The 56,758-nt window shown below is 72.1% G+C and carries 50 protein-coding genes and 1 pseudogene (2 of these 51 only partly in view); 26 read left to right on the top strand and 25 right to left on the bottom strand.

The features are described from left to right. The 12 genes and pseudogenes from ACWGJ5_RS22120 to ACWGJ5_RS22065 all read right to left on the bottom strand — a co-directional run. Nucleotides 1–1,455: the 5' portion of a DUF5107 domain-containing protein gene (locus ACWGJ5_RS22120; RefSeq protein WP_453311386.1), read on the bottom strand. It extends 507 nt beyond the left edge of the window; 1,455 of the gene's 1,962 nt are visible here — the first part of the coding sequence; the start codon lies at nucleotides 1,453–1,455; its stop codon lies off the left edge, out of view. A 63-nt stretch (nucleotides 1,456–1,518) separates the two neighbouring features. After that, entirely contained in the window at nucleotides 1,519–2,073 is a 555-nt protein-coding gene (locus ACWGJ5_RS22115) for a GNAT family N-acetyltransferase (protein WP_453311385.1), read from the bottom strand. 577 nt (nucleotides 2,074–2,650) lie between these two features. Next, complete coding sequence (locus ACWGJ5_RS22110; protein WP_453311384.1) at nucleotides 2,651–3,574, bottom strand: S66 peptidase family protein; 924 nt, start codon at nucleotides 3,572–3,574, stop codon at nucleotides 2,651–2,653. Further along, the gene (locus ACWGJ5_RS22105; protein WP_453311383.1) at nucleotides 3,571–5,523 is read right to left on the bottom strand and encodes a dipeptidyl-peptidase 5; all 1,953 of its coding nucleotides are present in this window, start codon (nucleotides 5,521–5,523) and stop codon (nucleotides 3,571–3,573) included. Before ACWGJ5_RS22105 ends, ACWGJ5_RS22110 begins: the two co-directional genes overlap by 4 nt. A 14-nt stretch (nucleotides 5,524–5,537) precedes the next feature. Then, nucleotides 5,538–6,854 (bottom strand): M20/M25/M40 family metallo-hydrolase, encoded by a 1,317-nt coding sequence (locus tag ACWGJ5_RS22100; protein ID WP_453311382.1) that lies wholly within the window; start codon nucleotides 6,852–6,854, stop codon nucleotides 5,538–5,540. Continuing rightward, a complete protein-coding gene (locus ACWGJ5_RS22095) occupies nucleotides 6,847–7,680 on the bottom strand; it encodes a M55 family metallopeptidase (protein WP_453311381.1) in 834 nt (277 codons plus the stop codon). Before ACWGJ5_RS22095 ends, ACWGJ5_RS22100 begins: the two co-directional genes overlap by 8 nt. 11 nt (nucleotides 7,681–7,691) lie before the next feature. Further along, a complete protein-coding gene (locus ACWGJ5_RS22090; protein WP_453311380.1) occupies nucleotides 7,692–7,835 on the bottom strand; it encodes a hypothetical protein in 144 nt (47 codons plus the stop codon). 71 nt (nucleotides 7,836–7,906) lie between these two features. Continuing rightward, a pseudogene (locus ACWGJ5_RS22085) lies at nucleotides 7,907–7,981 on the bottom strand (hypothetical protein); the annotation flags it as partial. Then, complete coding sequence (locus ACWGJ5_RS22080; protein ID WP_453311379.1) at nucleotides 7,954–8,676, bottom strand: class I SAM-dependent methyltransferase; 723 nt, start codon at nucleotides 8,674–8,676, stop codon at nucleotides 7,954–7,956. The gene ACWGJ5_RS22080 and the pseudogene ACWGJ5_RS22085, both read right to left, overlap by 28 nt. A gap of 141 nt (nucleotides 8,677–8,817) precedes the next feature. Further along, on the bottom strand, nucleotides 8,818–11,268 hold the full coding sequence (locus ACWGJ5_RS22075; RefSeq protein ID WP_453311378.1) for a SpoIIE family protein phosphatase: 2,451 nt from the start codon (nucleotides 11,266–11,268) through the stop codon (nucleotides 8,818–8,820). A 166-nt stretch (nucleotides 11,269–11,434) separates the two neighbouring features. Further along, nucleotides 11,435–13,831: an MFS transporter gene (locus tag ACWGJ5_RS22070; protein ID WP_453311377.1), complete on the bottom strand. Its 2,397-nt coding sequence runs from the start codon at nucleotides 13,829–13,831 to the stop codon at nucleotides 11,435–11,437. A gap of 152 nt (nucleotides 13,832–13,983) precedes the next feature. Further along, complete coding sequence (locus ACWGJ5_RS22065; protein ID WP_453311376.1) at nucleotides 13,984–14,427, bottom strand: SRPBCC family protein; 444 nt, start codon at nucleotides 14,425–14,427, stop codon at nucleotides 13,984–13,986. 160 nt (nucleotides 14,428–14,587) lie between these two features. On the opposite strand from ACWGJ5_RS22065, the gene ACWGJ5_RS22060 reads away from it, so the two are divergent. From ACWGJ5_RS22060 to ACWGJ5_RS22045, 4 genes are all read left to right on the top strand, one after another. Then, the gene (locus ACWGJ5_RS22060) at nucleotides 14,588–15,631 is read left to right on the top strand and encodes an Rv2578c family radical SAM protein (protein ID WP_453311375.1); all 1,044 of its coding nucleotides are present in this window, start codon (nucleotides 14,588–14,590) and stop codon (nucleotides 15,629–15,631) included. Between the two features lie 181 nt (nucleotides 15,632–15,812). After that, a complete protein-coding gene (locus ACWGJ5_RS22055) occupies nucleotides 15,813–17,366 on the top strand; it encodes an alpha/beta hydrolase (protein ID WP_453311374.1) in 1,554 nt (517 codons plus the stop codon). A gap of 69 nt (nucleotides 17,367–17,435) precedes the next feature. Beyond that, nucleotides 17,436–17,834, top strand: a complete 399-nt coding sequence (locus tag ACWGJ5_RS22050) for a RidA family protein (RefSeq protein WP_453311373.1) — start codon at nucleotides 17,436–17,438, stop codon at nucleotides 17,832–17,834. 20 nt (nucleotides 17,835–17,854) lie between these two features. Next, nucleotides 17,855–18,385, top strand: coding sequence for an N-acetyltransferase family protein (locus ACWGJ5_RS22045; protein ID WP_453311507.1), 531 nt, complete (start codon nucleotides 17,855–17,857; stop codon nucleotides 18,383–18,385). Here ACWGJ5_RS22045 and ACWGJ5_RS22040 read toward each other — a convergent pair. Next, entirely contained in the window at nucleotides 18,357–18,941 is a 585-nt protein-coding gene (locus ACWGJ5_RS22040) for an adenylosuccinate lyase (protein ID WP_453311372.1), read from the bottom strand. The genes ACWGJ5_RS22045 and ACWGJ5_RS22040 overlap by 29 nt on opposite strands. Nucleotides 18,942–19,331: 390 nt before the next feature. Here ACWGJ5_RS22040 and ACWGJ5_RS22035 point away from each other — a divergent pair, with 390 nt between their 5' ends. From ACWGJ5_RS22035 to pssA, 9 genes are all read left to right on the top strand, one after another. Further along, a complete protein-coding gene (locus ACWGJ5_RS22035; protein ID WP_453311371.1) occupies nucleotides 19,332–21,137 on the top strand; it encodes a 3-hydroxyacyl-CoA dehydrogenase family protein in 1,806 nt (601 codons plus the stop codon). Nucleotides 21,138–21,309: 172 nt separating this feature from the next. After that, nucleotides 21,310–22,146, top strand: coding sequence for a TetR family transcriptional regulator (locus ACWGJ5_RS22030; protein WP_228620650.1), 837 nt, complete (start codon nucleotides 21,310–21,312; stop codon nucleotides 22,144–22,146). 455 nt (nucleotides 22,147–22,601) lie between these two features. Next, complete coding sequence (gene ccrA, locus ACWGJ5_RS22025; protein ID WP_453311506.1) at nucleotides 22,602–23,939, top strand: crotonyl-CoA carboxylase/reductase; 1,338 nt, start codon at nucleotides 22,602–22,604, stop codon at nucleotides 23,937–23,939. Between the two features lie 9 nt (nucleotides 23,940–23,948). Next, complete coding sequence (locus ACWGJ5_RS22020) at nucleotides 23,949–25,976, top strand: protein meaA (protein ID WP_453311370.1); 2,028 nt, start codon at nucleotides 23,949–23,951, stop codon at nucleotides 25,974–25,976. After that, nucleotides 25,973–26,935, top strand: coding sequence for an HpcH/HpaI aldolase/citrate lyase family protein (locus ACWGJ5_RS22015; RefSeq protein ID WP_453311369.1), 963 nt, complete (start codon nucleotides 25,973–25,975; stop codon nucleotides 26,933–26,935). Before ACWGJ5_RS22020 ends, ACWGJ5_RS22015 begins: the two co-directional genes overlap by 4 nt. A 15-nt stretch (nucleotides 26,936–26,950) precedes the next feature. After that, nucleotides 26,951–27,478 (top strand): MaoC family dehydratase, encoded by a 528-nt coding sequence (locus ACWGJ5_RS22010; RefSeq protein ID WP_067303517.1) that lies wholly within the window; start codon nucleotides 26,951–26,953, stop codon nucleotides 27,476–27,478. Between the two features lie 4 nt (nucleotides 27,479–27,482). After that, nucleotides 27,483–28,688, top strand: a complete 1,206-nt coding sequence (locus ACWGJ5_RS22005; RefSeq protein WP_228620643.1) for an acyl-CoA dehydrogenase family protein — start codon at nucleotides 27,483–27,485, stop codon at nucleotides 28,686–28,688. 169 nt (nucleotides 28,689–28,857) lie between these two features. Continuing rightward, nucleotides 28,858–29,514: a phosphatidylserine decarboxylase gene (locus ACWGJ5_RS22000; RefSeq protein WP_228620641.1), complete on the top strand. Its 657-nt coding sequence runs from the start codon at nucleotides 28,858–28,860 to the stop codon at nucleotides 29,512–29,514. A 22-nt stretch (nucleotides 29,515–29,536) separates the two neighbouring features. After that, complete coding sequence (gene pssA, locus ACWGJ5_RS21995) at nucleotides 29,537–30,358, top strand: CDP-diacylglycerol--serine O-phosphatidyltransferase (protein ID WP_453311505.1); 822 nt, start codon at nucleotides 29,537–29,539, stop codon at nucleotides 30,356–30,358. Between the two features lie 221 nt (nucleotides 30,359–30,579). On the opposite strand, the gene ACWGJ5_RS21990 is transcribed toward pssA, so the two are convergent. Continuing rightward, nucleotides 30,580–31,698, bottom strand: coding sequence for a glycerate kinase (locus tag ACWGJ5_RS21990; protein ID WP_453311504.1), 1,119 nt, complete (start codon nucleotides 31,696–31,698; stop codon nucleotides 30,580–30,582). A gap of 183 nt (nucleotides 31,699–31,881) precedes the next feature. Between ACWGJ5_RS21990 and ACWGJ5_RS21985 the strand changes: the two genes are divergently transcribed. The 3 genes from ACWGJ5_RS21985 to ACWGJ5_RS21975 all read left to right on the top strand — a co-directional run bounded on the left by ACWGJ5_RS21985 (nucleotide 31,882) and on the right by ACWGJ5_RS21975 (nucleotide 34,755). After that, nucleotides 31,882–32,967, top strand: coding sequence for an ADP-ribosylglycohydrolase family protein (locus tag ACWGJ5_RS21985; RefSeq protein WP_453311368.1), 1,086 nt, complete (start codon nucleotides 31,882–31,884; stop codon nucleotides 32,965–32,967). Between the two features lie 28 nt (nucleotides 32,968–32,995). Next, nucleotides 32,996–33,490 (top strand): NUDIX domain-containing protein, encoded by a 495-nt coding sequence (locus tag ACWGJ5_RS21980; protein WP_453311367.1) that lies wholly within the window; start codon nucleotides 32,996–32,998, stop codon nucleotides 33,488–33,490. Nucleotides 33,491–34,017: 527 nt separating this feature from the next. Continuing rightward, a complete protein-coding gene (locus tag ACWGJ5_RS21975) occupies nucleotides 34,018–34,755 on the top strand; it encodes an SIR2 family NAD-dependent protein deacylase (RefSeq protein WP_453311366.1) in 738 nt (245 codons plus the stop codon). 192 nt (nucleotides 34,756–34,947) lie between these two features. Here the strand turns inward: ACWGJ5_RS21975 and ACWGJ5_RS21970 are convergent, their stop codons facing one another. The 5 genes from ACWGJ5_RS21970 to ACWGJ5_RS21950 form a co-directional block, all read right to left on the bottom strand. After that, complete coding sequence (locus ACWGJ5_RS21970; RefSeq protein WP_453311365.1) at nucleotides 34,948–36,369, bottom strand: selenium-binding protein SBP56-related protein; 1,422 nt, start codon at nucleotides 36,367–36,369, stop codon at nucleotides 34,948–34,950. Nucleotides 36,370–36,710: 341 nt separating this feature from the next. Further along, the gene (locus ACWGJ5_RS21965) at nucleotides 36,711–37,682 is read right to left on the bottom strand and encodes a phage baseplate protein (protein ID WP_453311364.1); all 972 of its coding nucleotides are present in this window, start codon (nucleotides 37,680–37,682) and stop codon (nucleotides 36,711–36,713) included. 149 nt (nucleotides 37,683–37,831) lie between these two features. Further along, nucleotides 37,832–38,314 carry a methylated-DNA--[protein]-cysteine S-methyltransferase gene (locus ACWGJ5_RS21960; protein WP_453311363.1) on the bottom strand — a complete coding sequence of 161 codons (483 nt, stop codon included), beginning with the start codon at nucleotides 38,312–38,314 and terminating at the stop codon, nucleotides 37,832–37,834. A gap of 11 nt (nucleotides 38,315–38,325) precedes the next feature. Beyond that, nucleotides 38,326–39,837, bottom strand: coding sequence for an AlkA N-terminal domain-containing protein (locus ACWGJ5_RS21955; RefSeq protein ID WP_453311362.1), 1,512 nt, complete (start codon nucleotides 39,835–39,837; stop codon nucleotides 38,326–38,328). A gap of 321 nt (nucleotides 39,838–40,158) precedes the next feature. After that, entirely contained in the window at nucleotides 40,159–41,043 is an 885-nt protein-coding gene (locus ACWGJ5_RS21950) for a methylenetetrahydrofolate reductase (RefSeq protein ID WP_453311361.1), read from the bottom strand. Between the two features lie 191 nt (nucleotides 41,044–41,234). Here ACWGJ5_RS21950 and ACWGJ5_RS21945 point away from each other — a divergent pair, with 191 nt between their 5' ends. The 3 genes from ACWGJ5_RS21945 (at nucleotide 41,235) to ACWGJ5_RS21935 (ending at nucleotide 43,968) form a co-directional block, all read left to right on the top strand. Continuing rightward, on the top strand, nucleotides 41,235–41,504 hold the full coding sequence (locus ACWGJ5_RS21945; protein WP_453311360.1) for a hypothetical protein: 270 nt from the start codon (nucleotides 41,235–41,237) through the stop codon (nucleotides 41,502–41,504). Between the two features lie 79 nt (nucleotides 41,505–41,583). Next, complete coding sequence (locus tag ACWGJ5_RS21940) at nucleotides 41,584–42,294, top strand: B3/B4 domain-containing protein (protein ID WP_453311359.1); 711 nt, start codon at nucleotides 41,584–41,586, stop codon at nucleotides 42,292–42,294. Between the two features lie 27 nt (nucleotides 42,295–42,321). After that, nucleotides 42,322–43,968: an aminotransferase-like domain-containing protein gene (locus ACWGJ5_RS21935; RefSeq protein ID WP_453311503.1), complete on the top strand. Its 1,647-nt coding sequence runs from the start codon at nucleotides 42,322–42,324 to the stop codon at nucleotides 43,966–43,968. Between the two features lie 79 nt (nucleotides 43,969–44,047). Here the strand turns inward: ACWGJ5_RS21935 and ACWGJ5_RS21930 are convergent, their stop codons facing one another. From ACWGJ5_RS21930 to ACWGJ5_RS21910, 5 genes are all read right to left on the bottom strand, one after another. Beyond that, nucleotides 44,048–44,557, bottom strand: a complete 510-nt coding sequence (locus ACWGJ5_RS21930) for an O-acetyl-ADP-ribose deacetylase (protein ID WP_453311358.1) — start codon at nucleotides 44,555–44,557, stop codon at nucleotides 44,048–44,050. Beyond that, the gene (locus ACWGJ5_RS21925; protein ID WP_453311357.1) at nucleotides 44,554–45,975 is read right to left on the bottom strand and encodes a phytoene desaturase family protein; all 1,422 of its coding nucleotides are present in this window, start codon (nucleotides 45,973–45,975) and stop codon (nucleotides 44,554–44,556) included. The genes ACWGJ5_RS21930 and ACWGJ5_RS21925 overlap by 4 nt, the downstream gene beginning before the upstream one ends. A gap of 343 nt (nucleotides 45,976–46,318) precedes the next feature. Beyond that, entirely contained in the window at nucleotides 46,319–47,167 is an 849-nt protein-coding gene (locus ACWGJ5_RS21920; RefSeq protein ID WP_453311356.1) for an inositol monophosphatase family protein, read from the bottom strand. A 91-nt stretch (nucleotides 47,168–47,258) separates the two neighbouring features. Continuing rightward, complete coding sequence (locus tag ACWGJ5_RS21915) at nucleotides 47,259–49,076, bottom strand: gamma-glutamyltransferase family protein (protein ID WP_453311355.1); 1,818 nt, start codon at nucleotides 49,074–49,076, stop codon at nucleotides 47,259–47,261. Nucleotides 49,077–49,293: 217 nt separating this feature from the next. Then, nucleotides 49,294–50,463: an MFS transporter gene (locus ACWGJ5_RS21910; RefSeq protein ID WP_453311354.1), complete on the bottom strand. Its 1,170-nt coding sequence runs from the start codon at nucleotides 50,461–50,463 to the stop codon at nucleotides 49,294–49,296. A gap of 230 nt (nucleotides 50,464–50,693) precedes the next feature. Here ACWGJ5_RS21910 and ACWGJ5_RS21905 point away from each other — a divergent pair, with 230 nt between their 5' ends. From ACWGJ5_RS21905 to ACWGJ5_RS21875, 7 genes are all read left to right on the top strand, one after another. Next, complete coding sequence (locus ACWGJ5_RS21905; RefSeq protein WP_453311353.1) at nucleotides 50,694–51,584, top strand: helix-turn-helix transcriptional regulator; 891 nt, start codon at nucleotides 50,694–50,696, stop codon at nucleotides 51,582–51,584. Nucleotides 51,585–51,707: 123 nt separating this feature from the next. Beyond that, nucleotides 51,708–52,772 (top strand): lipoate--protein ligase family protein, encoded by a 1,065-nt coding sequence (locus tag ACWGJ5_RS21900; protein ID WP_453311502.1) that lies wholly within the window; start codon nucleotides 51,708–51,710, stop codon nucleotides 52,770–52,772. Between the two features lie 200 nt (nucleotides 52,773–52,972). Continuing rightward, entirely contained in the window at nucleotides 52,973–53,467 is a 495-nt protein-coding gene (locus tag ACWGJ5_RS21895) for an SAV_915 family protein (protein ID WP_453311352.1), read from the top strand. Continuing rightward, complete coding sequence (locus tag ACWGJ5_RS21890) at nucleotides 53,464–53,769, top strand: DUF6317 family protein (protein WP_453311351.1); 306 nt, start codon at nucleotides 53,464–53,466, stop codon at nucleotides 53,767–53,769. The genes ACWGJ5_RS21895 and ACWGJ5_RS21890 overlap by 4 nt, the downstream gene beginning before the upstream one ends. Further along, a complete protein-coding gene (locus ACWGJ5_RS21885) occupies nucleotides 53,769–55,067 on the top strand; it encodes a WXG100 family type VII secretion target (protein WP_453311350.1) in 1,299 nt (432 codons plus the stop codon). Before ACWGJ5_RS21890 ends, ACWGJ5_RS21885 begins: the two co-directional genes overlap by 1 nt. After that, complete coding sequence (locus ACWGJ5_RS21880) at nucleotides 55,045–55,581, top strand: hypothetical protein (protein ID WP_453311349.1); 537 nt, start codon at nucleotides 55,045–55,047, stop codon at nucleotides 55,579–55,581. Before ACWGJ5_RS21885 ends, ACWGJ5_RS21880 begins: the two co-directional genes overlap by 23 nt. Nucleotides 55,582–55,827: 246 nt before the next feature. Next, a complete protein-coding gene (locus ACWGJ5_RS21875) occupies nucleotides 55,828–56,520 on the top strand; it encodes a hypothetical protein (RefSeq protein ID WP_453311348.1) in 693 nt (230 codons plus the stop codon). 16 nt (nucleotides 56,521–56,536) lie between these two features. On the opposite strand, the gene ACWGJ5_RS21870 is transcribed toward ACWGJ5_RS21875, so the two are convergent. Further along, a protein-coding gene (locus ACWGJ5_RS21870) for an NCS1 family nucleobase:cation symporter-1 (protein WP_453311347.1) crosses the window boundary here: on the bottom strand, nucleotides 56,537–56,758 show its end. It continues 1,308 nt past the right edge of the window; only the last 222 of its 1,530 coding nucleotides appear in the window; the start codon falls outside the window, past its right edge; the stop codon is at nucleotides 56,537–56,539.

Here is a 56,758-nt window from a genome sequence, read left to right as displayed (position 1 = left end):
CTGGGCGACGCCGAGGTGGTACTCGGTGTGCGGGGTGGCGGGCGCGGTTTCCAGCATGTCCCGCCAGTGCGGGGCGACGAGGGTCTCGCCGGGCGGCCGTACCCGGCGCGGCTCGGGCAGGGAGCCGGTGCGCAGCAGTTCCCGCCAGGGGGCCTGTGCCTCGCCGAGGGTGGACTCGGGGAACGGGGTGCCGGGCAGTTTCCAGTCGCCGCGCAGCACTTCGAGGGCGCCCCAGCCGGATCCGGCGGCCAGGATCTCGCCGGGTTCGGTGTCGGCGCACGGCTGCCATGCCGCATGCGCCTCCTCCACCCGGGCGCGCGGCAGGGTGGACTCCAGCCGTTCCTCCGCGCTCTGCACGGCCCGGGTCCACTCCCCCTCGGGGGATGCGTCGAGCGGGCCGTACGCCTCCAGCCAGGACACCTCGCTCTCGGCCTCCAGCCGGACGTGTTCCAGCTGGGTGCGGGCGAGCCCGGCCTGGATCTCGCAGTAGCCGCCGGTGCCGGGTTCGGTCAGCCACTCCTGCCAGCGCCGGCCGCCGGGGAGGTGGCCCCACACGAAGAGCTTGCGGCCGCGCAGGGCGTCGGTGGAGGTCTGCACCAGCCCGTGGCCGTCGGCGTCCAGCGCGGCGATCCAGCGGCGGCGGCCGTCCGGCACCTCGTAGAAGTAGTCGGCGGCGTAGGGGCTGTTGAGAGGCTGGGTGCGGTCGATGCCGTCGTACGACGGGACGGGCACGCGGCGCAGGCGGCGCTCGTAGCCGAAGTTCCACGCCTCCTCGGCGGGGGCCAGGACCCGGCGCTCCTCCGGCACCGCGATGTTGGACCACCAGTACGTCGGCACCGGCCGCTCGTGCGGGTTGCGGAGGCGGACGCCGACGTAGAGGAAGTCGGAGCCGTCGGGCAGCCACAGGTCGACCTGGAAGGGCAGGTCACGCAGCCGCTCCCACTCCCACAGGCGCAGCATCTCGCCCCCGTCCGGGGCGGGGACGCGGGCGGCGTGCAGGGGTGCGCAGGAGAGGGTGGTGTGGCCCGTGGCGCCGATGTTCCATTCGATGCCACCGGAGTACCAGGCGCCGTTCAGGGCGAAGTTGGCGGGCTGGAACACCGGGTTGCGGTAGAGGAGTTCGCGTCCGGTGGGCAGGTGGATCAGGGAGGCGATGCGGCCGCCGAGGCCGGGCAGGACGGTGGCGCGCAGCCGGTCGTTCTCGATCACCAGGGCGTCGAGGGGGCGGGGCTCGCGGGTTCTGTCGTAGCCGTCGCGGACGCGGACCGGGAGCAGGCTGCGCAGCGGCTCGTAGCCGAGCTGGCGGGCCATGTCCCTGGGCATGCCGTCCCGGTCGCGGCCGTCGATGCGGTGGACCTCGTCGAGCGGGCGCAGCGGGGGCAGGGGGTTGTCGGGCCCCAACTGCGCGGCGGGCAGCGTCAGTACCTCACGTCGGATCCTCGTCACGATCACCATGGAACCCGGCGTGGGTCGAGTCGGCCAGGGGATGTGCCGGTCAGGATTGCGCAAAGGGTCTGTTCAGACGGTGGGGTCGCGCATCTCGGCGGTGAGTGCCCAGCGTTCGTGGTCGCGCCAGGCGCCGTCGATGTAGAGCATGGCCGGGGAGAACCCCTCCAGCCGGAAGCCTGCGCCGCGCGCCATCGCGATGGAGGCGGTGTTCTCGGGCTGCACGTTGATCTCCAGCCGGTGCAGCCCGAGTGGGCCGAAGGCGTACTCGATGACCAGGTCGAGGCCCTCGCGCATCAGGCCGCGCCCGGCGGCGTGCGCGAAGGCCCCGTAGCCGAGGGCGCCGCACTGGAAGCCGCCGCGCACGATGTTGTTGATGTTGATGAACCCGGCGACCTCCCCGCTGTCCTTCTCGCACACCAGGAAGCCGGCCTTGGTCGGGTCCTCGATCAGCGGGCGCGCGTAGGCGGCGTAGGCCTTGTCCTTGTCCGGCGGGAACAGCCAGGGCCGGTGCAGGTCCTTGCTCTCCCGGGTCCTCGCGGTGAACTCGGGTCCGTCCTCGAGGGTGAAGTGACGGATGCCCACGCGGGGGCCCTCGGCGAGGTAGTGGCATGCGGTGTGCGGCATCGTGCCAGCGTACGGCGTCCCGCCCACACGGTCTCCGCGAATCTGCCCGGCCCGTCGCCCAGGAATCCGCCCGGCCCGTCACCGGCAATCCGACACCGGCTCCTGGAATCAGCCTGGGCCAACACCCCCAATCCTCCCGAACCGGCACCTGACATCCGCCCGGACCGACACCCCGAATCCACCCGGACCGGTACCTCGAACCCGCCCAGCCCGGCACCCGGCATCCATCCGGACCGGCACCGGACATCCACCCGGACCGGCACCAGCCGATCCGCCCGAGCCGACACCTCGAACCCGCCCAGCCCGGCACCTGACATCCGCCCGGGTCGACACCCCGAATCCACCCAGCCCGGCACCCGGCATCCACCCGGACCGGCACCTGACATCCACCCCGCCCGACACCAGCCAACCCACCCGGGCCAGCACCTCGAACCCGCACGAACCGGCACGGAAACCCAGCCAGCCCGGCTCCAGCCAATCCACCCGGACCGGCACCCGGCATCCCCCAGACCGGCACCAGCCGATCCGTCCGAGCCGACACACGTCGAAGTTTCTGGCGGAGATTCAGTGCGGGCCGTCAGCGCAGGGCCGGTTCGTCCAGTGTCAAGGTGCCCGCGTCCGCGTCGAGTTCGGCCCGCACGCCGAACGGGACGGTCACCGCGTCGTCGCAGTGCCCGAATCCCAGCTCCTCCACCACCGGCACCCCGAGTCCGCCGAGCCGGTCGGCGAGGACCGGGCGCAGTTCCTCGTAACGGCCGCAGTCGCGCCAGGAGCCGAGCCCGATCCCGGCGACCCCGTCGAGCCAGCCGGAGCGCAGCAACTGGGTCAGCAACCGGTCGACGCGGTACGGCGCTTCGGCCACGTCCTCCAGGAGCAGCAGCCCGCCCCGGGCGGCGGGCCGGGCGTACGGGGTGCCGAGGTCGGTGGCCAGCAGGCTCAGACAGCCACCGAGCGTGATCCCCCGGGCTCGGCCGGGCGCCAGTCCGGTCCCGGCCGAGATCAGGGTCCGCACGCTCTCCGGAGCGAACAGGGTGGAGTGCAGCCGCTCCTGTGCGCGGGCGCTCTTGATGAAGTCGATCCCGGCGGCGGCCGGCCCGTACAGGCTGACCAGACCCAGCCGGGTGGCGAACGCCTGGTGCAGCACGGTGACGTCGCTGAAGCCCACGAACACCTTGGGCCCGGCCGCCCGCATCGCGTCCCAGTCCAGCAGGTCGACCATGCGCTGGGCGCCGTACCCGCCGCGGGCGCACAGCACCGCGGCGACGGCCGGGTCGCACCAGGCGTTCTGGAGGTCGGCCGCGCGCTCGGCGTCCCGGCCGGCCAGGTAGCCGAACTCGCCGTGACGGTCGAGCACATGGGGTGCGACGACCGGATCCAGGTCCCAGCCGCGCAGCACGTCGAGCCCCGCCTGCAGCCGCTCCTCGGGCACCGGCCCGCTGGTGGCGACGACGGCCACCCGGGCGCCCGGGGCCAGCCGCTCCGGGCGCGTCAGTTCCTTCACGTGTGCAGCTCCAGTCTCGGGACATCGGTCACGTCCAGTTTGAACACCTGGGCGTACAGGGAGAGTTCGGCCTCCAGGGCGCGCACCATGGTCTCCGCCCGCCGGAATCCGTGCCCCTCTCCCTCGAAGGTGAGGTATGCGTGCGGCACGTCCCGGCCGGCGATCCGGGCGAGGAGACGTTCGCACTGGGTGGGCGGGCAGATCACGTCGTCCAGGCCAAGGAGCAGCAGGAACGGCGCGGTGAGCCGGTCGGCGTGGGTGCCCGGCGAGCGCTCGGCGTACCGGGCGGGCACCTCGGCGAGCGGGCCGATCAGCGACTCCAGGTAGCGGGACTCGAAGTCGTGGGTCTCCCCCGGCCCCCAGGTGACCAGGTCCAGGACCGGGTAGATGATGGTGCCGCAGGCGTAGACGTCGGTCGTGGTCAGGGAGGCGGCGGTGGTCCAGCCGCCCGCGCTGCCGCCCCGGATCGCGAGCCGGGCGGGATCGGCGGTGCCCTCGTCGGCGAGGGCACGGGCGACGGCCGCGCAGTCCTCGACGTCGACCACGCCCCACTGCTCGCGCAGCCGCTCGCGGTAGGCCCGGCCGTACCCGGTGGAGCCGCCGTAGTTCACCTCCGCGACGCCGATGCCACGCGAGGTGAAGTAGGCGATCTCCAGGTCCAGCACGAGCGGCACCCGGCTGGTGGGGCCGCCGTGCGCCCAGATGACGTAGGGCGGCAGCTCCCCGTCGGGAGCGGTGCGTTCGGGGTGGTGCGGCGGGTAGACGTGGGCGTGCACCTCACGGCCGTCGGGTCCGGTGAAGACGCGGATCTGCGGCTCCGGGTAGTACGCGGGGTCGACGGCGTCCCGGTGCCGGGCGCCGATCGCGCGGGCCCGGCCGGTGGCGGTGTTCAGCTCGACCACCTCGGGCCCGGTGCGCGGGCTGGCACCGACGCCCACCACACGCCCGCCGTGGACCGCCAGGGTGGCGCCGAACTCGGTCCACGGCCCGGCGGCGTCGACGATCTCCCCGGACTCCGGGTCCAGTATCCCGAGCACGGTCGGCCCCCGGCCGTGTACGACCGCCACCAGGGCGTTGTCCAGCGGCGCGAACCAGCGCAGGCCCGGCTTCCACAACGGGCCGGCGAACTCCTCCTCGCGCCGGCACAGCGGGATGCCGTCCCGGTACAGGTTCCACCAGCCGCTGCGGTCACTCGCGTACAGAAGACGGTTGTCCGCCGACCATTCGGCCTGCGCGATCGCCTCCTGGGGTCCGCCGGCCACCGTGCGGACGGTGTGCAGTGTGCCGTCGTCCCCGATGTCGGCGACGAGCAGTTCGGTCCCGTCCCACGGCATGCGCGGATGGTCCCAGGCGAGCCAGGCCGCCCGGCGGCCGTCCGGCGAGACGCGGGGCCCGGTGACGAACCGGTGCCGGCCGTCGGTGAGTTCGCGTACGGCGGACCGGTCCCCGGCGGCGGAGCCGTCCAGCGGCACGGCAGCCAGCACCCGCCGCACGTCCGAGGGGCCCTCCCCGGTGAACTCCTCCAGCACGCACCACACCTCGTCGCGCTCGAGGTCCATGTGCGGGTCCGCCCAGCGCAGTCCCCCGCCCACCGGGGACACCGGGGTCAGCGGGCGCGGCTCGCCGCCGGGCTCGTACCGGTACAGCCGTTGGTCGGCGAAGTCGGTGAACACCACGAGCGGTCCGCCGTCGCGCGGCGCCCCGGTCCAGGGCCGGCCGCCGTACTCCACCACCCGGTTGCGCACGTTCCACGGCGCGGGCAGCACGACCTCCTCCGCGCCCTGTGCCGTCCGCCGCACCAGTGCCCGGCGGCCGCCCTCGGCCGGCCGCGGCTCGGTCCACCACACCTCGTCCCCGACGAAGCCCACCCACTCCGGCTGCCCGTCGTGCGCGGCGGCCAGCGCCGCGTCGATGGGCGACGGCCACGATCCGTACGGCGAGGTCAGCACCTCGTTCCCCTTCCCTAGGCAGTCCGCAGGAAGCGGTCGAGTACCCGCACGCCGAAGTGCAGCGCCTCGACCGGCACGCGCTCGTCCACGCCGTGGAACAGCGCCTGGTAGTCGAGATTCTCGGGCAGCTTCAACGGGGCGAAACCATAGCCGGTGATACCGAGCCGGGAGAACTGCTTGGCGTCCGTGCCGCCGGACATGCAGTACGGCACCACGTGCCCTTCGGGCGCGAACTCCTTGACGGCGGCCCGCATCCTCGCGAAGGTCGGCGAGTCCACCGGCGCCTCGAGGGCCACCTCCCGATGGGCGAACTCCCAGTTCACGTCGGGCCCGGTCAGATGGTCGAGGGTGGCGGTGAACTCCTCCTCGCCGCCCGGCAGATAGCGCCCGTCGACGTAGGCGACCGCCTCGCCGGGAATCACGTTCAGCTTGTAACCGGCCTCCAGCATGGTCGGGTTGGCACTGTTGCGGACGGTCGCCTCGACCAGCTTGGCCGCCGGTCCGAGCTTCTCCAGCAGTTGGTCCACGTCCGCGAAGTCGGGCTCGATGCCGTACACGGCGGCGAGTTCGGTGAGTGCGGCCCGCACCGTCGGGGTGAGGCCGAGGCGCCACTCGTGCTCGCCGATACGGGTGACGGCGGCGGCGAGCCGGGTCACCGCGTTCTCCTTGTTCACCTTGGAGCCGTGTCCGGCCCGGCCGCGCGCGGTGAGCTTCAGCCAGCCGGTGCCCCGCTCCCCCGCCGCGATGGGGTAGAGCTGCCGGCCGGCGCCGTCGTGGAAGGTGAAGGCGCCGGACTCGCTGATGCCCTCGGTACAGCCCTCGAACAGCTCGGGATGCCGGTCGGCGAGGAACCCGGAGCCGTCCTCGGCGCTGGCCTCCTCGTCGGCGGTGAACGCGACGACGACGTCCCGGCGCGGCCGTACGCCATGCCGGGCCCAGGACCGGACGACCGCGAGGATCATCGCGTCCATGTTCTTCATGTCGACGGCGCCCCGCCCCCACACGACGCCGTCGCGGATCTCCCCGGAGAACGGGGGCACGCTCCAGTCGGCGGCCTCCGCGGGTACCACGTCGAGGTGACCGTGGACCAGGAGCGCGGCGGCGGAGGGATCGGTGCCCTCGATCCGGGCGACGACGTTGGTGCGGCCCGGCGTCCGCTCCAGCAGCACGGGTTCCAGTCCGGCCCCGGCCAGCCGTTCGGCCGCGTACTCCGCGGCGGGCCGCTCCCGGCAGTCCCCGCCGCCGCGGTTGGTGGTGTCGATGCGGATCAGACCGGAGGTGAACTCCACGACCTCGTCCAGGGCCTGCTGGTCGGCCGGCTGGTCAGCCATACTGCTCCTCCACGGCGGCGGAGACGATCGTGGTGACCGCCTTGAACGTCCGGATCCCCTCGTACATCGTGGCGCTGGTGTACGCCACCTTCCGCTCCCCGATCCGCGCGACCCCGGGCACGACGGTCGCGGCCATCGCCAGGTGCTCGGCGTCGAACTCGACGGCGACGGTGAACGGCCCCGCCTCGACGGGTACATGACGCACCGCGAGCCGGGCGGCCTCCTTGGCGGCGGCGCGGATGTCGGCGGCCGTGCGCGCGGGCGTCCGGCACACCGCCGCATACCGGGACACATGGTCCTTCACCGCGACCTTCAGCGCCTCCGGCGCGTAGCCGAGCGCGTCCTCGCAGGCCACGTCGTCCCCGGTGACGAGGACGACGGGGACGCCGTACTCGGCGACGACATGCGCGTTGAGCAGGCCCTCGCTGGCGCGGGCGTCGTTCACCCAGACCCCGGTGATCTGGTTGGCGAGGTAGGTGTGGGCGAGGACGCCCTCCATCCCGGCGCCCGCGTGGTAGCCGACGAACGCGATTCCGTCGACGTCGCCGTGTTGCACGCCCTCCACCATGGACAGCGACTTGTGCCGTCCGGTGAGCATCTCGGCCCGCTCGTCGAGCCGCTCCAGCAGCAGGTTGCGCATGCTCCAGTGGGCCTCGTTGACGAGCACCTGGTCGGCGCCGCCGTCGAAGAAGCCCTCCACGGCGGCGTTCACGTCCGAGGTGAACATCGACCGGCACCGCTCCCACTGCGGCGTCCCCGGAAGCACGTCGGCCGGCCAGGTGACGCCCGTGGCCCCCTCCATGTCGGCACTGATGAGGATCTTCATGCTGCGTCACGTTACGCGCCGGAGAGCGGGCAGGCTACGACCCGGAGCGACCCTCGTCGAGGGCTCTGCCGCCGGCCCGTCTCGAAGTGCCCGGCGCCCGTGGCGGTGCGGTACGGCAGCGAGCCGGTGAGGCGGTAGCGGACGGTGGTGCGCAACTCCTGACGGACGGCGGACGTCCTTGGCCGTGCAGTGCACCGAGGGCCGCCGCGGGCAGCGGAACGGGGTGCGTGGGACGGCGGGCCCAGGCACCCCGGAAGGCCGCGGAAGGCCCCCTTACCGTGCGCCGGCCAGGACGAACCAGTGGGCCGGCAGGTCGATGCGGGTGCCGTCGGTCAGGTACTCGGTCTGCGGCAGGGTCGTCTCGCCCTCGGCGAGGATCTTCAGACCGGCCTCGCCGAGCAGACGCGGGATCTCCGGGTCGTCGGCGTCGGCCGGCTTGAGGCCGTGGTGGAAGACGCGCTGCAGCTTGGGCCCCGGGCCGCCCTCCTGGGATGCGGCGCGCCTGAGCACGTCCCGGGAGCCGGAGGTGAGTTCGACGACGAACGCGCGGCCCTCGGCGCCGATGAGCTCGGCGACGGCGGCGGCGACCGCGAGTCGCGCCTCCGGTTCGCTCTGGTGGATGACGGCGCGCATGTAGACGTTGACGTCGCCGAGACGCTCGTGCAGGGCGTGTACGGCATCGGAGTCGGTCAGGTCGAGCTGCTGGAACTCCACGGCGTCAACCTGCGTGGCGCGGCGGGCGTGCTCGACGGCGGAGTGCGAGAGGTCGACGCCGACGGCGCGCGCGAACCGGGTGGCCAGGTAGCGGGTCTGGGTGCCGTTGCCGCAGCCGAGGTCGACGATGGTGCGCGCGGGGTCCGCGTGGGGCAGCAGGAGGGCGGTGTGCGGTTCGGCGGACAGGGCGGGATCGCAGTCCCAGATCGCCTCGCCCGCGTCGTCGGAGGTTTCGTTCCAGTAACTCTCCCAGTTGCTGCGGTACTTGTCCGAGACGTTCATGCGTTCTCCCCACGGTTCGGTTCCGTGATCGGGATATCGCGAGGACCTGGAACTGGGCAAGGGGCCGGAGGTGGCCTTCACCGGATGTACGGACCCCGGACAGCCTGCGGGGGGCGCGCCGGCAGGCTGCACGCCCCCTCGTCATCCCCTTCCGCTGAGAGCCTGTTCGAACCAGACCGTCTTACGGTGCCCGCTCGCGCTGGCACCCCACTCCCGTGCCAGCCGGCTGACCACGCGCAGGCCGCGGCCCGACTCGTCGTAGGGCTCGGCGCCCACCATGGCGGGCAGTGCGGGCTCGTCGTCGGTGACCTCGAACAGCAGGGCGTCGGTACGGACCACCCGCAGCCCGACCGGCTCGCTCACGGCGTGCCGTACGGCGTTGGTGACGACCTCGCTGACCAGCAGCTCGGCGGTCTCCACGGACCGCGGCAGACCCCACCGCAGCAGCCGTTCGCGGACCATGCGGCGGGCCCGGGCGACCTCGCGCGGGTCGGCGTCGAGCCGCCACTCGGCGACGTGGTCGTCGGGGATGCCGTTGAGGCGGGCCATGAGCAGGGCGACGTCGTCCTTGCGGCCGCCGCGCGTGTTCAGGGCGCGGATGATGGTGTCGCAGGCGTCGTCCATGGAGGCCGCGGGGTGTGCGGCGGACTCGCAGAGCGCGGCGAGGCCCTCGCCGATGTCGGAGCCGCGCACCTCGACCAGGCCGTCGGTGCACAGCACCAGCCGGTCGCCGGGCGAGACCTTGACCCGGGTGGCCTCGAAGGGGACGCCACCGACGCCTATGGGGGCGCCGGTCGGCAGGTCGAGGAGTTCGCTGCTGCCGTCCTCGGCGCGGACCAGCACGGGCGGGATGTGTCCGGCGTTGGCGAGGTGCAGCTCGCCGCGGATCGGGTCGTAGACGGCGTACAGACAGGTGGCGAGGTAGTTGTCGCCGAGCCGGCGGGCCAGGTCGTCGAGGTTGCGCAGCAGTTGGGCGGGCGGGGTCTCCATGGTGGCCATGGTCTGTACGGCAGTGCGCAACTGCCCCATCATCGCGGCCGAGTTGAGGCCGTGGCCCATGACGTCGCCGACCACGAGGGCGGTGCGCGAGCCGGGCAGTTTGATGGTGTCGAACCAGTCACCGCCGATCCGCCCGAGCCGGGTGCCCGGCAGATACCGGGTGGCGATGTCACAGCCGGCCATCCGGGGCGTGACCTGCGGGAGCATGCTGTCCTGCAGGGTGTCGGCCACGTTCTCCTGGTAGGTGTACATGCGGGCGTTGTCGAGCACCAGGCCCGCCCGGGCGGCGAGTTCGGCGCCGGTGGTGCGGTCCATGTCGTCGAAGCCCGGCCGGTCGGGGCGGCGCATCAGCACCATGAAGCCGAGGACGACGTTACGCGCCTTGAGCGGGACGATCAGCAGGGAGCGGCCGCCGATGAGCGGCCTGAGGTCGCGCTTCTCGAACTCGCCCGAGATACGCTCGGACAGCTCCTCGGTGACCCTCGGGATGAGCACCGGTTCGCCGGTGACCATGCACTTGTAGAACGGCGTGTGTTCGGGGAAGGCGAAGGACTCGCCGACCGGCACGGTGTCGTCCCAGCGGCCCGGTTCGTCGTTGTGCTCGACCCACACGCGGAACATCACGGTGTGCGCGTCCGGCGGCCCGTCCGGGAAGCCCTCGCCCGCGAGGACGGCCGCGCGCAGATGGGTGCCGGCGAAGTCGGCGAACCGGGGTACGGCGGCGCTGGTGACCTCGCGGATGGTCTCACCGAGGTCGAGGGAGGAGCCGATGCGGGAGCTGACCTCGTTCAGGAACTCCAGCCGCTCGCGCACGGCGGCGTACTCCAGGTCCTGCTCGGCACCGGCCGGGACGACGACCGAAGTCACCCGCTGCTGGGGTACGACGGCCTCGGTGCGGATGCGTCCCGCGCGGCGGGGCACGCCCCAGTACGGGGTGACGGGCACCCGGTCGAACTGGCTGAACTCCAGGACCGGGTAGCCCAGTTCCAGCACCTGGGAGACGATACGGCCGCTCAGTCCCGGGCCCATGTTGGGCAGGATCTCGGGCAGCCGGCGCTCGAGTTCGTCGGAGGCGGGCAGTTCGGTGTGGCGGGCGAAGCCGGGCGAGATGCGTTCGGCGGTCTCGTCGTCGTAACCGCGCTCGTCGCGCAGCCGGGTGGCGTCGGCGGCGAGCACCAGCAGCCGCGACGGGCCGGGGCCGACCAGCGGATAGGCCCACCACAGCACGTCGAGCCGCTCGCTGTCGGGGTCCGGCTCGTGCGGGAAGAGCCGGGCGCGGCCGGCGGTGGCGTAGGCGGTCTGCCCGCCGAGGGAGGCCTCCAGGTCGGGGCCGAGCCCGTCGTACTCCTCGTAGGCGTCCGGCGTCACCTCGCCGTGCAGGTCCTCGGGAAGGGCGCCGGAGACGGGCAGCAGGTCGGCCGCGGCACGCCCGACGGCTTCCTCCCGGCCGACGCCGAACAGACGGCGCGCGCCGCTGCTCCAGTGGGACACCAGGCCGGCGCGGTCGACGACGACCACGGCCAGCGGAATCCGGCCCGCCGCGTCGCCGACGCCGCGGCCGGGAGGTGTGTCCCGCTCGCTGCCACGGTCCATGGCCCAGGCCCTCTCTCCCCACGGCTGTACGCAAACGATCTGTGCCGCCCGCCACTACGGTACGGCTACGGCCGGTCGCGATGTGTGGCAATCCTGGAATTGGTTTCACCGGATCGCACCGGTGCGCAGCTCAGCGCCCTGCGGGCGCCGCCGCGCCGCGCCCTCGTCAGTCCTCGTGCCCCAACTGCAGGTCCCGTTCGGTACGGCCGCCGCCCGCGACCTGCAGCACGGTGGCGACCGGCGGGTAGCCGGCGGCGATGACGGTGTACTCGCCGGAGGAGAGGTCGACGAACCGGAACATTCCTTCCGCTCCGGTCGTGAGGGTGTCGACGACGTTGCCGGCGGCGTCGAGCAGCGTCACGCGCGCGTCCTCCACGGGCCGGCCGCCACTCGCCCGGACCGTGCCCCGCAGCACGGCGCCGCCGGCGAGTTCGACGTCCTGGCGGGTCTCCCGGGAGGCCTGCACGCTGACCGGGAGCGCGGCCGGGCGGAAGGCCGGGGCGCTGGCGGCGAGGGTGTACTCCCCGGCGACCAGTTCGGTGATGACGTAGCCGCCCTCGCGGCCGCTGCGGGTGGCGGCGACGACCTCGCCGTGCACATTGGTGAGGGTGACGGTGGCCTCGCGCACGGGGGTGCCGTCGGCGGTGAGCACGCTGCCCGCGAGGCGTCCGGCGCCGCCGAGGACGACGTCGAGCTCGACGGGCCGTTCGCCGACGGTGACGGAGACGGCCTGCGGCTGGTGGCCGCCGGCGGCGGCGATCAGCACGTACGAGCCCGAGCCCGGCGTGCTGAGCGCGTACCGTCCGTCCTCGCCGCTCGCGCCGCGCCCGATCTGCTGTCCGGCGACGTCGATGAGGGTGAGCGCCGCGCGGGGCACCACGGTGCCGTCGGCATGCTGGACGGTGCCGCAGACGGGGATTCCGGCGGCGTAGGGCGAACGTGCCTGTGGAATTGGGGTGTTCAGGGATTCGGGTTCGGTTCCGGCGGTGTGGTGGGACACCAGAGGTTTCTCCTTGAGGAAGAAGGCGATGAGCAGGCCGAGGACGAGCACCGGGACGAGGTAGAGGAAGATCCGGGGCATCGCGTCGGCGTAGGCGCGGATGTAGGCGTCGCGCAGGGCCGGGGGCAGCGCGTGGACGAGCTGCGGGGTGATGGACTCGGGGTCGGGCAGCCGGGCCCCGGCGCGCGGCGGCAGTTGCCTGCGCAGGGCGTCGGTGAGCCGGTTCGCGAAGAGGGTGCCGAAGACCGCGGCGCCGACGCTGCCGCCGATCTGGCGGAAGTAGTTGTTGGCGCTGGTGGCGGTGCCGAGGTCGGCGGGCCGTACGGAGTTCTGCACGGCGAGGACGAGGACGGGCATCACCATGCCGATGCCGGCGCCGAGGACGGCCATCCAGATGCTGTAGTGCAGCCGGGGGGTGTCCACTTCGAGCCGGGACAGCAGCCACATGCCGACCGCGGAGACGGCGCCGCCGAGCACGGGGAAGACCTTGTAGCGGCCGGTGTGGCTGATGAGCTGCCCGCCGACGACGGAGGCGCCGACGATCCCGGCCATCATCGGCAGCATCAGCAGCCCGGACTCGGTGGCGCTGGCCCCGTCGACCATCTGCAGGAAGGTCGGCAGATAACTGGCGGCGCCGAACAGGGCGACGCCGATCACGAGGCCGACCAGACCGCTGACGTCGAAGACGGAGTCGCGGAACAGCCTGAGCGGGATGAGGGGTTCGGCGGCGAAGCGCTCGGCGACGAGGAAGAGGACGGCGGCGGCGAGCGCGCCGGCGCCGAGGCCGATGATCTGCCGTGAGCCCCAGGCGTACTCGGTGCCGCCCCAGCTGGTCAGCAGCACCAGGCAGGTGGAGGCGGCGGCGAGCAGCAGCGCACCGAGGACGTCGAAGCGCCCGCGGCCGACGGGTTTGGGCAGTTTCAGTACGACCGTGACGACGGCGAGGGTCACCAGGCCGAAGGGGACGTTGACGTAGAAGCACCAGCGCCAGGAGAGGTGGTCGGTGAAGTAGCCGCCGAGCAGCGGTCCGGCCACGGAGGCGAGGCCGAAGGCGGCGCCGATCAGGCCCATGTAGCGGCCGCGCTGCCGGGGCGGCACGATGTCGGCGATGATCGCCTGCACGCCGATCATGAGCCCGCCCGCGCCGACGCCCTGGACCGCGCGGAAGGCGATCAGCTGGTCCATGGACTGGGCCCGGCCGGCGAGCGCGGAGCCGAGGACGAAGACGGCGATGGCGAACTGGAAGACGCCCTTGCGGCCCACGAGGTCGCCGAGCTTGCCGTAGAGCGGCAGGCCGATGGTGGAGGTGAGCAGATAGGCGGTGATCGCCCAGGACATCCGGTCCAGGCCGTGCAGTTCACCGACGATCTTCGGCAGCGCGGTCGCGACGATCATCTGGTCGAGCGCCGCGAGGAGCAGGGCGAGCATCAGCCCGAAGAACACCAACCGCACGCGGCGCGTGCCGAGTTCGACGGCCGGTGCGGGGGCCTGCGGCGCGGCGGCGGGCTCTTCCCCGGCCGGTGTCACCGCCGGATCTTGCTCCACGAGTGTTGTGCCGCCCACGTACCGCTCCCCTCGCCACACCTGTCACAATTCCCGCGATACGCGTCAACTGTGACCAACTGCGGTGAGTTACGGCATCGTTCCGGACAAGGGTGATATCCACTCGAACCGGTGAAGGGGTACAACACCCCTCCACCGGTGGAGCCTTGGGGCTACTTCTCGACCTCGGCGGCGAGCAGGGCGAGCACGGCGTCGTAGATCCGGCCGAGACCCTTGGGCGCGAAGGTCTTCTCGAAGAAGCCGCCGATGCCGTCGGCGCCCTTCCAGGTGGTGGTGACGACGACCCGGGACTTCCCCTCGCCGGCCGGGGTGACGCGCCAGGTGGTGACCATGGAGGAGTTGCGGTCCTTCTCGACGAGCTCGCCGTCGGTGGGCTCGCTGACCTCCATCAGGCAGTCGCGCACGCGCTTGCTGGTGGCCTGGAGCTTCCAGTGGACCAGGGTGCCCTCGCCGTCGCCGCCCTCGCGGACCTCGTACTCGCTGAAGTGCTCGGGCAGCAGCTTCTGCCGTGTGCCGCGGTAGTCGGCGAGGGCGTCGAACACCTTCTCCGCGTCCGCCGCGACGACCCGCTCCGTAGTGGCCTCGACCTGCGCCATTGCGTTCCTCCAGGACCGTGTTTCTCGGGGTTGGGAAAAGCCAACCACCCCGGTGCCCGGCCACCAAATCCGGGGTCGCCGTCAGGGCGCCTCACCAGGGCTCGCACGATCATGGGAACAGATGTTCTATTGTGTGCCGCAGTGCTACCGAGGAGGCGTCATGCGCTGGGAGAACCTCACGGGCGAGGGCGAACACGGCCGGGCCGCGGAGGCGGCGCTGTTCGGCGCGGGCGCCGTCGTCACCCGCACGTTCGACACGCCCGAGTTCCGCGGGATCACCTTCCACGAGGTCCGGGCGCGCTCGGTGCTCAACCGGGTGCCGGGCGCCTCGCGCATGCCGTTCGAGTGGACCGTGAACCCCTACCGGGGCTGCACGCACGCGTGCGTCTACTGCTTCGCCAGGAAGACGCACGGCTATCTGGACCTCGACACCGGCATCGGCTTCGACACCCAGATCGTCGTCAAGGTGAACGCGCCCGAGGTGCTGCGCCGCCAGCTCGCCTCCCGCCGCTGGCAGGGCGATCACGTGGCGATGGGCACGAACGTCGACTGCTACCAGCGCGCCGAGGGCCGCTACCGCCTGATGCCGGGCATCATCTCCGCCCTGACCGAGCACGCCAACCCGTTCTCGATCCTCACCAAGGGCACCCTGATCCTGCGCGACCTGGAGCTGCTGGTCCGGGCGGCCGAGGTGACGGACATCGGCATCTCGGTCTCGGTGGGCTTCCTCGACACCGAGCTGTGGCGCACGGTGGAGCCGGGCACGCCCGCGCCGGAGCGCCGCCTGGACGTCGTGCGCGCCCTGGGCGAGCGCGGCATCGGCTGCGGGGTGCTGATGGCGCCGGTCATCCCGTTCCTGAGCGACCATCCGGACCGGCTGCGGACGACGGTACGGGCGATCGCGGCGGCCGGGGCCACCTCCGTCACCCCCTTGGTGCTGCATCTGCGGCCCGGCGCGCGGGAGTGGTTCACGGCTTGGCTCGGGCAACACCATCCGCACCTGGTGCGGCGCTACGAACGGCTGTACGCGGAGGGCTCCTACGCGCCCAAGTGGTACCAGCGCCGGATCACCCGTCAGGTGCACGAGCTGGCAGAGGAGTTCGGCATCGGCCCCACCCGCCCGGGCCTGGCCCGCCGGATCCGCCCGGTGCAGCCCGCCGAGCCCCCGGCCCTGGCCGAACCGACCCAGCTCACCCTCCTGTGAGGGCGTTGCCCACCCCGGTGTGAGGCGTCGTTCTGCCTCAACTCAGGGCGTTCGAGGGCTTCGGGCGACCCAAACGGGTCAACTATGCCTATAACGCGTTCTTCAGAGCGCCGATTCCGGGACGATGCGGCGGAAGATGTGGCCCTCGCGGTCCGCCGACACCTCCGTCCCGGGAGGACGCATGAGAACACGCGCAGCCGTGCTGTGCGCAGCCGCCGCCGTACTGGCGGGCTCGCTCGCCCCCGCCCCCGCCCAAGCCGCCCCGTCGGCCAACCTCAGCTGGAAGAAGTGCCCCACCGGCAACTATCCGACGCTCCAGTGCGCCTCCCTGAAGGTGCCGTTGGACCACGCGCACCCGTCGGGCCGGCAGATCACGCTCGCCCTCTCCCGCGTCCCGCACACCGCGAAGACCTCCCAGGGACCGCTGCTGGTCAACCCCGGCGGGCCGGGCGGCAGCGGACTGACGCTCGCCGGGTTCGTCGCCTCGGCACTGCCCCGAAGCGTGGCCGCGCAGTACGACGTCATCGGCTTCGACCCGCGCGGGGTGGGCCGGAGCAGCCCGGCCCTGGTCTGCGCGCCGGACCACTTCAAGACGGTGCGCCCGGACACCGTGCCCGCCACGGCGGCGCTGGAGCGGGCCAACCTCGCGCGCGCCAAGTCCTTCGCCGCGGCCTGCGGCCGCAAGTACGCCGGTGTGCTGCCGTACATCGACACCGTCAGCGCCGTGCGCGACATGGACTCCGTCCGCCGGGCGCTCGGTGTGCCCCGGATCAGCTACTTCGGCTACTCCTACGGCACCTACCTCGGCGCGGTCTACGCGAAGCTGTACCCGCAGCGGGTCCGGCGCCTGGTGCTGGACTCGGTCGTCGACCCGGCCGGCGTCTGGTACGAGGACAACCTCGGCCAGGAATACGCCTTCAACGACCGCCATCGCGCGCTGATGGCCTGGATCGCCCGGTACGACTCCACATACCACCTCGGCGGGAATCCCGAGGAGGTCGAGGCCGAGTGGTACGCGATGCGGGCGGCCCTGGCGAAGAAGCCGGCCGACCGCAAGGTGGGCGCCTCGGAGTTGGAGGACACCTTCATCCCCGGCGGCTACTACGACGGATACTGGCCCTACCTCGCCGAGGCGTTCGCGGCGTACGTGCGCGACAAGAACACCGGGCCGCTGGAGGAGGCGTACGAGAACTTCGGTGCCGTGGACGGCTCGGGGGACAACGGCTACAGCGTGTACACGGCGGTGCAGTGCCGTGACGCCAACTGGCCCGGCGGCTGGAACCGGTGGCGCGCGGACACCTGGCGGGTGTACGGCAAGGCGCCCTTCATGGCCTGGAACAACACCTGGTACAACGCGCCGTGCGCGTTCTGGCCGGCCGCGAGGCGCAAGCCGGTGAACATCGCCAACGCCGCGCTGCCGCCGGTGCTGCTCTTCCAGGCGACGAACGACGCGGCCACGCCGTACGCCGGCGGTGTCACGGCGCACCGGCTGCTCGCCCGCTCCAGCCTGGTGGTCGAGGAGGGCGGCGGCAACCACGGCATCACGCTGAGCGGCAACGCCTGCCTGGACAGGTACCTGACCGCGTATCTGACGGACGGCCGGGTGCCGCGCGGGACGGGTGTCGCCGACGCGGTCTGCGCGAAGTCGCCCGACCCGAAACCACTGGCGGCGAAGGCGGCGTCGACGTCATCACGCGGTTCGGCGCTGCACGGGTTGCTCGGTTTCCGCCGATAGGAACGGTCCGCCGGCGGGACGGCTCCGCGACCCGTCCGGGTTGTCAGTGGCGTGCTCCATCATGGAGCCATGACTGAGCCGACCCGCATCCCCGCCCCCGACGGCGTGGCCCCCGCCACCCAGTACAGCCACGTCGTCTCGGCGAGCGGCCGCTTCGTCGCCGTCTCCGGCCAGCTCGCCCTGGACGAGCACGGCAGACTGGTCGGCGCGGGCGACCCCGCGGCCCAGGCCCGCCAGGTCTTCGAGAACCTGGGGCGCTGCCTCGCGGCGGCCGGCGCCGGGTTCGAACACGTGGTGAAGCTGACCTGCTTCGTCACCGACACGGCCCACCTCCCGGCCATCCGCGCGGCCCGCGCCGCCCACATACCCGACGACCGCCTGCCGGCGTCCTCCGCGGTCCAGGTGGCCGCGCTCGTGGCACCGGAGTTCCTGATGGAGATCGAGGCGCTGGCGGTGGTGGGCGAGTGACCTCTCCCGCTGTCCGGGAGATGGCCCTCGCCGACTGCGACCGCGTCGCCGAGATCCGCATCCGCGGCTGGCAGCACGCCTATCGGGGGCTGATGCCGCAGTCGTACCTGAACGGGCTCGGCATCGAGGCGGACGCCGAGCGGCGGCGGGCCCGGTTCGCCCAGGGGGACGGCTCCGTGGTGAACCTGGTCGCCGAACAGCTGGGGAAGGTTCTCGGCTGGGCTGCGTACGGGCCGTACCGGGACGCTGAAGTGCGCACCCGGGACGCCGAGTTGTACGCGCTCTACGTCGACCCCGCACACCTCGGCGCGGGTGTCGGACGCGCCCTGCTGGCCGAGGCGGTAGAGCGGTGCTCGTCGTACCCGCGCATGTACCTGTGGGTCCTGCGGGGCAACGCCCCGGCCCGCCGCTTCTACGAGCGTGCCGGTTTCCGGCCGGACGGCGCCGAGGAGCCGTTCGAGGCGGGCGGCGTGTTGGTGCCCGAGGTGCGGTACGTCCGGGAACTGCCCGGCCGGCCGGGCGTCACCTCGCCTCCTTCTGCTGCGGGATGAGGGCCAGCGCCCGCACCGCCGCGTGAGCGAGTGCCGGATGGGCCAGGGCCTCCTTCAGGACGCGGCGGGCGCGGGGGTCGCCCAGGGTGCCGAGGCCCTCCACGCAGGCGAGGGCGACGCGGGTGTAGGGGTCGTGCGGGCGCAGCCTGCGTTCCAGGGTGGTGACCAGGGCGGGCACGGACTCCGGGGCGCGCAGGTCGGTCAGCAGCCGCACCGGGTGCAGGGCGTAGGCGACGCGGAGTTCGTTGGTGGCGAGGGCCGCCGCGGCGCGGGCGGTGCGGGGGTCGCCCAGGCGGGCGAGGGCATGGGCGGCGGAGGCGCAGCGCGGGGGGTCGCGGTGGTTGAGGAGGAGCACCAGGGACTCGAAGGCACGCCGGTCGCCGGTGAGACCGAGCCGGAACGCGGCCAGCTCCCTGGCCCACAGCGGCTGCCCGGGCGCGGTGAGCACCTCCGCGAGTTCGTCGTGGTCCTCGGTCGCCAGCAACCGGTCGAACGCCGCCGTGCCGTGCGACTCCTGCCGTAAGCGCTCCGTGAGCGATCGCAACTCTTCGTCCACGAAGCCCAGCGTAGGCGGGTGACGAGGCCCGAGGGAGCTACATCACAAAGTCCGGCCGGACTCAGGTCTGGCGCGCTCGTTACTCGCGGGTTAAGCTCAGACGAGCGAGTTACCCACTCGCACTTCCGCTCGCGACGGTTTGGTGACGCAGCCGTGGTGAGCGTGGTCGGTTCGGTACGACGTACCGCAGTACGACCCGGCTCCGGGACAGGGCCGGTCGGATTCCTGCCGATGGCCTTCGGTGGGCGTGTGCAGCGCCCGTGGCACCGGCAGCACCGGGCGTGTGCGCTCGCAGCCCGGCAACACCCGCATCCCTTTCCGCTCCGCGGTGCGCCACTCGGCGCACCCCGGCGCGCTCCTCGTCGTCACCCTCATTCCTGGAGTCCCGCGATGGCCACTCCCCTTTCCGACTCAGCCCTGTCCCCGCTCAAGACGATCGCCGTCGTCGGCCTCGGCACCATGGGCACCGGCATCACCGAGGTCCTCGCCAAGGCGGGCCGCGAGGTGATCGGCATCGACATCAGCGAGGCCCAGGCCACGAGGTACGTCGCCGCCCTGGAGGCCCGCACCGCCCACTGTGTGGAGCGCGGCCGGCTCACCGAGCAGGAGCGCACCGACGTCCTGGCCCGGGTCCGCACCTCCACCGACCTTTCGGCGGCCGCCGACGCCGACCTCGTCATCGAGGTGGCCCCGGAGTCGTACGAGATCAAGCACCAGATCCTCCGCGAGCTGGACGGCATCGTCCGCCCGGAGACGATCCTCGCGACCGGCACCAACGCCCTGTCCGTCACCCGCCTCGCCGCCGACTCGGCCCGCCCCGAGCGCGTGCTCGGCCTGCACTTCTTCAACCCGGCCCCGGCCATGAAGCTGGTCGAGATCGTCTCCTCGGTGCTGACCGCGCCGGGCGCCGTCGCCGCCGTCACCGACCTCGCGATCGAGCTGGGCAAGGAGCCGGTCGCGGTCGGCGACCGCCCCGGTTTCGTCGCCGACGGCCTGCTGTTCGGCTACCTCAACCAGGCCGCCGCGATGTACGAGGCCCGGTACGCCTCCCGCGAGGACATCGACGCGGCGATGCGGCTCGGCTGCGGCCTGCCGATGGGTCCGCTCGCGCTGCTGGACCTGATCGGCATCGACACCGCGCGTACGGTCCTGGAAGCCATGTACGCCGAGTCCCGCGACCGGCTGCACGCCCCCGCCCCGATCCTGAAGCAGCTCAGCGAGGCGGGCCTGACCGGCCGCAAGTCCGGGCGCGGCTTCTACACCTACGAGGCGCCGGGCAGCGCCACGGTCGTGCCGGACGCGCTGACCCCGGCGGCGGACGCCGCGGCGGGCCAGGGGCGCGAGGTCCGCTCGGTCGGCGTCGCCGGCTCCGGCACCATGGCCTCCGGCATCGCCGAGGTGTTCGCCAAGGCGGGCTACGACGTCGTGCTGGCCGCCCGCAGCGAGGAGAAGGCCCAGGGCGCCAAGGCCCGGATCGGCAAGTCGCTTTCACGCTCTGTCGACAAGGGGCGGCTGACCGCCGAGGCCGCCGCGCAGATCCTGGACCGGATCACCCCGGCCGGGTCCTACGACGCCTTCGCCGAGGTCGACCTGGCCGTCGAGGCGATTGCCGAGGACCTGGAGATCAAGCGGCAGCTGTTCGCCACGCTGGACAAGGTCTGCAAGCCCGGCGCGGTCCTCGCCACCACCACCTCCTCGCTGCCCGTCGTGGCCTGCGCCCGTGCCACCTCGCGCCCGCAGGACGTCATCGGCATGCACTTCTTCAACCCGGCGCCGGCGATGAAGCTGGTCGAGGTCGTGCGGACCGTGCTGACCGGCGACGACGTCCACGCGACCGTCCGCGAGGTCTGCGCGAAGATCAAGAAGCACGCTGTGGACTGCGGCGACCGGGCCGGTTTCATCGTGAACGCGCTGCTGTTCCCGTACCTCAACAACGCGATCAAGATGCTCGAGGAGCACTACGCGTCCCTGGACGACATCGACGCGGCGATGAAGCTCGGCGGCGGCTACCCGATGGGTCCCTTCGAGCTGCTGGACGTGGTCGGCCTGGACGTCTCGCTGGCCATCGAGAAGGTCCTGCACCGCGAGTTCCGCGACCCCGGTCTCGCCCCGGCCCCGCTGCTGGAGCACCTGGTGGCCGCGGGCTGCCTCGGCCGCAAGACCGGCCGCGGCTTCCGCGAGTATGCCCGCCGCTGACGGCGGCGGCGACTGGTCCCACGCGGAGACGGACTGGGGCGGACTGCTCGGCCCCGCGGACGTTCCCCCGCCCTCCTGGGGCGGGGGGACCTCCCGGGCCGGGGGAGGCTCCCGGGGCGGGGAGAGTTCCCGGGTCGGGGAAAACCCCTCGCCCGCGCACCGAACTGGGCACATGCAGTACGTTCGGGTCATGTCCCAGCCCGCCAAGTCCTCACGTACACCAGCTACGCCCGACGCGCCGGAAAGTGCCGCAGGCAGTCGCGCCGCCGCCCAGCGGCTCAAGATGCGCCGAGAACTGGCGGCAGCAGCGATGGAGCTGTTCGCGACCAAGGGGTACGAGGCGACCACCGTCGACGAGATCGCGGCCGCCGCCGGAGTCGCCCGCCGCACCTTCTTCCGCCACTTCCGCTCCAAGGAAGAGGCGATCTTCCCGGACCACGACGACACCCTGATCCGCGCCGAGGCGGTGCTCAACGCGGCCCCCGCGCACGAGCACCCGCTCGACACGGTGTGCCGGGGCATCAAGGAAGTCATGAGGATGTACGCGGGCGCCCCGGAGATCTCGGTCGCCCGCTACAAGCTCACCCGCGAGGTGCCGACCCTCAGGGAGGCCGAGATCGCCTCGGTGGCCCGCTACGAGCGCCTGTTCACGCGCTACCTCCTGGGCCACTTCGACGAGCACGCGCACGCCGACGACGCCAACGACGACCCGTTGCTGGCGGAGGTGGCCGCCTCCGCGGTCGTCACCGCCCACAACCACGTCCTCAGGCGCTGGCTGCGGGCGGGCGGCCAGGGCGACGTCGAGGCGCAGCTCGACCACGCCTTCGCGATCGTCCGGAAGACGTTCGGCACCGGCATCGGCGCCGGTCGCGGCCCGGCCCCCCAGCCGGCTTCCACCGCCCCGGCGACGGCCTCGGCGCACGGCGAGGTGCTCGTCACGGTCGCCCGCACCGACGCTCCGCTGGACGAGGTCATGCGGACCATCGAGGAAGCACTGAAGGAGCGCTGAGCGAGGCTCGGGAGGAGCCCGAGCCTCGCTTCCCCGCTGTGACGACGGCCACCCGACCGGGTGGCCGTTTTGCCATGTCAGGACCCGATTTCGAGGAGATTTCAGAGCCCGTTCGATCGATCATCGCTCATTTGTTACGTAAAGATTTCACCTGAGCCAAATTTCTGGCACTCAGTGCCTTGCCGCCTGACACGCGGTGTCATACGTTGAAGGTGTCCGGGCGGCCGGCGAGCAGAGACCATTCGCTCGCCGGCTGTCCCCAAGGGCCATGGCCCTCGCGCCCGGACGCCTGCGTCACAGGCAACCTCCCGCGCCACAAAGCGCTGCCGAAGCACCACCGAGCCGAACCGACGGCACCCTCCCAAAACCCTCAGCAGCACTCCCAAGCAGCAGCACCGACGAACCCTCAGCGCCCCTCCCTCAGGGCGCTCACCGCCGGAGGCAACACCGTGACCGTGAAGGACATCCTGGACGCGATCCAGTCGAAGGACGCCACGTCCGCCGACTTCGCCGCCCTGCCGCTCCCCGAGTCGTACCGCGCGATCACCGTGCACAAGGACGAGACGGAGATGTTCGCGGGCCTTCAGACCCGCGACAAGGACCCGCGCAAGTCGATCCACCTGGACGACGTTCCCGTGCCCGAGCTGGGCCCGGGCGAGGCCCTGGTGGCCGTCATGGCCTCGTCCGTCAACTACAACTCGGTGTGGACCTCGATCTTCGAGCCGCTGCCGACGTTCGGCTTCCTGGAGCGCTACGGCAAGCTCAGCGAGCTGACCCGCCGGCACGACCTGCCGTACCACATCATCGGCTCCGACCTCGCGGGCGTCGTCCTGCGCACCGGCCCCGGCGTCAACGCCTGGAAGCCCGGTGACGAGGTCGTCGCCCACTGCCTGTCGGTCGAGCTGGAGTCCTCCGACGGCCACAACGACACCATGCTCGACCCCGAGCAGCGCATCTGGGGCTTCGAGACCAACTTCGGCGGCCTCGCCGAGGTCGCGCTGGTGAAGTCCAACCAGCTGATGCCGAAGCCGGGGCACCTCAGCTGGGAGGAGGCCGCGGCCCCGGGCCTGGTCAACTCCACCGCCTACCGCCAGCTGGTCTCCCGCAACGGCGCCGGGATGAAGCAGGGCGACAACGTGCTCATCTGGGGCGCGAGCGGCGGTCTCGGCTCGTACGCCACCCAGTTCGCCCTCGCCGGCGGCGCCAACCCCATCTGTGTCGTCTCCAGCGACCAGAAGGCCGACATCTGCCGGTCCATGGGCGCCGAGGCGATCATCGACCGCAACGCCGAGGGCTACAAGTTCTGGAAGGACGAGAACACCCAGGACCCGAAGGAGTGGAAGCGCTTCGGCAAGCGCATCCGCGAGCTCACCGGCGGCGAGGACATCGACATCGTCTTCGAACACCCCGGCCGCGAGACCTTCGGCGCGAGCGTCTACGTCACCCGCAAGGGCGGCACCATCACCACCTGCGCCTCGACCTCGGGCTACATGCACGAGTACGACAACCGCTACCTGTGGATGTCCCTGAAGCGGATCATCGGCTCCCACTTCGCCAACTACCGCGAGGCCTGGGAGGCCAACCGCCTCATCGCCAAGGGCAAGATCCACCCGACCCTGTCGAAGGTCTACTCCCTCGAAGACACCGGCCAGGCCGCCTACGACGTCCACCGCAACCTGCACCAGGGCAAGGTCGGCGTGCTGTGCCTCGCCCCCGAGGAAGGCCTCGGCGTGCGCGACGAGGAGATGCGCGCCAAGCACCTCGACGCCATCAACCGCTTCCGCAACGTCTGAGAGCCATAGATGACAGAGCGTCAGAAGGACCGTCCGTGGCTCATGCGGACGTACGCCGGCCACTCGACGGCGGAGGCGTCCAACGAGCTGTACCGGCGCAACCTCGCCAAGGGCCAGACCGGCCTGTCGGTGGCGTTCGACCTGCCGACGCAGACCGGCTACGACCCCGACCACATCCTCGCCCGTGGCGAGGTCGGCCGGGTCGGCGTGCCCGTCGCGCACCTGGGTGACATGCGCCGGCTGTTCCAGGACATCCCCCTGGAGCAGATGAACACCTCGATGACGATCAACGCCACCGCCATGTGGCTGCTGGCGCTCTACCAGGTCGTCGCCGAGGAGCAGGGCGCGGACATCACCAAGCTCCAGGGCACGACCCAGAACGACATCGTCAAGGAGTACCTGTCCCGGGGGACGCACGTCTTCCCGCCGGGACCGTCGCTCCGCCTGACGACGGACATGATCGCGTACACGGTCTCCCACATCCCGAAGTGGAACCCGATCAACATCTGCAGCTACCACCTGCAGGAGGCCGGGGCCACGCCGGTGCAGGAGATCGCGTACGCGATGTCCACCGCGATCGCCGTCCTGGACGCCGTGCGCGACTCCGGCCAGGTGCCGCAGGAGCGCATGGGCGATGTGGTCGCCCGCATCTCCTTCTTCGTGAACGCGGGCGTCCGCTTCATCGAGGAGATGTGCAAGATGCGCGCGTTCGGCCGCATCTGGGACAAGGTCACCCGCGAGCGGTACGGCATCGAGGACACCAAGCAGCGCCGGTTCCGCTACGGCGTCCAGGTCAACTCGCTGGGCCTGACGGAGGCCCAGCCGGAGAACAACGTCCAGCGGATCGTGCTGGAGATGCTGGCGGTGACGCTGTCGAAGGACGCACGCGCGCGTGCCGTGCAGCTGCCCGCCTGGAACGAGGCCCTCGGTCTGCCCCGGCCGTGGGACCAGCAGTGGTCGCTGCGCATCCAGCAGGTGCTGGCCTACGAGAGCGACCTGCTGGAGTACGAGGACATCTTCGAGGGCTCGAAGGTGATCGAGGCGAAGGTGGACCAGCTGGTCACGGACGCCCTCGCGGAGATCGACCGGATCCAGGAGATGGGCGGCGCGATGGCCGCGGTGGAGTCCGGCTACCTGAAGTCCCAGCTGGTCTCCTCGCACGCCGAGCGCCGGGCCCGGATCGAGTCCGGCGAGGAGAAGATCATCGGTGTCAACGCCTTCGAGGGCACCGAGCCGAACCCGCTCACGGCCGACCTGGACACCGCGATCATGACGGTCGACCCGGCGGTCGAGGCCCGCGTCATCGCCGGGCTGCAGAACTGGCGCGACAGTCGCTACCAGCCGCCCTTCAACCATCCGCGTCCCTGCAAGGCGCTGGAGCGGCTGAAGGAGGCCGCCAAGGGCACCGACAACCTGATGGAGGCCACGCTGGAGTGCGCCCGCGCCGGGGTCACGACCGGCGAGTGGGCGGGCGCGCTGCGCGAGGTGTTCGGCGAGTTCCGGGCGCCCACCGGGGTCTCCTCCGCGCCGGTGGCCGTCGCCGCCGAGCCGGGCTCCGCGCTCGCCGAGGTCCGCGCCAAGGTGGACGCCACCGCCCGCGAACTGGGCGTCGGCAAGCTGCGCTTCCTGGTCGGCAAGCCGGGCCTGGACGGGCACTCCAACGGCGCCGAGCAGATCGCCGTACGCGCGCGTGACGCCGGCTTCGAGGTGGTCTACCAGGGCATCCGGCTGACGCCCGAACAGATCGTGGACGCCGCCCTCGCGGAGGACGTGCACGCGGTCGGGCTGTCGATCCTGTCCGGCTCGCACGCCCAGCTGGTGCCGGACGTGCTCCAACGGCTGCGTGTGGCCGGTGCCACAGATATACCCGTGATCGCAGGTGGCATCATCCCCAACGGTGACGCCGAGCAGCTGCGGGCCGCCGGAGTGGCTGCCGTCTTCACCCCGAAGGACTTCGACATCACCGGAATCATCGGCCGAATCGTCGACGAGATCCGGAAAGCGAACAAGCTCGACCCTCTGGAGGTCCCCGCATGACGACCGTCAACCGCCTTCGCCCGCGGCGCTCCTGCCTGGCCGTGCCGGGCTCGAACCCGCGCTTCCTGGAGAAGGCGCAGGGCCTCCCGGCGGACCAGGTCTTCCTGGACCTGGAGGACGCCTGCGCGCCGCTCGCCAAGCCCGAGGCGCGGCACACCATCGTCAAGTTCCTCAACGAGGGCGACTGGACGGGCAAGACGCGCGTCGTGCGCGTCAACGACTGGACGACCGAGTGGACGTACCGCGATGTCGTCACGGTGGTCGAGGGCGCGGGCCCGAACCTGGACTGCATCATGCTGCCGAAGGTGCAGAACGCCCAGCAGGTCGTCGCGCTCGACCTCCTGCTGACCCAGATCGAGAAGACGATGGGCTTCGAGGTCGGCCGGATCGGTATCGAGGCGCAGATCGAGAACGCGCAGGGCCTGAACAACGTCAACGAGATCGCGCAGGCCTCCCCGCGCGTCGAGACCATCATCTTCGGCCCGGCCGACTTCATGGCCTCCATCAACATGAAGTCCCTCGTCGTGGGCGAGCAGCCGCCCGGCTACCCGGCGGACGCCTACCACTACATCCTGATGAAGATCCTGATGGCCGCCCGCGCCAACAACCTCCAGGCGATCGACGGCCCCTACCTGCAGATCCGCAACGTCGACGGCTACCGTGAGGTCGCCCAGCGCGCCGCCGCCCTCGGCTTCGACGGCAAGTGGGTGCTGCACCCGGGCCAGGTCGAGGCGTCCAACGAGATCTTCTCGCCCTCCCAGGAGGACTACGACCACGCCGAGCTGATCCTGGACGCGTACGACTACTACACGTCCGAGGCGGGCGGCAAGAAGGGCTCCGCGATGCTCGGCGACGAGATGATCGACGAAGCCAGCCGCAAGATGGCTCTGGTCGTCTCGGGCAAGGGCCGGGCCGCCGGCATGCAGCGCACGTCGAAGTTCGAGATCCCCGCCAGCTAAGGAGCCCTGAGCGCGATGCAGTTCGGACGCACCTACGAGGAGTTCGAGGTCGGGGCGACGTACAAGCACTGGCCGGGCAAGACGGTCACGGAGTACGACGACCACCTGTTCTGTCTCCTCACCATGAACCACCACCCGCTCCACATGGACACCAACTATGCGGAGAAGACGACGGACTTCGGCAAGAACGTCGTCGTCGGGAACTACATCTACTCCCTGCTGCTCGGCATGTCCGTCCCGGACATCTCCGGCAAGGCCATCGCCAACCTGGAGATCGAGTCGCTGAAGCACGTGGCGCCGACCTTCCACGGCGACACGATCTACGGCGAGACGACCGTGCTCGACAAGTGGCCGTCCAAGTCGAAGAACGACCGCGGGATCGTCTACGTCGAGACCAAGGGCTACAAGCAGGACGGCACGCTGGTCTGCGTGTTCCGCCGCAAGGTGATGGTGCCGACCGAGACGTACATCAAGGAGCGCGGCGGCGAGCAGCCCGGCCGCCCGGAGCTGACCGCACCTGCGGAAAAGAACACGGAGAAGTAGAGCCATGGCCCGTCTCGCCCAGACCGCCGGTCTGACCGACGTCCAGCAGGAGATCCTCTCCACCGTCCGGGACTTTGTCGACAAGGAGATCATTCCTGTCGCGACGGAGCTGGAGCACCGCGACGAGTACCCGCAGCAGATCGTGGACGGCCTGAAGGAACTCGGCCTGTTCGGTCTGATGATCCCCGAGGAGTACGGGGGTCTGGGCGAGTCGCTGCTCACCTACGCGCTGTGCGTGGAGGAGATCGCCCGCGGCTGGATGTCCGTGTCCGGCATCATCAACACCCACTTCATCGTCGCGTACATGCTCAAGCAGCACGGCACGCAGGAGCAGAAGGACCACTTCCTGCCGAGGATGGCGGCCGGTGACATCCGGGGCGCCTTCTCGATGTCGGAGCCGGGCCTGGGCTCCGATGTGTCGGCGATCACGTCGAAGGCGGTCAAGGACGGCGACGAGTACGTCCTCAACGGCCAGAAGATGTGGCTGACGAACGGCGGCACGTCCTCCCTCGTGGCCGTCCTGGTCCGGAGTGACGAAGGACACGCCGAGGGCACGGCACCCCACAAGTCGATGACCACCTTCCTGATCGAGAAGGAGCCGGGCTTCGGCGAGGTCCGACCGGGTCTGACCATCCCCGGCAAGATCGAGAAGATGGGCTACAAGGGCGTCGACACGACCGAGCTGATCATGGACGGCCTGCGGGTACCGGCCGATCGGGTGCTCGGCGGCGTCACCGGCCGAGGTTTTTACCAAATGATGGACGGCGTCGAGGTCGGCCGGGTCAACGTGGCGGCGCGCGGCTGCGGCGTCGCCCAGCGCGCCTTCGAGCTCGGCGTCCAGTACGCCCAGCAGCGGCACACCTTCGGCAAGCCGATCGCCCAGCACCAGGCCATCCAGTTCAAGCTGGCGGAGATGGCGACCAAGGTCGAGGCCGCGCATGCGATGATGGTCAACGCCGCGCGCAAAAAGGACTCGGGAGAGCGAAACGATCTCGAGGCGGGCATGGCGAAGTACCTGGCCTCCGAGTACTGCAAGGAGGTCGTGGAGGACGCCTTCCGCATCCACGGCGGGTACGGTTTCTCCAAGGAATACGAGATCGAGCGCCTCTACCGGGAGGCCCCGATGCTGCTCATCGGTGAAGGCACCGCCGAGATCCAGAAAATGATCATCGGTCGCAGGCTGCTCGAAGAGTATCGGTTCCAGGGCTGATTGTCCGGATACGGGGTGTTTTCTTCGAGAAGAAGATCACACCCCGTAGACGTACTTCGGCCGCCGACTCGGCAGCCTGGCTTGCCCAGTTGCAGCCCGCGACCGGTACGATCCCCGGAAAGCCGCCGTCCCCCGTCTTGCGCGGCATCATCCGCTACGAAGGTCATCCATGCCCCACAGCCAAACCTCTGCACCTCGCGACAGCCGAGCCGGCGTACGCCTCGCGCGCGGAGCATCGCCGTGGCTTCTCCCGACCGTCGCCACCGCAGCCCTCAGCCTCGCCCGGGCCCGCCGCTCCGGCGCGGCCAAGGCCGTGGCCGTGCCCGCCACCGCGCTCGCCGCGGGCATGCTGTGGTTCTTCCGCGACCCCGAGCGCGAGATCGGCTCCGGCCGGGTGATCTCGCCCGCCGACGGTGTGGTGCAGAGCATCATGCCCTGGAAGGACGGGCGCACCCGCGTCGCGATCTTCATGAGCCCGCTGAACGTCCACGTCAACCGCGCGCCCCTCGCGGGCACGGTGACGTCCGTCGAGCACATCCCCGGCGGCTTTGTTCCGGCTTTCAATAAGGAGAGCGAGAACAACGAGCGCGTAGTCTGGCATTTCGACACCGAACTCGGCGACATCGAGATGATCCAGATCGCCGGCGCGGTGGCCCGCCGCATCGTGCCCTACATCCCCGCGGGCACGAAGGTCGAGCAGGGCGACCGTATTGGTCTGATCCGCTTCGGCTCGCGTGTCGACCTCTACCTGCCCGAGGGCGTGGAGGTCGCTGTCGAGGTCGGACAGAAGACCGTGGCTGGGGTGACTCGCATTGACCGTGATTGATCCGGAGACCCAGGCCGGCTGGGTGCCCGAGGCCGACGAAGTGGACGAAGAGGAGGAGATGCCCCTCTCTCTCCGTCTGTCGATAGCGGACACCCTCACCCTGGGCAACGCCACCTGCGGGTTCATGGCGGTGTACTTCACCACCACCGGCATCCTGATCCCGCACCTGACCGGAAACGACGAGTCCGCGGGCATGGCGCGGCACAGCGCCGCCACGGCCGTCATCCTGATGCTCTGTGCCGCCGTCTTCGACCTGTTCGACGGACTGGTGGCCCGCAAGCTGCGCTCCTCCCCCATGGGCGCGGAGCTGGACAACCTCTCCGACCTGATCAGCTTCGGGCTCGCGCCCGCGTACTTCGTCCTCGTCTACGGCATGGTCGCGGACGACGCACACCAGAGAATGGCGGCGCTCGGGGCAATCGTGGTGCTCCTGGCCGTCGTCCTGCGCCTGGCCCGCTTCTCGTGCGTGACCATGAAGGACGGCATGTTCCAGGGCATGCCCAGCCCGTTCGGGGCGCTGACGGTGGTCTCCATCGTCCTGCTGGAGCTGCCCTTCGTGGCGACGCTGCTGGCGATCCTGGGTACGGCGTGGCTGATGGTGAGCCGGGTGGAGTACCCGAAGCCCAGGGGGCGCCTGGCCGGGGCCATGCTGGCCTGGATCGTGCTGTCGATGGGCCTGCTGGCGGCCTGGGCCTTCGACGCGCCCAGCGGGCAGCTGCTGCTGCAGACGGGCTGTGCGCTGCAGCTGGTCATGGGCGCGGTGATTCCGTTGTTCGCCACGGCTCGGCGAGTGAACAACTTCCGCGACAACCGCCGGGAGGCGCGGGCGACGCAGCTGCCCTGACGCTCATCTCGGCACTGACGGGTGTGGCCCGGGCCCTTGTGGCTCGGGCCACACCCGTTTTGCGTTCAAGGTCTGCCCCGCATCCCCGTTTCCCCTCAACTACCCCTGGTCCCAGCCGAGTTGCAGCGGTCCACAGAGGAGAGGACGGTTTCCGTGGCGCGGACGGAGAGCTGACGCCCCTGACGTGGCCGCGCCCCGCCGGCCCGCCGGGAGGCGCCCGCTCACGCCAGCCGGTCCCGCGCGATCCTCTCCGCCACGTCCTCGAGGATCGGACCGGCCTCCGCGACGCACCGCGCCACGTCCGGCTCGACCGAGGTGAGCGGGTACGCCTGCCGGATCCCGGCCCGCTGCAGCGCCTCCGCGGACAGGGCGAGCCGGCCGCACACCGCGACGACCTCCTTGCCCGCGGCCCGCGCCGCCGCGGCCACACCCGCCGGCGCCTTCCCGTGCAGCGTCTGCTCGTCCAGCGACCCCTCGCCGGTGATCACCAGCGCGGCCCGCTCCAGCGCGGGCGCGAAGCCCAGCACGTCCAGCATGACCTCGATACCGGCCCGGAAACGGGCGCCCAGGAGCAGCGCGCCGTAGCCGATGCCGCCCGCCGCGCCCGCGCCCGGCGACGCCGCGTACGCCGCCGCGCGCGGCCCCGCCTCTGCCTCCAGCACCTTGGCGAAGTGCGCGAGGGCCGCGTCCAGGGTGTCCACGTCCTCCGGTGAGGCGCCCTTCTGCGGGCCGTACACCGCCGGCGCGCCCTTCGGCCCGGTCAGCGGATTGTCGACGTCGCTGGCCAGCACCAGCTCCACCGAGGACAGGCGCGGGTCCAGGCCGGACAGGTCGGCGCGCGCGAGTTCCGCCAGGCCGCCGCCGCCCGGCGACACCGGCTCGCCGCTCTCGTTCACAAAGCGCGCGCCCAGCGCGGACAGCATGCCCGCGCCGCCGTCCGTCGTGGCGCTGCCGCCGACGCCGAACACGATCGTCCGGGCGCCCGCGTCGAGCGCGGCCCGCAACAGCTCTCCGGAGCCGTACGTGGAGGCCGTCAGGGGCGCGAAGACCCCGGCCGGGAGGCGCTGCAGGCCGCTCGCCTCGGCCATCTCCACGACCGCGGTCTCGCCGCGCAGCGCGAACGCGGCGGTCACCTCCTGACCCAGCGGCCCGGCGACCCGTACCTCGCGGCGCTCGAAACCGGCCGCGACCGCCGCGTCCACGGTCCCGTCGCCGCCGTCGGCCACGGGCAGCGCCTCGACCGAGAGGTCCGGCACGACCCGGCGCAGCCCGGCCGTCACCCGCTCGGCGACCTGCACGGCCGTCAGCGAGCCCTTGAACTTGTCCGCGGCGATGAGCACCCGACGGGTCTCGTTCACTGCAGCGTCCGCCACCTTGCTTTCCCCTTGCTCTCCGGGCCCCGCGCACGTCAGGGCCAGTCGCGCCGCTGCGACCTTAACCGCAGGAGCCCCCCCTCGTCATGCACCGACCGAAGGCTGGGCAGCGGCTGGGAAGACCCTGTGCAAAACGGGTAGACCCCAGCCATGACCAGCCAGCGCCCACAGACCGCCGACCTCCCCGCCCTCGCCGACCGCATCCACGGCGGCTGGCTCGGCCGGATCGCGGGCAACATGCTCGGCAAGCCGGTGGAGCAGGGCGAGGTGTGGACCCGCGAGCGCATCGACCGCTATCTGCGCAAGGCCGAGGCGCTGCCGCTCACCGACTACCTCCCCGAGCCCGCCGACCCGGACGAGACCGCCGTACTGCGCCCGGAGTGGCGGGACTGCGTGCGCGGCCGGATCCACGGCAGTGTGCGCGACGACGACGTCGACTACGCGATCCTCGGTCTTCACCTGCTGGAGACGCACGGCTTCGGCTTCAGCACCGAGCAGGTCGGCGAGCTGTGGCTGCTGCGGCTGCCCTATCTGCAGACCTTCACCGCGGAACGGGCGGCGTACCGCAATCTCGCCAACGGGCTGAAGCCGCCGCTGACGGCGACGTACGACAACCCGTACCAGGAGTGGATCGGCGCGCTGATCCGCGCCGACGTGTACGGCTGGACCCGCCCCGGCGACCCGGCCGGCGCCGCCGGTCTGGCCCGCCGGGACGCGGTGCTGTCGCACACCGGCAACGGCGTGTACGGCGCCATGTGGGCGGCGGCGCTGATCGCGGCGGCCTTCACCGCGCCCACCGTGCGGGACGCACTCGACACGGCGCTCGGCGTGATCCCGGCGAGCAGCCGGCTCGCCCGTACCGTGCGGCGGGCCATGACCCTGCACGAGACGCGGCTGCCCTGGGAGGAGACCCTGGCCACGCTGGCCACGGAGACCGCCGGCCTCGGCTGGATCCACACCGTGCCGAACGCCGCCGTCCTGACCGCCGGGCTGCTGTACGGCGACGGCGACTTCACCCGGACCATCGCCCTGACCGTGCGCGGCGGCCTGGACACCGACTCCAACGGGGCGACGGCCGGCTCGGTGGCCGGGGTGCTCACGGGCGCGGCCGCGATCCCCGCACAGTGGAGGGACCCGCTCCAGGACACGGCCAGGAGCGCGGTGTTCGGCTTCGACGGCGTACGGATCAGTGCGCTGGCCGAACGCACCCTGCGCCTGGCGACGGCCGGCCCGTAGCCGGCCCGCGCCTGGTTACCCTTCCCCAATGACCACGACTCCTGACTTCGCCGCGTACATCGCGAGCCTGCCCCGAGTCCTCGCCGGCGCGGCCGCGCTCTTCCGGGACGCCGAGGGACGCGTGCTGCTGGTCGAGCCCAACTACCGCGAGGGCTGGGCGCTTCCGGGCGGCACGATCGAGTCGGACGACGGGGAGACCCCGCGCCAGGGCGCGCGCCGCGAGACGCTGGAGGAGATCGGCCTCGACCGGGAGCCGGGCCGGCTGCTGTCGGTGGACTGGGTGCACGGCGCCGGCCGGCCTCCGCTGGTGGCGTACCTGTACGACGGCGGTGTCCTCACGGAGGCCGACCTGAAGGCGATCCGGCTGCAGGAGGAGGAGCTGCTGTCCTGGCGCCTGGTGCCGCACGAGGAGATCACCGACCACCTCCCCGGTGCACTCGGCCGCCGGGTCCTGACCGCCCTGGACGTCCTCGCGGACGGCTCCGGCACGGCGGAACTGGAGAACGGCCACCGGGTGGCATGACCGGCCCGGATCCCACAGGTCCGGTCGCCACCGGTCCCGACCCCGCCGACGACGACCGGGGCTGCCTGCGCCTCGTCCTCGCCGTGCCACCGGCGCTGCTGACCTTCGTCGCCGGTTTCTTCTGCCGGGCGGCGCCGGTGACCCGCCCCGTCCGGGCCCTGGGACGACGCCGCCCATGCCGGCATCGTCCTGTCCTGCCTGCTCACGCTCCTCGCCGCGGCGGCCGTACTCGGGGTGCGGCTGCTCGGCCGACGGGTGCTGGGCCGGGCCTGGGCGGCTCCGGCACTGGCACTGGCACTGGCACTGGCACTGGCACTGGCACTGGCACTGGCACTGGCACTGGCACTGGCCTCGGTCGCGGCGGCGCGCCGGGCGACGCTCGGCCGAGGGGGCGGACCGGGCTGCCCACCGCGGGGCCGGGCTGCTCTCTCGCGAGGCCGGACTGTCCGTTCGCGGGGCCGGTTGTCCGTTCGCGGGGCCGGATATCCGTTCGCCGGGCCGCGCCCGCCCGGCCTACCCTCGACGGCATGACCAAGCCCCTCGTCGCCGTGCTCAGTGGCGCAGGTATCTCCACCGATTCCGGAATCCCTGACTATCGCGGTCCGAACGGGCTGTGGCGGCGGGATCCCGAGGCCGAGAAGCTCGTCACCTACGAGTACTACATGAGCGATCCGGAGATCCGCCGGCGGTCCTGGCAGATGCGTCGCAAGAGCCGCACGCTCCAGGCCGAGCCGAACACCGCACACCGGGCCGTCGCCGAGCTGGAGAAGTCCGGCATCCCGGTGCGGGTCATCACCCAGAACGTGGACGGCCTGCACCAGCTCGCCGGGATGCCTGCCCGCAAGGTGCTCGAACTGCATGGCTCCGCACGCAGCGTCGTCTGCACGCAGTGCCACGCGCGCGGGCCGATGGAGGACGCTCTCGCCCGTGTCGAGGCCGGCGAGGACGACCCCGCCTGCCGGGAATGCGGCGGCATCCTCAAGTCCGCCACCGTCATGTTCGGCGAACGCCTCGACCCCATGGTGCTCGGCGAAGCCGTCGCCATCACCAAGGCCTGCCAGGTGTTCATCGCCGTCGGCACCAGTCTCCAGGTACAGCCCGCCGCCGGCCTCGCAGGCGTCGCCGCCGACCACGGCGCCCGCCTGGTCATCGTCAACGCCGAACCCACGCCGTACGACGACCGCGCCGACGAAGTCGTACGGGAACCGATCGGCACTGCACTGCCCAGAATCCTGCGCAGGATCAGCGTTGAGAGCACCCTCTAGACTTCCTTCGGCCTTGGCCTTCCCCTGAGCTGTGCCTTTGTTGCCCGCGTAGCGGCTGGACGCGTTCGATGCGCTGCACCGGGCGGGTGCGCGGTGCTCCGGCGTCGGGCGGTCAGGTATCTGTTGGCGCTCTTCGAGGCCGGGGCGGCAACCGCCGCGGATCCGGTGCCGGCGCTCGCGGAGCGTAGGCGGTCAGCGGCGGTAGCAGTACGAATCCGAGGATGCGTCGCCGCCCTGCAGGCGTGTCTGGTGCACGCGCAAGCCGAGGAAGTCCGGGCCGTGCGGGAAGAAACGGCTGTCGATGGAAAGCCCGCCGTGGGTGGTGTCGGCGTCGAGTTTGACCATCCACGGGTCGATGCCCGCGGGATAGAGCTGCGCGTCCCAGGCGGAGTACAAGGAGTTCGTCAGGTACACGCGCCCGCCGTCGCGGCTGAGCTCGACCATCTGCGCTCCGCCGGTGAGCGGAACGTCCGGCTCGGCGGGATGCGGCTGTGGGCCGACGACGCCGCCGAGACGCACGGACGCGGTCTGCGTCGGACGGAACGGGTCGCTCACGTCGTACTGGAGCAGGTCGCCGGTTCCCCATGCGGATACGTACAGCCACTGGTCGTCCACCGACAGGTCGATATCGGTGATGAACGGCGGCACGGCGCCGAAGGGCTGGAGCGCCGGGGGCAGGTCCTGCGTGTGCGCGGGCTCGGCGGGGATCGTGATCACCTCGCGGACCACGAAGTCCTCGCCCTCCCGATTCCACAACCACACGGACGCCGACAGATCCTCCACGTTGACCACGGTGTTCGCGAACCCCCACGTTGCCTCGGGGTCGTGCGCGGGACGCAGCTCCAGCACCATCTGGTTCTCGTCCCCCAGATCGACGCGCTGCAGGTGCCGGCCGGAGTCCAGCTCCCAGAAGTGCAGTGAGTGGCCGTACTGGCGATCCAGCAGCAGTTCGGGGACAAGGCCGTTCTCGAACATCGAGGGGGACCCCCACTCGCTGGTCATGGCGATGTTCTGGCTCAGATGCCACCAGAGGTCGTAGGCGAACCGCTGCGGTCCGCGGTCGCTCTCCCAGGCACGCAGCACGTCGAAGGTTTCGTGGTCCAGCAGCGCGACGCCGCCGGGTCCGTCCGCACCGTCCGCGCCGCCCAGGCAGGACAGGAACACTCCGTCAGGGCCACAGTGGAGTGTGTGGGGCCGCGAATATCCTGCCTTGGCGGCCAGCTCTTCCGGCTCGACCACCTTGACCAGGCGTGGGCGGGCGGGATCGGGGCCGGTGTCGAAGACGTGCAGCCGGGAGGAGCGCAGTCCCGGGACGATGAGGTAGCGCCGCGCAGCGTGATGATGACCGGCATGCGCCAGCGCGCTCGAGCAGGCGTTCCAGCCGAAGTGGTGCAGTTCGTTGCCCCGGCCGGGGAGTTCGCTCTGGGAGGCCACACGGCCGTAGCCAGGGGATTCGGGGTCGGTACCGACGGTGAACAACGCGTCCGCGCGCTGTGCGGCCGGGTCGAAACCGACGACATAGGCGAGCTTCTCCGGGGGTGCCGCGACGGCGTCCGCCGGAGTGCGGTACAAGGTGGGATCACTGTGCTGGGCGTGGTCGGTCGTCGTCGTCATGGCTGTTCCTTGTCCCGAACGGGAGTCCGGAACCTCGGGGACTCCCGCGAGGCAGTCGGCCTCATCCGTTCGAGATCGATGTGCAGATACCGGACGTGAATGCCATAAATCCAGCGTTTCACAGCCCCGAAGCACTGCCAACGCGGCATCGGGCCTCCCGGCCGCCATTCGGGTTGACCGTGCAAGATGCCGCTGGAAGGGGCGAACACACAGGTCGGAGCCCTGTTACAGCCACCGATGCCGTGCGACTGCGGCATCCCGGACCACCGCGGGCCGAACGGCCTGTGGCGGCGGGATCCGGAGGCGGAGAAGCTCGACCGCCGTGTCGCTCAACCTCCCTGTCAGACCAGGTCCTTCTTGTAGAAGATGCTGGAGCGGCGGTCGCCCTCGTCGCCGGTGGCGAAGCCGATGAAGAGGCGGGCCTCGCCCGCGTCGGTGCGGTAGACGGCGAGGCCCTCGGGCTCGCGCCAGTGCAGGGTGGAGCCGGCCTTGGTGAGGACCGGACCCTGAGCGATCCTGCCGGTGTTCACATTGATGCTGGTGAGTTTGGTGTTGCCGGGAGCCTTGTTGGTGGACGAGTAGTGGTCGCCCGTCTGGAAGTACATGTACGAGCCGTACAGCGTGTAGCCCTGCGGGGTGCCGGAGATCGCCGGCGGGGTGAACTTGACGAGCGGCCGGCTGAAGTCGCCCCTGTCGGTGTCGGAGAGCTTGTAGATGGCGATGTGCTTGGCGCCGTCCTTGTGGTAGCGGACGATCATGCGCTGGTACACCGGGTCGATGGAGCAGGTGTACTCCGAGGCGCCGGCGATCGGCTGGAACCTGCCGAAGCTGGTGGAGGACGCGTCGAGGGTGGTGCCCGGCCGGTACTTGATCAAGGCGAGCTTGGTGCCGAAACCGTTCTTGTTGGCCTCGCACTCGATCCACAGCCAGCTGGCGCCGCCGATCGCGCGAACGCCGAAGGAGACGCCGTGGCCGAAGCCGTTGAGGTGCATGTACGACTTGTAGTTGCCGTGGAAGTCGAGCTGGCTGATGCACAGGTCGCCGGCCGACTCAGGGCTGCCGGAGCGCTTGGCGGCCACGAACAGGCGCTTGTTGGCCGAGTCGAAGGCGAAGCTCTGCTGGACGCGCTTGCTGTGCAGCACCTTGTCGCGGAACAGGTCGTAGGAGGGCTTGGCCAGGTCGAAACGCTTGGTCGTGCTCACCGCGGCGGATGCGCTCTGGGCGCTGAATCCGAGACCGAGCGCGGCGAGTGAGGCGCCCGCGCCGGTACTCAGAAGTCCTCGACGGGTAGGGGACACAGAGCTGAACTCCATGAGAACCTCCTGGGAAGAGTAAACGGATTCCCAAGACCCTACGCATGGAGATCGACTGGAGGTGTCAGCGGGTCGGGTCGCACCGCGTTTGTGGCAGGTTTGAGACAGCCGGACGCCCGGTGCAACGGCTGCACAAAGACAACGCAGGCTCAGAACAGGGCCGTACCGCGCTCGAAGTCCAGCAGCCGGCGCTTGCGGTCAAGGCCGCCGCCGTATCCGGTGAGGTCGCCGGCCGCGCCGATGACCCGGTGGCAGGGCACGATGATGCCGATCGGGTTCCTGCCGTTGGCAAGGCCCACCGCGCGGGACGCCTTGGGGTTGCCGAGGGCGTCGGCGAGTTCGCCGTAGGAGCGGGTCTCGCCGTAGGGGATGCGGGTCAGCTGGTTCCAGACGCTGCGCTGGAACGGGGTTCCGTTCAGGCGGAGTTCGAGGCTGAACTCGGTCAACTCGCCCGCGAAGTAGGCCGCCAGCTGGTCCTCGGCCTCGGCGAAGGGCGTGTCGTCCGGGCTGCCGAAGGTTTCCTCCGGCGGGCGGTGGCGCTGGTCGGTCATGTAGAGGCCGCACAGGACGCCGTCGTCGGCGACGAGGGTGAGGGGACCGTAGGGGCTGTCGATGACGGTGTGCTGCTTCATCGAGAAGATCCTCACACAGGAAGGAAGTTGATGGGGTGGCTGTCGGTCGCCCACAGGTACTGCACCGCGTACGCCCGCCAGGGGCGCCAGGCCTCGGCGCGGGCGGTGAGCGCGGCCGGGGTACCCGGCAGGCCCAGCTCCTGGGCGGCGCGCCGGATGCCGAGGTCGGTGGGGAGGAAGGCGTCGGGGTCGCCGAGGGCCCGCATGGCGATGACGTCGACCGTCCACGGTCCGAAGCCGGGCAGGGAGAGGAGACGGGCGCGGGCCTCGGCCCAGTCGGACTCGACACCCAAGTGGAGGCTGCCGTCGGCGAGTTCGCGGACCAGCGTGGTCAAGGTGGTGCGCCGGGTGCGGGGCATCGCCAGGGTCTCGGGGTCCACGGCGGCGAGGGCCTCGGGAGAGGGGAACAGGTGCGTGAGGCCGCCCTCGGGGTCGTCCAGGGGCTTGCCGTGCGCGGTGACCAGGCGGGCCGCGTGGGTGCGGGCGGCGGCCGTGGAGACCTGCTGTCCGAGTACGGCGCGGACGGCGAACTCGGCTTCGTCGACCGTGCGCGGCACCCTGCGGCCGGGCGCCTTGTCGACCAGGGGCGCGAGCAGCGGGTCGGTGCGCAGCCGGTCGTCGACGGCGACGGGGTCGGCGTCCAGGTCGAGCATGCGGCGGCAGCGGCTGATCGCCACGGGCAGGTCGCGCAGATCGCTGAGGGTGAGGCGGCAGGCGATGTGGTCGGGGCACGGCGTGAGCGAGACGATCCCGTGGCCGTACGGCAGGCGCAGCGTGCGCCGGTACGCGCCGGTGGGGGTACCTCCCGCGCCGTTCAGGCAGTGGGGGAGCCACTCCTCGACGCCGGGTACGGCGGTTGCGGCGAGGTGGCCGAAGAGGTTGGACGGGTTGAGCGGGGCGCGGAACGGCAGCCGCAGGCTCAGCACGCCCGGCGTGCCGGCCCCGGACCGCGGCGCGCGGGCGCGCAGCTCGCTCGGGGTCAGGGCGAAGACCTCACGGACGGTGTCGTTGAAGGTGCGGATGGAGGAGAAACCGGCCGCGAAGGCGATCTCCGCCATGGGCAGCGGGGTGGTCTCGATGAGCAGCCGCGCGGTCTGGGCGCGCTGGGCGCGGGCGAGCGCGAGGGGACCCGCGCCCAGTTCGGCGAGCAGCTGCCGCTCCACCTGGCGGGTGCTGTAACCGAGCCGGTCGGCGAGTCCGGGCACGCCCTGGCGGTCCACGACACCGTCGACGATGAGCCGCATGGCGCGGGCCACCAGGTCGGCGCGCTGGTTCCACTCCGGGGAGCCGGGGCTGGTGTCCGGGCGGCAGCGCTTGCAGGCCCGGAACCCGGCCTGCTGGCAGGCGGCCGCGCTCGGGTAGAACGTCATGTTCTCCGGCTTGGGCGGGACGACGGGACAGCTGGGCCGGCAGTAGATCCGGGTGGTCAGGACGGCCGTGAAGAACCACCCGTCGAACCGCGCGTCCTTGGACTGCACGGCACGTACGCAGTGCTCCCGGTCGAGGTGCGTCGCTGTCTGCATGCCTCCAGCATCCGCCACCCGGGACGGCGAACGCTGGCGGAAATCCGACACCAGCGTCCGCGGGCCTGGTGAAGTGCCGATCCGATCCGTGGCAGGCGGTGGGGCGAGCCGCTCGTACCGTCGCCCCACCTGTCCGCCCTGCTGCTCCCCGGGTCGCCACGCCCGCGGCGACGGCTGCCGCGCCGTCGGGCGCGCGGCCCGCGTCACCGCGCGCGGTGTACCGGTGCGGCGGGCACGAGGAACTGTGCGCCAATCTGCCGGAGCGCTTCGGTTCCCCCGTCGGCCGGGTCCGCCGACGACGGGGACCTGACCGCCGCTGCCTCACCGGGCGGGCGTGGTGAAGGCGGTCTGCCGGAACGCGTCGATCCACTCGGCGGTGTGGCGCAGCCCGCCGAACGTGTAGAAGTGCACCTTCACCGCGCCGTGCCGCTCGGGGTCGTAGCGGTGGGCGAGCGCGTGCAGGAAGCGGTCGGGGCCGGTCGTACCCATGAGGTTGGTCAGCGAGAAGCCGTACTTGCGGGCCACGGAGGCGCTGGTGGCGACGCCGAACCGGGTGGCGTAGCCGAGCAGCCGGCGTACGCCCGCCGGTCCGGGCACGCCGATGCGGACGGGCAGGTGCACGCCCCGGGCGCGGGCGGCCTCCAGCCAGCGCAGGACGGGGTCGACGTCGAAGCCGAACTGGGTGATGACATCGCCGCCGAACGGGTGCGCCCCGAGGGCGTCCGCCTTGTCGGTGAGCGCGGACCACAGGGTGCCCTCGGCTATCGCCGGGTGGCCCTCCGGGTAGCCGCTGATGCCGACGTGCCGGACGCCGTGGGCCTGGAGCAGGCCGGTGCGCAGGACGGTGAGGGCGTCCGGGTAGGGGCCCTCGGGGCGGGCGGGGTCTCCGCCGACGACGAAGACGTTCTCGGCGGTGCCGTCCTCGGCCAGCCCGGACAGGAACTCCTCCAGGGCGGCGCGGGAGGGCAGCCGGCGCGCGGAGATGTGGGGTACGGGGACGAAGCCGAGGCGCTTGACCGCGCGGGCCGCATCCAGCCGCATGCGGAGGTCCTCCCCGGCGAGGAAGGTGATGTTGATCCGGGTGCCCCGCGGGATGCTGCCGTGCGCCTCCTCCAGGCGGGCCACGTCCTTGCCGGTCATCTCCAGCGAGAAATCGTCCAGCAGCGCGGTACCGACCGCCGGGGTGGCGGTGAGAGCGGGGTTCATCGTGCTCCTCGTACGACGGCGTCCAGGACCCCGGCCGATGATGTCACGCGGGCCACGGAGGCCTCGGCCCGGGGTGGGCCGGGGCGCGACCTTGGGGCGGGCCGCCGCTCGGGGGGACGAGGGCCACGCGGTCGCGCTGACCACGGGAGGCGGGGCGGGCCTCGGCCTGCTGTGGTACCGCCGGCTGCGGGGTGCCCGCCGTACGCCGGGCGAGCCGCCGCGGCGACCGGCTGACCCTGCCGGTGCCGCTGCCCGCGCTCGTCCGGCCCGCCGGCCTGACCGCGACCGCCTCCTCGGTGACCAACCCGTACGGCTACCGGCTCGGCGTTGGCGTCCGGTTCCGCAGCGTGTTCACGCTCGACCCGGACGTCCCCGCGATGGCGCACGGGCTGCTCGTCCAGACGTCGTCCACCGCTCCCGGGGGCGGAGCCGGTGCCCGCGCCGCGGTTATGGACCGGTGACACGGGACGGCTTTGGCCCTGGCAAGCGGACCATGACAGCGGCAGAGTGGTGCTCCCGAACCCGAGGAGGTCCCTGACCATGCGATTCCGGCACGCGGACACCATCTGGGCCACGTTCCCCGAACTGGCCTCCGGCGCGCTGTACGCCACCGGTGTCGGCCCCGGCGTGGACACCGGGCCGCGCGCCGCCGAGTACACCGCCCGTGCCCGCTCCCGGCTGGCCGGCACCACCGAGGGCGAGTTCCCCGAAGTACTGGCCTGGCGGCGGGCGTTCAGCCGGCTGGGGGTGAAGCCGACGCAGTACCGGTGTGCCTCGGAGTCGCTGCTGCGCCGACTGCGGAAGCAGGGGGCTCTGCCGCGCATCCATCCGCTGGTCGACCTGTGCAACGCGCTGTCGGTGGCGTACGCGATCCCGGTGGCGGTCCTGGACGTGGACCGGATCGCCGGTCCGCTGCTGGAGGTGCGGCCGGCCGGGGGCGACGAGACGTACACGGCGTTCGGCGGGGGCGTCGAGCGTCCCGCGCCCGGCGAGGTGACCTTCGTCGACTCCGCTGGGCGGGCGCACGCCCGGCGCTGGACCCACCGGCAGAGCGGCCACTCGTCGGTCGGCGAGCAGACCCGCCGGGTGCTGGTGGTGGCGGAGGCCATGCACCACGGCGGCGCGGAGATCGTGCCCGAGCTGCTGAAGACGGTCGAGGAGGAGGTGGCGGCGCACTGGGGAGCCGTCGGAGCCGTCACGGAGTCGGCCGTGCTCACCCGGCCGGCGCCCTACTTCACGTTCGGCGGCTGAGCGCGGGTGCATGACGGCATCGGCAGGGTGGACGAGGAGCGAGGGACGGGTGCCGTGGCGGGCGAACTCCCGGGCCGGGGCTCGGACTTCCTGCAGCTGGCGGCCGGGGAGCTGCCCGTCGGCGGGAAGGCGGAGTGGCTGGCCGGCCGGCTGCGGGAGGCGATAGCGGACGGTCGCCTGGCCGTCGGCAGCAGGCTCCCGCCCACCCGGGTGCTGGCCGCCGAACTGCGCGTCTCGCGCGGGGTGATCACGGAGGCGTACCGCCGGCTCGCCGAGGACGGCCACGTGGAGGGCCGCAGACGCGGGGGCACGGTGGTGGTCGCGGCACCGTTCCGTCCGTCGGGCGCCGGGTCCGGACACCGGAGCCGGGAGCGGAGTGAGGCGCCCGGCGGACCGGCGCGGGCCCCACTCCGCAGGCCGCTCCCCGGTACCTCTGCGGCGCCCGGCACGCCCCCGCCGGGGACCTGGTCGCCGGACATGCCGGGCACACGGTCCCGGCGCATCCCCGGCACGCCGCCCTCCGGTGGGCCGCCCGCAACTCCCTTCTGCCACGCCCCCGGTGCCGACGTCTTCGACGCGCTGCGCAACGCCCCGGCCGCCGTCGACTTCACTCCCGGAAAGCCGGACCTCGCCACCTTCCCGCGTACCGCCTGGCTGCGCGCCGAGCGCGCCGTACTGGCGGAGCTGTCCGCCGAGCACCTCGGCTACGGCGACCCCCGCGGTGCCCCGGCGCTGCGGCGGGCCGTCGCCGGGTGGCTGGCGCGGATGCGGGGCGTGCGGGCGGATCCGGACGAGGTGCTGATCGTCGCGGGCACCGCCCAGGCACTCACGCTGCTGCACCCGGTGCTGCGGGCGGACGGCATCGACGCCGTCGCGGTGGAGGACCCGGGCTCGCTCGGCGCCCGTCAGCACCTGCACAACGGGGGCCTGACGACCCCGCCGGTGCCGGTCGACGCCGACGGCGTGCGGGTGGACGCGCTGCGCGCGACCGGCGCCCGTGCCGTGCTGCTCACGCCCGCCCACCAGTTCCCGACCGGCGTGGTGACCAGCGGCGAGCGCCGGCGTGAGCTGCTGGCCTGGGCCCGCGACGGCGGGCTGATCCTGGAGGACGACTACGACGCCGAGCACCGCTACGACCGCCCGCCGGTCCCCGCACTGCGGGCGCTGCTGGCCGACCGGGTGTGCTACATGGGCAGCGTGTCGAAGCTGCTCGCGCCGGCACTGCGCATCGGCTGGCTGCTGGCCCCGCCCCGCCATCGCGCCGCTCTCATCGACGCCAAGCGCTTCAACGACCTGGGCAACGCGGTGCTGCCGCAGCTGGTTCTTGCCCGGCTGATGGACTCGGGCGGACTGGAACGCCACCTGCGGCTGTTGCGGCGCCGGCACCGCACCCGCCGGGACGCGATGATCGCCGCCCTCGCCGAGCATCTGCCCGGCGGGAGGGTGCACGGCGCCGCGGCGGGCCTGCATCTGACGGTCACCTGTGCCGCGGACGTACCCGACACCGAGGTGGCCGCCGCCGCGCTGGAGCGCGGCGTGAAGTGCCAACCCCTGTCCTGGCACCGCCAGTTGCCCGGCCCGCCGGGCCTTGTCCTCGGCTACGCGGCGACCGCACCGGGCGCCATCGCGGAGGGCGTGGCGGTGCTCGGCCGGACACTGCGCGAACTGTCCTGACGGCGGCTCCTCGCGGCGCGTCTCCGCCGGGACGGAGGCCCCGCAGTGGGGCCCGAGCCGGACCAACCGCAGGTGCGGCTCAGCCGACTTGGCGAGCGAAAGCGTCGTACGCCCGCTCGTCGAAGAGGACGAAGCACACTTCCTCGACAGCCGTCGGTGTGTTCCTGACCGTCTCCACCGCGATCCGGGCCGCGTCCTCCATCGGCCACCGGTACACGCCCGTGGAGACGGCCGGGAACGCGACCGTGCGGGCGCCGAGTTCGTCGGCGGCCTTCAGGGACTCGCGGTAGCAGGAGGCGAGCAGGTCGGAGCGGTCCTCGCTCTGGCTGTACACCGGGCCCACCGTGTGGATGACCCAGCGGGCGTCGAGTTCACCGGCCGTCGTGGCGACCGCCTGGCCGGTGGGCAGGCCCTTGCCGTACAGGGAGGCACGCAGGGCGCGGCACTCCTGAAGGATGGCGGGGCCGCCGCGCCGGTGGATCGCGCCGTCGACTCCGCCGCCGCCGAGGAGGGAGGAGTTGGCCGCGTTGACGATCGCGTCGGCGCTCTGCCGGGTGATGTCGCCCTGGACGAGGGTGATGGTGGTCATGTCTGCTGCCTCAGTCTTCGCCATACGGCCTTGGCCGCGTTGTGCCCCGACATACCGTGCACGCCGGGTCCCGGCGGCGTGGCCGAGGAGCAGATGAACACGGCCGGATGGGGGGTGTGGTACGGGAACAGGGACAGTCTGGGGCGCAGCAGCAGCTGGAGTCCGGATGCCGCGCCGCAGGCGATGTCGCCGCCGACGTAGTTGGCGTTGTGGGCGGCCAGCTCGGCGGGGCCGGCGACGGCGCGGGCGAGGACGCGGTCGCGGAAACCGGGGGCGAAGCGCTCCAGTTGGCGTTCCATGGCGTCGGTGAGATCGCCGGACCAGCCGCTCGGGACATGGCCGTACGCCCAGAAGACCTGCTTGCCCTCGGGGGCGCGGGTCGGGTCGACGATGCTGGGCTGCACGGTGATCAGGAACGGTCGGGCGGGGGCACGCCCCTCGCGGGAGGCGGCGCGCAGGGCGGTGGAGATCTCGTCCTTGCTCGCGCCGATCTGCACGGTCGTGGCGGTGCGGGCCTCGGGCGCGGTCCAGGGCACGGGGCCGTCCAGCGCGTAGTCGATCTTGAAGACGCTCGGGCCGTAGCGGTAGTGCGCGTAGTGGTCGCCGAAGCCGGCGATGCGGGCCAGCGCGGTGGGCGAGGTGTCGAAGACGTACGCCCGCGCGGGGGGCAGGTCGTCCAGACGCTTGACCTCGTAGTCGGTGTGCACGGCGCCGCCCAGGTCCTTCAGGTAGGCGGCGAGCGCATCGGAGATGGCCTGGGAGCCGCCACGGGGCACCGGCCAGCCGCGGGCGTGCGCGGACAGGGCGAAGACCAGGCCGACGGCGCCGGTGGCCAGGCCGTTCAGCGGTGCGATCACATGGGCGACCAGTCCGGCGAACAGGGCCTTGGCCCGCTCGTCCTTGAAGCGGCGCAGCAGCCAGGTGGACGGCGGCAGCCCGGCCAGGCCGAACCGGGCCAGGGTGACGGGGTCGCGCGGCAGGGCGGTCAGTGGCAGGGACATGAAGTCCCCTACAAGGGTGTCCCAGTGGGCGAGGAACGGCTCGATCAGTCTGCGGTACGCGCCCGCGTCCCGTGGTCCGAAGGAGGCGGCCGTCTCGGCCACCGAACGGGACAGCACGGCCGCGGTGCCGTCGGGGAAGGGATGTGCCATCGGCAGCTCGGAGTGCAGCCACTGGAGGCCGTAGCGGTCGAGGGGCAGGGCGCGGAACGCCGGCGAGTTGACGCCCAGGGGGTGGGCGGCCGAGCACGGGTCGTGCCGGAAGCCGGGCAGGGTCAGTTCCTCGGTGCGGGCGCCGCCGCCCACGGTGGACTTCGCCTCGAACAGCGCGACGGAGAAGCCACGGCGGGCCAGCTCCACGGCAGCGGTCAGTCCGTTCGGTCCCGCACCCACCACGACCGCATCGAGCATCGACGGCACCTTAGGACCCCTTCGTCAGCCGATTGGCCACTCAGGATCAGGATATGCCGGAGGACTGACAGTCCCTCGGGCCGGGTGGCCGGGGGCCGGATGACCGGAGGGTCAGCGCTGGGTGGCGCTGTGGGCACGCTGGGTGGCCGGGCGCCCGGTGACCCCGTGGCCAGGGGCCGGGTGACCGGACACCTTCGCGGGCGGAAGCGGCACATCGACACAGCCCCGCGACCCTTGGAAGTCGCCGTCGCCGCGCCCACAGAGCCACCGTGGCCTGCAGGCCGTCCGCCACTGCGGACGTGCCCACCAGCTGCTGCCGATGAGCGCCGGCCGGGCGGGGCGCCTCGCCGTTTCAGGCCGACGTGCGCAGCAGGTCCACCACCCGGCGGGCCGTCGCCGTGTCGCGGGCCGCGGTGAACGGCAGGGCGTTGCCGCCGGTCACGCGGAACGGCTCGCCGGCGCGGGTGAGGTGCGTGCCGCCCGCCTCCTCGACCAGGAGCAGGCCGGCCGCGTGGTCCCAGGCCGCCTCCCAGGAGAAGGCGACGGCGTCCAACTCACCCCGGGCGATGGCGAGATACTCAAGGCCCGCCGAACCGCAGGGGCGAGGGGTGAGGCCGTCGGTCCACAGGGCGCGCAGCGCGCGCTTCTGCTCGTCGGTGGTGTAGTCCGGGTGGGACGTGGCGACGGCGAGGTCCCGGCCGGGCACGGGCGGGCCCGCGAACAGCCGCTCGCCGTCGAGGAAGGCGCCCTGGCCGCGGACCGCGGTGGCGAGCTGGTCGCGCGCCGCGGCGTAGGTCCAGGACGCGAGGACGACGCCGCGGTGGGCGAGGGCGACCAGGGTGCAGAACCCGTCGTCGCCGTGCACGAACTGGCGGGTGCCGTCGACCGGGTCGACGATCCAGACCGGTGCCTCGCCCTGGAGCGCGGCGTAGGTCGCCGGGTCGGCGTGCACCGCCTCCTCGCCGACGACGACCGAGCCGGGCAGCAGGGCGCCGAGGTCCGCGGTGAGCCGCAGCTCGGCGAGCCGGTCGGCGTCCGTGACCAGGTCGTGGGGGCCGCTCTTCTGGTCCACCTCGTGCTCGGCCAGGCGGCGGAAGCGGGGCAGGATCTCGGCCGCGGCCGCCTTGCGGACCGCCTCCTCCACGTCGGCCGAGCAGCGGGCGAGAAACTCTTCGATGGTTTCCGTCATTGCTTCGATCATGCCTCCATGAGAGCACGTCCCACTGACAATCCCCGCCCGCCCGGTACACGGCGGGTGGAATCCGGATGAAGAACAGGTGCCGCATGATCAGTCAGCGGCCGACGGCGTACCCCTGCAGCCCGCGCGGGTTCGCCGCCGCCGAGAGCACGCCGGTCTCCGGGTCGCGGGCCACCGCGCACAGGCGTCCCTCGGACCAGGCGGGGCCGACGGTGACGTCGTGGCCGCGCCGCTGCAGTTCCTCGACCACCTCGGCGTCCATGCGGGACTCCACGGTGACGCTGCCGGGGCGGCGGCCGCGCGGGTAGAAGGAACTGGGGAAACTGTCGTTGTGCCAGTTCGGGGCGTCGATCGCGCCCTGGAGGTCGAGGCCGCCGCGGACCGGGGCACGCAGGGCGACGGCGAGGAAGAAGTGCAGCTGCCACTGGTCCTGCTGGTCGCCGCCCGGCGTACCGAACGCCAGGACAGGCACCCCGTCGCGCAACGCGACGGACGGGGTGAGGGTGGTGCGCGGGCGGCGGCCGGGGGTGAGGGAGTTCGGCAGGCCCTCCTCCAGCCAGGTCATCTGCAGGCGGGTGCCGAGCGGGAAGCCCAGCTCGGGCACGACCGGGTTGGACTGCAGCCAGCCGCCGCTGGGCGTTGCCGCGATCATGTTGCCCCAGCGGTCGACGACGTCCAGGTGGCAGGTGTCGCCGCGGGTCGTGCCGTCGGCGGCCACCTGCGGCTCGCCGGGGAGCTCCGCGACCGTCGGTTCACCGGCGCCCATCGGGTCGAAGCCGCGGTCGCCGGTCTCCACGCGCGCGCACGCCTGCGCCGGCAGCCGCGCGGTGCGTCCGCCGGGGCTGCCGGGCCGCAGCTCGAAGGAGGCCTTGGCGCCGACCAGGGCCCGCCGTCCGGCGTTGTAGTCGTCCGACAGCAGCTCGGCGACCGGCACCTCGGCCGCGTCCCCGTACCAGGCCTCGCGGTCGGCCATGGCGAGCTTGCAGCCCTCGATCAGCAGGTGGACGTACTCGGCGGAACCGTAGGCGGGGAGCTCGGGCGGGAGCAGGGCGAGCTGCTGGAGGAGGGCGGGGCCCTGGCTCCAGGGGCCCGCCTTGCACACGGTCCAGCCGTTCCAGTCGTAGGTCACCGGGGTCTCGTAGGTGGCCGACCAGCCGGCGAGGTCGGCCTCGGTGAGCGTGCCGGTGTGCCGTGCGCCGCTGGTGTCCGTCGTGGGCCGCCGGGCCTGCCGCACGAGCGCCTCGGCGATGAAGCCGGCACGCCACACCTGGCGCGCGGCGTCGATCCGCGCCTCCCGGTCCCCGCTGCCCGCGGTCTCGGCCAGCAGCCGCTTCCAGGTGGCGGCGAGCGCGGGGTTGCGGAAGCGTTCACCGGGCCGGGGCGCCCGGCCGCCGGGCAGGTACACCTCGGCCGACGAGGTCCACTCGGTCTCGAACAGCTCCCGTACGGTCTCCACGGTCGCGCCGAGCTTCTCCACGGGCGGGTGCCCGTCCTCGGCGTATCCGACGGCGTACTTCAGCACGTCCTCCAGGGACTTCGTGCCGTGGTCGCGCAGGAGCAGCAGCCAGGCGTCGAAGGCGCCGGGCACGGCGGCCGCGAGCGGTCCGGTGCCGGGTACGAGGTCCAGTCCGAGGCCCCGGTAGTGGGCGACGGTGGCGCCGGCCGGGGCCACGCCCTGACCACACAGCACGCGCACCTCGCCGCCGGCCGGCGCGAGCAGGATCGGCACCTCGCCGGCCGGCCCGTTGAGGTGTGGCTCCACCACGTGCAGCACGAACGCGCCGGCAACGGCGGCGTCGAAGGCGTTGCCGCCGTCCTCCAGGACCGCCATCGCCGACTGGGAGGCCAGCCAGTGGGTGGAGGACACCATGCCGAAGGATCCTTGAAGCGTGGGTCGGGTGGTGAATTGCATCCCTCACCTCCGGGGAGTTCGAGCTCGGCTCCGGTCGGCTCGATCAGCCGGCAGAGTACCGAGGCGCCGCCCGGCGGCACTATCACCGGGCGCGGCCGGCGCACCGCGGCGGCGCGCGGGTGCCGTCGGGTGTCCGACGCAGCCTCCCGGGGCGGGTCGCCCGTTCCGGACGCGTTCTCGGGTCACGGCCTGCGCGGCCGACGTACCGGACCGCCCCTCAGCGACAGCGTGCCCGGCCCACCGCCGCGGCCGTCGTCAGGGGCACGGTCAGGAGCGCCGCCAGCCAGAACAGGGGCCGGTAGTCGTGCGCCTGAGCGGTGGAGGCCGCCAGCCCGCTGGCCACGGCGCTGCCCACGTACAGGGCAACACCGAACATGGCCACGCCGGTCGCACGGGCCGTCGGGGACAGCGCCGTGGCCCACGATTGGATCGTGGAGTGCATGAAGGACCAGCCACCCCCGAGGAGCAGGGCGACCGCGACGAGCGTCCCGGTGGACTGGCTGTACCCGGCGAGCAGGTATGCCACAGCCATCTGCACCCCACCGGCCACGATCAGGCCCGCCGGAGACCACTGCCCGACGAGCCGCTTGACGACCTGTGCCGCCGCCGTGGAACCGACCCCGTACAGGGCCGCGACCGCGCCGGCCAGGGTGGTGGGAACTCCGCGCGCCTCCAGGGCCGGGGCCAGGTAGGTCAGGAAGCCGAGGAGCACCGCCCCCTCCAGCATCGCCACCGCCATCACGTACCACTGCCACGGCGAGGACAGGACCACGCGGAAGGGCGCCAGCAGTGATCCGGAGGGGGCCCGCTCGGGCTCGGGCAGGCGGCGCAGGGCCACCGCCAGGTAGGCGGCGAGGATGCCGGGCAGCGCGAACACCAAACGCCACGCGAGGTAGTGCGCCAGCGCCCCGGCGACGACCGTCGCCACGGCGGTGCCCAGCGCGAACGCGGTCATCAGCTCGCTCAGGGGGCGCTGCCGTATCGCGGCGGGCACCGTGTCGCCCACGTACGTCAAGGAGGCGGCGATGGAAGCGGCGAAGAACGCGCCGGCCAGGGCGCGGGCCCCGATCAGCACGGGAGCGTCGGGAGCGAGAGCCGAGGCCAGCGCGGCCAGAGCCGCGCCGGTGAGCGACACCCGCATCACCCAGACGCGCCCCCACCGGTCGCTGGCCACTCCCCACACCGGCTGCATCAGCCCGTAGGTGAGGTAGTAGCCGCTCGCGGCCAGCACCACGGTGGGGAGCGGGGCCCCGAGCCGGGGGCCGATCAGAACCAGCATGGGCGCGATACAGAAGCGGTCGAAGTTGCTGGCGAATCCAGCGGTGCGCAACAGCCGCAAGGAGGACGTGGGCAAGGCCGTCACCGGTGTCGACGCGGTGGTGGTCACGGGGTGGACGCTCCCTTCCGAGCGGGTTCGACGAGAACAGGTGACAGAGACGGACCGATCCTGGGCGGATGCGGTCCGCCACCAGTTCAGCACCGGGCCCCTCGGGGCGGAGACCGCTGGCTATTACCATCACTCACAGCCTGCCGGTTCGGCATCGCGCCTGGTGACGGCAGCATCGCAAGAGGGCGCCCGCGACCGGGGGGACGCCCGCCGTCCGGAGAAGAGGCACCATGACGCGCGGCAGGCTGTCACCCCTGGACACCTGCGCACCGCCCACTGCGGACCACGGTTCCTCGCCGGCACCGCCGGGCGAGTCCCCCCGCCGTGAGCTGGGGGCCTTCCTGCGGTCCCGCCGTGAACGGCTGACGCCGAAGGACGTGGGCCTGTCGGACGCCCCGGGCCGCCGGACACCGGGGCTGCGGCGCGCCGAGGTCGCGCAGCTCGCCGGCCTCAGCGTCTCCTGGTACACGTGGCTGGAGCAGGGTCGGGTGCGCACCTCGGAGCAGGTACTGCGCGCGGTGTCGCGGGTGTTGCGGCTGGACGCCGCGGAAACCGCGCACGTCCTGTCGTTCATGGAGGAGAGCGGGCCGCCCACCGACGCCCCCACCTGGGTGTCGCGCAACCTGCTCACCCTGGTGCAGTCCATGACACCAAACCCCGCCGTGGTGCTCGACCCGTGCTGGGACCTGCTGGCATGGAACGCCGGGTACGCCGCGCTGCTGACCGACCCGGCACGGCTGCACCCCAAGCAGCGCAACCTCCTCTGGCTGGTGTTCCGCTGGCCACCGGCCCGCGCCCTGCTCGCCGACTGGGAACACGAGGCCCGCGCCCTGCTCGGCCAGTTCCGGTCCCGGGCGGCTCGCCGATCCAACGATCCGCGGTTCGCCGAACTCATCGGCGAGCTGCTGTCAGACGGCGACGCGGCCCGCTGGTACGAGCGCCGGGAGACAGCCGGATTCCAGCCCTCGGTCCGCCGTTTCCGGCACCCGGCCGTGGGCGAACTGCGCCTTCGGTACGTGAAGCTGGCCGCCGTGGACGAGCCCGGTCACCACTTCCTGGCCTACCTGCCCGACGACCGCGACTCCGAGGAAGCCCTGCGCCGCCTGCAGACAGGCGGATGAGCCCCGGGTGCCCGGGCGTTCCGGGGACATCGGCCCCCGCGGGGCTCACCTCGCCCGGGGAACACGGCGGCCTCCTCCACCGTTGATCCCGTGCGGGAGGCGGCGGGGACGGAGGTCCAGGCAGTGCACGGTGAGTACAAGGTGCCCGGCGGCAAGCTCGTCGTCGTGGACACGGACGTCGTGGAGGGCGTGCTGCGGCACGTGCGCGTGGCGGGCGACTTCTTCCTGGAGCCGGACGAGGCACTGGACGCGGTGAACCGTGCGCTGGAGGGCGCCCCGGCGGACACCGACGCCACGGACCTGGCCGCACGGATCGAGGCGGCGCTGCCCGCGGGGACCGTGATGTACGGGCTGACCTCGGAGGCCGTGGGGATCGCAGTGCGCCGGGCCCTCGCGCACGCCACGGACTGGACGGACTACGACTGGCAGCTGATCCACGAGGGCGCGCAGCCGCCGGCGCTGCACATGGCGCTGGACGAGGTGCTGACCGCCGAGGTCGCCGCGGGCCGGAGACCGCCGACCCTCAGGGTGTGGGAGTGGGGCGCCCCGGCGGTGATCATCGGCAGCTTCCAGTCGCTGCGCAACGAGGTGGACCCGGAGGGCGCCGCGCGGCACGGCATCGAGGTGGTGCGGCGGATCTCCGGCGGTGGCGCGATGTTCGTGGAGCCCGGCAACACCATCACCTACTCCCTGTCGGTGCCCGAGTCCCTCGTCCAGGGCCTGTCCTTCCAGGACAGCTATGCGTACCTGGACGACTGGGTGCTGGGCGCGCTCGGTGACATGGGCATCCGGGCGTGGTATCAGCCGCTGAACGACATCGCGACCGAGCAGGGCAAGGTCGCGGGCGCGGCGCAGAAGCGGATCGTCGGTCCCGGCGGGGGCCCTGGCGCCGTACTGCACCACGTGACCATGTCGTACGACATCGACGCCGACAAGATGGTCCAGGTGCTGCGCATCGGGCGGGAGAAGCTGTCCGACAAGGGGACGAGGTCCGCGAAGAAGCGGGTCGATCCGCTGCGGCGGCAGACCGGTCTGCCGCGTGCGGCGGTCATCGACCGGATGATCGAGTCGTTCCGCGCGCGGTACGGCCTGACGCCGGGCAAGATCACGGACGAGGAGCTGGCGCGCGCTGAGGAGCTGGCGCGGACGAAGTTCACGTCCGCGGAGTGGACGGCACGGGTGCCGTAGCGGCCGGACCGGCCGGAAGCCCTGGTTCAGCAATGGGTCAAGGGCTGTTCTGGCCTCGGCCAAGCGGGCGTATGGGTTCTGTGTACGCCCGCATTCTCGCCCCGACATGGCCTGATTTGCCCCCTTGACCGCTGGCTACGGTGGTCGGGTCCGATCGGCCACGCAATCACGGGGAAGAGGTGACGGCGATGGGGGCGCCGATGCGTTCACGCCTGCTCGATTTCGTGGAGCCGGATCCGCCGGGAGGCGCTGCCTCGGGGCAGGAACCGGACACACGTCGTTCGCACCTGATGGACCTCGTCGAGGCGGCACCTCCTACGAGTGCGGCCGAGGACGGCCGGCCCCGCCCCAAACCGGGTGTGCCGCCCTACCACACACCGGTGTTCGTCCCGGCACACCCGAGGTCCGTCGCGTCGACGGGGACGAGCGGGCGCCCGGCACGGGTGCCGTTCATCGTCTGCGAGCTGTTCGCCCACCCGGCCCACGGCAGTGTGGCCTTCGCCTTCACCGCACTGGACAAGCTGGTCGAGGCGCTCGGCGAGGCACAGCCGTGGGTCGCCGCCTCGATCGGCCCCCTGGCCGAGGCCATGGACGAACAGGGCGTCGCCGTACTGCTGGATCCGGTGGTCGCACCCCAGGAACCCAACTGGCGGCCGGAGGACCTGGCCGCCTACGCACGGGAGGTACGCCGGTGACGGCCGACTTCAAGGTCATCTACGACGACCTCGCCACGCTGGCGAAGACCTTCCACGACCAGGCCGACGACTACCGGAAACTGAAACCGGACGTGACACCGCCCGTGGTCAGCGGCGGCGACCCGGGGCTGGACAGCGCGATCAAGGAGGTCGCCGACCTCATCGAGAGCATGCACATCCTCCTCGCGGACCGGCTGGACGAGCACGGCGACAAGGCCGCGTACGCGCGTGACTCCTTCCACCGGCACGACGTGGACGTCCACGGCCTCTTCGAGGACCTCACCCCGGAGGACTGGCACTGATGGGCGACAGCTGGGTGGGCGGCGACATCGGCGGCCTGCACACGATGGCCAACACGTACAAGAACGCCAAGGACAAGCTCGACGGCGTGGTGAAGCCGCTCAGCAATGCCGTCGAGAAGCTGGCGGGTGACGCGAGCTGGAAGGGCGACGCGGCCCAGACGTTCCGCGGCAAGTGGAGCGAGGACCAGATCACGGCCGGCGGCTTCGCCGAGCTGGTGCATCAGGCGGGCGAGATCCTGGGAACCCTCGCCGACGCGCTGTCGACCTGCGAGACGTCCCTGCAGAACGCGGAGCACATCGCCGCCGGCAAGGGCGTGGCGACGGACGCCACGGGGGCGCCGCAGCCGATCATGACGGCAGACCCGCCGAGCGCGGCGGACCAGAAGACCATCTCCGCGATGAACGACTACGCCAAGGTGCGCGATGAAATCCTGCACACCGCCCAGCACGCGCGGCTGACGGCGGCGCAGCAGCTGCAGGGCCTGTACGACCAGGTGACGTCGAAGGACGGTGCGGCGTCCACCGGGGACAAGGTCACCATCGCCGACTACCTCCGCGGCCTGTACGCGTACGACGCCGAGGACGCCCGAGCCGGCGGCGCGAAGGCCCACGCGAAGCTCGACGACGCCAAGAACGCGGCACAGGCCGCCAAGAAGGAACTCCGGGCGGAGCGCAAGGCGTACCAGAAGGCGGGCGAGGCACTGCCCAAGGACCTGCCCGCCAAGAGCGCCTACCGCGACGCGCTCACCAAGGTCGACGACCTGGAGAACGCGATCGCCCGCGCCGAGAACGGCAGCACCGCACTTCCCTACGACCGTGCGCTGAACGTGAAGCTGGCCGACGCCGCCGACCTGCTGCGGGCGGGCGAGGGCCTGGAGAAGGTGCCGGACTTCCTGAAGGAGATCCCGGTCCTCGACGTCGCCGCGGCCGGCGCCTGCGGGCTGCTGGAGGCGTCCAGTGACCATGACGCGGGCTGGTCGTGGCAGCGGTCGATCGCGACCGACGGCGGCGCCAACATCGCCGGCCTGGCCGCCGGCACGGCCATCACGGCGGGCCTCGTGGCCGCCGCACCGTTCGATGTGCCGGTCGCCGTGGCGGCCGGGGTCGGCGGGGCCGTCGTGATCGGCGCGACCGGCATCATCGACCACTCCCTCCACGAGCACTGGAGCGAGGACATCCACGATCACGGGGTGGTCGGCGGCGTGCTGACCGGCACGGGGCACGTACTGTCCAAGACCGGGGGCGACTTCAAACGACTCGGAGAGGACGTGTGGCATGGCATCACGAGCATCTTCTGAGGCCCCCGACGCCCGTGTGCCCGCCCGGATCCCGTCCCTCAACGGGCTGGGCACCAGCTGGTACGAGCGCGGCACGGGCTACTGGCTGCGGCGGGTGCGTCTGGCCGTCCTGATGCTGGCGGTGCTGGCCTTTCTGTGCTTCGCCGCCGTCGAGCTCTACACGGGGTTCCGCACGGTGCTGCCGTCGGGCGTGCGCCCGGTATGGGACTGGGCGCAGGTTGCCGGGGCCTGCGCGGCCCTGCCCTGGGGATGGGTGGTGCAGCGGCGTCAGCATCGCGGGCAGCTCCTCGATCCGCCCGAGCCGGACGAGTTCCGCAGCCGCAAGAGCGGGGAGGTCCGCCGCACTGCGGGGCTGGCCTACGTCGGCCGCGGTCTGCTGGTACTCGCGGCGCCCGTCCTGCCGGCGCTGGCCGGGTTCGCCGTCGGCTGGAGCGCCGGCATGCTCACCGTCCGCGAGTACCCCAGCGAGGTCGGCGCCCGCCGCTGGCTGGAGGCGCACCCCACCGGGCCATGACGCGCAGGCGAAACCCTCTGGGCCGCTGCCGGGGCTGGGCACCACCTGGTACCGGCGAAGTCGGCGCCCGCCGTCGGCTCGAGGTGCAAAAACGGGCAGAGTGGTACGTCGTGAACGCGCTGCCGTGATCGGCCGGGCACGCTGCGAGTTTCCGCTTCCGCCCCACAGGGACTCGTGTGACACTGGCGTCCCACGCCCACCCCGCGGACCCCTTCCGTACCCCCTCCCCCACCCGAGAAGTGCGCCGTGCGTTCTCTTCCTCTGCCGCTCGCCCTCACCGCGCGGATCTCGCCGGTCGCGGTGCTCGCCTGCGCCGGCTGGGCGCTGACGTCCGGGCCCGCGGCGTCGTCGGCGACCGCCGGGCACCAGACGGCCCAGAGCTCGTCCAGCCAGTCCTCTTCTTCCTCTTCTTCCTCCACCGGCCCGTCGTCCACCGCGGCGGCGAAGGCGTACAGCAGTGCGCCCTCGCCCTGCACCAGTGTGTCCGCGGCCACCGTCAAGTCCCTGGTGCCGGGGGCGAAGACGAGCGGCAAGGAGATCCCGTCCACGGACACCAAACTGCGCCGCACCTGTTCCTGGAACGCGCTGAAGGGCTACGACTACCGCTGGCTCGACGTCTCGTTCGAGATCAGCGGGTCGGACCAGGAGACGACGCAGGAGTACGAGCAGCGGGTGAAGGAGAAGAGCGGCGGCGGGGCCGTGCCGGGGCTCGGGAACAGCGCGTACTCCGTCGTCAACCTCACCACGGAGGACAAGCAGCAGACGCGCGAGGGCGTGGTGATGGTCCGGGTGTCCAACGCCCTGGTGATCGTCACCTACAACGGCAGCAACTTCGACACGAAGAAGGCGCCCGGCACGGACGAGATCAACAAGGGGGCCATCCAGGCGGCGCGGGCCGCGGTGGGCGCGCTCGGGGGCGGGCAGTCGCAGTCCGGCTGACCGCCCCCGGACTCCCTTACGCGGCGGTCTCCCTGCGGCCGCCGGTCAGCAGGGTGAGGGCCAGGTAGAGCACCAGGGAGGTGCCGAGGCCCACCGCCCAGCCGTAGTCGGCCAGGGAGGACAGGGCGGGGATGGGGCGGCCGTCGATCAGGGGCTTGAAGCTGGCGCCGCCGACCGCCAGGACGCCGCCGGACAGGAAGGCCACGACCGCGCGCCAGTTCCAGCCGCCCGCGTACCA

It is taken from the genome of Streptomyces sp. NPDC054783, assembly GCF_053611725.1.
The sequence above is the reverse complement of the archived record's forward strand: the minus strand, read 5'-3'. Positions and strand labels throughout refer to the sequence as shown.

Coding starts and splice junctions, on each gene's coding strand:
- ACWGJ5_RS22010 (WP_067303517.1), top strand. CDS start 26,951: ATGCAGTTCGGACGCACCTACGAGGAGTTCGAGGTCGGGGCGACGTAC.
- ACWGJ5_RS22115 (WP_453311385.1), bottom strand. CDS start 2,073: ATGCCGCACACCGCATGCCACTACCTCGCCGAGGGCCCCCGCGTGGGC.
- ACWGJ5_RS21970 (WP_453311365.1), bottom strand. CDS start 36,369: ATGACGACGACGACCGACCACGCCCAGCACAGTGATCCCACCTTGTAC.
- ACWGJ5_RS21915 (WP_453311355.1), bottom strand. CDS start 49,076: ATGCAATTCACCACCCGACCCACGCTTCAAGGATCCTTCGGCATGGTG.
- ACWGJ5_RS21980 (WP_453311367.1), top strand. CDS start 32,996: ATGACCACGACTCCTGACTTCGCCGCGTACATCGCGAGCCTGCCCCGA.
- ACWGJ5_RS22000 (WP_228620641.1), top strand. CDS start 28,858: ATGCCCCACAGCCAAACCTCTGCACCTCGCGACAGCCGAGCCGGCGTA.
- ACWGJ5_RS22030 (WP_228620650.1), top strand. CDS start 21,310: ATGCAGTACGTTCGGGTCATGTCCCAGCCCGCCAAGTCCTCACGTACA.
- ACWGJ5_RS22020 (WP_453311370.1), top strand. CDS start 23,949: ATGACAGAGCGTCAGAAGGACCGTCCGTGGCTCATGCGGACGTACGCC.
- ACWGJ5_RS22055 (WP_453311374.1), top strand. CDS start 15,813: ATGAGAACACGCGCAGCCGTGCTGTGCGCAGCCGCCGCCGTACTGGCG.
- ACWGJ5_RS21950 (WP_453311361.1), bottom strand. CDS start 41,043: ATGAACCCCGCTCTCACCGCCACCCCGGCGGTCGGTACCGCGCTGCTG.
- ACWGJ5_RS22050 (WP_453311373.1), top strand. CDS start 17,436: ATGACTGAGCCGACCCGCATCCCCGCCCCCGACGGCGTGGCCCCCGCC.
- ACWGJ5_RS21940 (WP_453311359.1), top strand. CDS start 41,584: ATGCGATTCCGGCACGCGGACACCATCTGGGCCACGTTCCCCGAACTG.
- ACWGJ5_RS21975 (WP_453311366.1), top strand. CDS start 34,018: ATGACCAAGCCCCTCGTCGCCGTGCTCAGTGGCGCAGGTATCTCCACC.
- ACWGJ5_RS22060 (WP_453311375.1), top strand. CDS start 14,588: ATGCGCTGGGAGAACCTCACGGGCGAGGGCGAACACGGCCGGGCCGCG.
- ACWGJ5_RS22075 (WP_453311378.1), bottom strand. CDS start 11,268: ATGGACCGTGGCAGCGAGCGGGACACACCTCCCGGCCGCGGCGTCGGC.
- ACWGJ5_RS22035 (WP_453311371.1), top strand. CDS start 19,332: ATGGCCACTCCCCTTTCCGACTCAGCCCTGTCCCCGCTCAAGACGATC.
- ACWGJ5_RS21955 (WP_453311362.1), bottom strand. CDS start 39,837: ATGCAGACAGCGACGCACCTCGACCGGGAGCACTGCGTACGTGCCGTG.
- ACWGJ5_RS22100 (WP_453311382.1), bottom strand. CDS start 6,854: ATGGCTGACCAGCCGGCCGACCAGCAGGCCCTGGACGAGGTCGTGGAG.
- ACWGJ5_RS21885 (WP_453311350.1), top strand. CDS start 53,769: ATGGGCGACAGCTGGGTGGGCGGCGACATCGGCGGCCTGCACACGATG.
- ACWGJ5_RS22015 (WP_453311369.1), top strand. CDS start 25,973: ATGACGACCGTCAACCGCCTTCGCCCGCGGCGCTCCTGCCTGGCCGTG.
- ACWGJ5_RS22080 (WP_453311379.1), bottom strand. CDS start 8,676: ATGAACGTCTCGGACAAGTACCGCAGCAACTGGGAGAGTTACTGGAAC.
- ACWGJ5_RS22005 (WP_228620643.1), top strand. CDS start 27,483: ATGGCCCGTCTCGCCCAGACCGCCGGTCTGACCGACGTCCAGCAGGAG.
- ACWGJ5_RS22095 (WP_453311381.1), bottom strand. CDS start 7,680: ATGAAGATCCTCATCAGTGCCGACATGGAGGGGGCCACGGGCGTCACC.
- ACWGJ5_RS22045 (WP_453311507.1), top strand. CDS start 17,855: ATGGCCCTCGCCGACTGCGACCGCGTCGCCGAGATCCGCATCCGCGGC.
- ACWGJ5_RS21920 (WP_453311356.1), bottom strand. CDS start 47,167: ATGATCGAAGCAATGACGGAAACCATCGAAGAGTTTCTCGCCCGCTGC.
- ACWGJ5_RS21905 (WP_453311353.1), top strand. CDS start 50,694: ATGACGCGCGGCAGGCTGTCACCCCTGGACACCTGCGCACCGCCCACT.
- ACWGJ5_RS21930 (WP_453311358.1), bottom strand. CDS start 44,557: ATGACCACCATCACCCTCGTCCAGGGCGACATCACCCGGCAGAGCGCC.
- ACWGJ5_RS21960 (WP_453311363.1), bottom strand. CDS start 38,314: ATGAAGCAGCACACCGTCATCGACAGCCCCTACGGTCCCCTCACCCTC.
- ACWGJ5_RS22065 (WP_453311376.1), bottom strand. CDS start 14,427: ATGGCGCAGGTCGAGGCCACTACGGAGCGGGTCGTCGCGGCGGACGCG.
- ACWGJ5_RS21965 (WP_453311364.1), bottom strand. CDS start 37,682: ATGGAGTTCAGCTCTGTGTCCCCTACCCGTCGAGGACTTCTGAGTACC.
- ACWGJ5_RS21880 (WP_453311349.1), top strand. CDS start 55,045: ATGGCATCACGAGCATCTTCTGAGGCCCCCGACGCCCGTGTGCCCGCC.
- ACWGJ5_RS21895 (WP_453311352.1), top strand. CDS start 52,973: ATGCGTTCACGCCTGCTCGATTTCGTGGAGCCGGATCCGCCGGGAGGC.
- ACWGJ5_RS21985 (WP_453311368.1), top strand. CDS start 31,882: ATGACCAGCCAGCGCCCACAGACCGCCGACCTCCCCGCCCTCGCCGAC.